The sequence below is a fragment of the Bradyrhizobium sp. 14AA genome, assembly GCF_054185205.1.
Genome location: NZ_JAVAYM010000001.1, coordinates 1 through 57,515, shown reverse-complemented (window position 1 = coordinate 57,515; position 57,515 = coordinate 1). Strand labels below are relative to the sequence as shown.

General features: G+C 63.5%; 49 protein-coding genes and 1 pseudogene (1 of these 50 running past the window's edge). 23 read left to right on the top strand and 27 right to left on the bottom strand.

Features of this window, described 5'->3' with window-relative positions; translation table 11 throughout:
* Both RAD15_RS00250 and RAD15_RS00245 read left to right on the top strand, forming a co-directional pair.
* Positions 1–124 carry the 3' end of an efflux RND transporter periplasmic adaptor subunit gene (locus RAD15_RS00250; RefSeq protein ID WP_458173218.1) on the top strand. 1,118 nt of this gene lie to the left of the window's left edge, so only the last 124 of its 1,242 coding nucleotides appear in the window; its start codon lies off the left edge, out of view; its stop codon occupies positions 122–124.
* On the top strand, positions 121–3,273 hold the full coding sequence (locus RAD15_RS00245; protein WP_458173216.1) for an efflux RND transporter permease subunit: 3,153 nt from the start codon (positions 121–123) through the stop codon (positions 3,271–3,273). Before RAD15_RS00250 ends, RAD15_RS00245 begins: the two co-directional genes overlap by 4 nt.
* On the opposite strand, the gene RAD15_RS00240 is transcribed toward RAD15_RS00245, so the two are convergent.
* Complete coding sequence (locus tag RAD15_RS00240; RefSeq protein WP_458173214.1) at positions 3,270–4,151, bottom strand: alpha/beta fold hydrolase; 882 nt, start codon at positions 4,149–4,151, stop codon at positions 3,270–3,272. The genes RAD15_RS00245 and RAD15_RS00240 overlap by 4 nt on opposite strands.
* A gap of 9 nt (positions 4,152–4,160) precedes the next feature.
* Positions 4,161–6,668, bottom strand: coding sequence for an alpha/beta hydrolase (locus RAD15_RS00235; RefSeq protein WP_458173212.1), 2,508 nt, complete (start codon positions 6,666–6,668; stop codon positions 4,161–4,163).
* Positions 6,669–6,797: 129 nt separating this feature from the next.
* On the opposite strand from RAD15_RS00235, the gene RAD15_RS00230 reads away from it, so the two are divergent.
* The 5 genes from RAD15_RS00230 to RAD15_RS00210 all read left to right on the top strand — a co-directional run bounded on the left by RAD15_RS00230 (position 6,798) and on the right by RAD15_RS00210 (position 10,180).
* Positions 6,798–7,724, top strand: coding sequence for an alpha/beta fold hydrolase (locus RAD15_RS00230; RefSeq protein WP_458173210.1), 927 nt, complete (start codon positions 6,798–6,800; stop codon positions 7,722–7,724).
* Positions 7,721–8,317, top strand: a complete 597-nt coding sequence (locus RAD15_RS00225; protein ID WP_458173208.1) for a hypothetical protein — start codon at positions 7,721–7,723, stop codon at positions 8,315–8,317. Before RAD15_RS00230 ends, RAD15_RS00225 begins: the two co-directional genes overlap by 4 nt.
* A 92-nt stretch (positions 8,318–8,409) precedes the next feature.
* The gene (locus RAD15_RS00220) at positions 8,410–9,057 is read left to right on the top strand and encodes a CoA transferase subunit A (RefSeq protein ID WP_458173206.1); all 648 of its coding nucleotides are present in this window, start codon (positions 8,410–8,412) and stop codon (positions 9,055–9,057) included.
* 3 nt (positions 9,058–9,060) lie between these two features.
* Positions 9,061–9,711: a 3-oxoacid CoA-transferase subunit B gene (locus RAD15_RS00215; RefSeq protein ID WP_458173204.1), complete on the top strand. Its 651-nt coding sequence runs from the start codon at positions 9,061–9,063 to the stop codon at positions 9,709–9,711.
* Positions 9,712–9,721: 10 nt separating this feature from the next.
* Positions 9,722–10,180 carry a MaoC family dehydratase gene (locus RAD15_RS00210; RefSeq protein ID WP_458173202.1) on the top strand — a complete coding sequence of 153 codons (459 nt, stop codon included), beginning with the start codon at positions 9,722–9,724 and terminating at the stop codon, positions 10,178–10,180.
* A 192-nt stretch (positions 10,181–10,372) separates the two neighbouring features.
* On the opposite strand, the gene fabI is transcribed toward RAD15_RS00210, so the two are convergent.
* The 5 genes from fabI to RAD15_RS00185 all read right to left on the bottom strand — a co-directional run bounded on the left by fabI (position 10,373) and on the right by RAD15_RS00185 (position 16,794).
* Entirely contained in the window at positions 10,373–11,161 is a 789-nt protein-coding gene (gene fabI, locus RAD15_RS00205) for an enoyl-ACP reductase FabI (protein ID WP_458173200.1), read from the bottom strand.
* On the bottom strand, positions 11,158–12,372 hold the full coding sequence (locus tag RAD15_RS00200; protein WP_458173198.1) for an acetate/propionate family kinase: 1,215 nt from the start codon (positions 12,370–12,372) through the stop codon (positions 11,158–11,160). Before RAD15_RS00200 ends, fabI begins: the two co-directional genes overlap by 4 nt.
* A 4-nt stretch (positions 12,373–12,376) precedes the next feature.
* The gene (locus RAD15_RS00195; protein WP_458173196.1) at positions 12,377–13,339 is read right to left on the bottom strand and encodes a phosphate acetyltransferase; all 963 of its coding nucleotides are present in this window, start codon (positions 13,337–13,339) and stop codon (positions 12,377–12,379) included.
* A 29-nt stretch (positions 13,340–13,368) separates the two neighbouring features.
* Positions 13,369–15,639 (bottom strand): DUF3141 domain-containing protein, encoded by a 2,271-nt coding sequence (locus tag RAD15_RS00190; RefSeq protein WP_458173194.1) that lies wholly within the window; start codon positions 15,637–15,639, stop codon positions 13,369–13,371.
* A 63-nt stretch (positions 15,640–15,702) separates the two neighbouring features.
* Positions 15,703–16,794, bottom strand: a complete 1,092-nt coding sequence (locus RAD15_RS00185; RefSeq protein WP_458173192.1) for an AI-2E family transporter — start codon at positions 16,792–16,794, stop codon at positions 15,703–15,705.
* Between the two features lie 159 nt (positions 16,795–16,953).
* Here RAD15_RS00185 and RAD15_RS00180 point away from each other — a divergent pair, with 159 nt between their 5' ends.
* Positions 16,954–17,475, top strand: coding sequence for an N-acetyltransferase family protein (locus RAD15_RS00180; RefSeq protein WP_458173190.1), 522 nt, complete (start codon positions 16,954–16,956; stop codon positions 17,473–17,475).
* A gap of 24 nt (positions 17,476–17,499) precedes the next feature.
* Here RAD15_RS00180 and RAD15_RS00175 read toward each other — a convergent pair whose 3' ends face one another.
* The 8 genes from RAD15_RS00175 to RAD15_RS00140 form a co-directional block, all read right to left on the bottom strand.
* The gene (locus RAD15_RS00175) at positions 17,500–17,934 is read right to left on the bottom strand and encodes a hypothetical protein (RefSeq protein ID WP_458173188.1); all 435 of its coding nucleotides are present in this window, start codon (positions 17,932–17,934) and stop codon (positions 17,500–17,502) included.
* Positions 17,935–17,941: 7 nt separating this feature from the next.
* Positions 17,942–18,904 (bottom strand): DUF2950 domain-containing protein, encoded by a 963-nt coding sequence (locus RAD15_RS00170; protein ID WP_458173186.1) that lies wholly within the window; start codon positions 18,902–18,904, stop codon positions 17,942–17,944.
* A complete protein-coding gene (locus tag RAD15_RS00165; RefSeq protein ID WP_458173184.1) occupies positions 18,901–20,574 on the bottom strand; it encodes a DUF3300 domain-containing protein in 1,674 nt (557 codons plus the stop codon). The genes RAD15_RS00170 and RAD15_RS00165 overlap by 4 nt, the downstream gene beginning before the upstream one ends.
* A gap of 113 nt (positions 20,575–20,687) precedes the next feature.
* The gene (locus RAD15_RS00160; RefSeq protein ID WP_458173182.1) at positions 20,688–21,683 is read right to left on the bottom strand and encodes an ABC transporter substrate-binding protein; all 996 of its coding nucleotides are present in this window, start codon (positions 21,681–21,683) and stop codon (positions 20,688–20,690) included.
* Between the two features lie 106 nt (positions 21,684–21,789).
* Positions 21,790–23,673, bottom strand: a complete 1,884-nt coding sequence (locus tag RAD15_RS00155; RefSeq protein ID WP_458173180.1) for a sensor histidine kinase — start codon at positions 23,671–23,673, stop codon at positions 21,790–21,792.
* A 200-nt stretch (positions 23,674–23,873) separates the two neighbouring features.
* Entirely contained in the window at positions 23,874–24,299 is a 426-nt protein-coding gene (locus RAD15_RS00150) for a hypothetical protein (protein WP_458173178.1), read from the bottom strand.
* A 24-nt stretch (positions 24,300–24,323) separates the two neighbouring features.
* Positions 24,324–25,556, bottom strand: coding sequence for an HlyD family secretion protein (locus tag RAD15_RS00145; protein ID WP_458173176.1), 1,233 nt, complete (start codon positions 25,554–25,556; stop codon positions 24,324–24,326).
* Complete coding sequence (locus tag RAD15_RS00140; protein WP_458174951.1) at positions 25,549–25,968, bottom strand: hypothetical protein; 420 nt, start codon at positions 25,966–25,968, stop codon at positions 25,549–25,551. Before RAD15_RS00140 ends, RAD15_RS00145 begins: the two co-directional genes overlap by 8 nt.
* 160 nt (positions 25,969–26,128) lie before the next feature.
* On the opposite strand from RAD15_RS00140, the gene RAD15_RS00135 reads away from it, so the two are divergent.
* A complete protein-coding gene (locus RAD15_RS00135; protein ID WP_458173174.1) occupies positions 26,129–26,581 on the top strand; it encodes a hypothetical protein in 453 nt (150 codons plus the stop codon).
* A gap of 41 nt (positions 26,582–26,622) precedes the next feature.
* A complete protein-coding gene (ppk2, locus tag RAD15_RS00130) occupies positions 26,623–27,423 on the top strand; it encodes a polyphosphate kinase 2 (protein ID WP_458173172.1) in 801 nt (266 codons plus the stop codon).
* A gap of 54 nt (positions 27,424–27,477) precedes the next feature.
* Here ppk2 and RAD15_RS00125 read toward each other — a convergent pair whose 3' ends face one another.
* The 5 genes from RAD15_RS00125 to RAD15_RS00105 all read right to left on the bottom strand — a co-directional run bounded on the left by RAD15_RS00125 (position 27,478) and on the right by RAD15_RS00105 (position 34,965).
* Entirely contained in the window at positions 27,478–27,912 is a 435-nt protein-coding gene (locus tag RAD15_RS00125; protein WP_458173170.1) for a hypothetical protein, read from the bottom strand.
* A 20-nt stretch (positions 27,913–27,932) separates the two neighbouring features.
* Entirely contained in the window at positions 27,933–29,633 is a 1,701-nt protein-coding gene (locus RAD15_RS00120; protein WP_458173168.1) for an aspartate:alanine exchanger family transporter, read from the bottom strand.
* Positions 29,634–29,646: 13 nt separating this feature from the next.
* Positions 29,647–32,400, bottom strand: a complete 2,754-nt coding sequence (locus RAD15_RS00115; RefSeq protein ID WP_458173166.1) for a decarboxylase — start codon at positions 32,398–32,400, stop codon at positions 29,647–29,649.
* A 184-nt stretch (positions 32,401–32,584) separates the two neighbouring features.
* The gene (locus RAD15_RS00110) at positions 32,585–34,288 is read right to left on the bottom strand and encodes a SulP family inorganic anion transporter (RefSeq protein ID WP_458173164.1); all 1,704 of its coding nucleotides are present in this window, start codon (positions 34,286–34,288) and stop codon (positions 32,585–32,587) included.
* On the bottom strand, positions 34,285–34,965 hold the full coding sequence (locus RAD15_RS00105; RefSeq protein WP_458173162.1) for a YoaK family protein: 681 nt from the start codon (positions 34,963–34,965) through the stop codon (positions 34,285–34,287). The genes RAD15_RS00110 and RAD15_RS00105 overlap by 4 nt, the downstream gene beginning before the upstream one ends.
* A 135-nt stretch (positions 34,966–35,100) precedes the next feature.
* On the opposite strand from RAD15_RS00105, the gene RAD15_RS00100 reads away from it, so the two are divergent.
* The 3 genes from RAD15_RS00100 to RAD15_RS00090 are packed head-to-tail and all read left to right on the top strand — an operon-like array spanning position 35,101 to position 38,297.
* Positions 35,101–36,789: an aspartate-alanine antiporter-like transporter gene (locus RAD15_RS00100; RefSeq protein ID WP_458173160.1), complete on the top strand. Its 1,689-nt coding sequence runs from the start codon at positions 35,101–35,103 to the stop codon at positions 36,787–36,789.
* 12 nt (positions 36,790–36,801) lie between these two features.
* Positions 36,802–37,689, top strand: coding sequence for an alpha/beta hydrolase family protein (locus RAD15_RS00095; RefSeq protein ID WP_458173158.1), 888 nt, complete (start codon positions 36,802–36,804; stop codon positions 37,687–37,689).
* 23 nt (positions 37,690–37,712) lie between these two features.
* Entirely contained in the window at positions 37,713–38,297 is a 585-nt protein-coding gene (locus tag RAD15_RS00090; RefSeq protein ID WP_458173156.1) for an invasion associated locus B family protein, read from the top strand.
* Between the two features lie 115 nt (positions 38,298–38,412).
* On the opposite strand, the gene RAD15_RS00085 is transcribed toward RAD15_RS00090, so the two are convergent.
* The gene (locus RAD15_RS00085) at positions 38,413–38,922 is read right to left on the bottom strand and encodes a response regulator transcription factor (protein ID WP_458173154.1); all 510 of its coding nucleotides are present in this window, start codon (positions 38,920–38,922) and stop codon (positions 38,413–38,415) included.
* A gap of 53 nt (positions 38,923–38,975) precedes the next feature.
* Positions 38,976–39,599: a response regulator transcription factor gene (locus RAD15_RS00080; RefSeq protein WP_458173152.1), complete on the bottom strand. Its 624-nt coding sequence runs from the start codon at positions 39,597–39,599 to the stop codon at positions 38,976–38,978.
* Between the two features lie 307 nt (positions 39,600–39,906).
* Here RAD15_RS00080 and RAD15_RS00075 point away from each other — a divergent pair, with 307 nt between their 5' ends.
* Positions 39,907–40,590: a helix-turn-helix domain-containing protein gene (locus RAD15_RS00075; protein WP_458173150.1), complete on the top strand. Its 684-nt coding sequence runs from the start codon at positions 39,907–39,909 to the stop codon at positions 40,588–40,590.
* Between the two features lie 60 nt (positions 40,591–40,650).
* Here RAD15_RS00075 and RAD15_RS00070 read toward each other — a convergent pair whose 3' ends face one another.
* A complete protein-coding gene (locus tag RAD15_RS00070; protein ID WP_458173148.1) occupies positions 40,651–41,094 on the bottom strand; it encodes a potassium channel family protein in 444 nt (147 codons plus the stop codon).
* Between the two features lie 424 nt (positions 41,095–41,518).
* Here RAD15_RS00070 and RAD15_RS00065 point away from each other — a divergent pair, with 424 nt between their 5' ends.
* Together RAD15_RS00065 and RAD15_RS00060 are read left to right on the top strand one after the other, a co-directional pair.
* Positions 41,519–43,573, top strand: coding sequence for a hypothetical protein (locus RAD15_RS00065; protein WP_458173146.1), 2,055 nt, complete (start codon positions 41,519–41,521; stop codon positions 43,571–43,573).
* Positions 43,510–44,787, top strand: a pseudogene (locus RAD15_RS00060) (carbamoyltransferase family protein); the annotation flags it as partial. The gene RAD15_RS00065 and the pseudogene RAD15_RS00060, both read left to right, overlap by 64 nt.
* 56 nt (positions 44,788–44,843) lie before the next feature.
* Here RAD15_RS00060 and RAD15_RS00055 read toward each other — a convergent pair.
* Both RAD15_RS00055 and RAD15_RS00050 read right to left on the bottom strand, forming a co-directional pair.
* A complete protein-coding gene (locus tag RAD15_RS00055) occupies positions 44,844–45,107 on the bottom strand; it encodes a hypothetical protein (protein ID WP_458173144.1) in 264 nt (87 codons plus the stop codon).
* Positions 45,108–45,137: 30 nt separating this feature from the next.
* A complete protein-coding gene (locus tag RAD15_RS00050) occupies positions 45,138–45,560 on the bottom strand; it encodes a hypothetical protein (protein ID WP_458173142.1) in 423 nt (140 codons plus the stop codon).
* Positions 45,561–45,956: 396 nt separating this feature from the next.
* Here RAD15_RS00050 and RAD15_RS00045 point away from each other — a divergent pair, with 396 nt between their 5' ends.
* The gene (locus RAD15_RS00045) at positions 45,957–46,238 is read left to right on the top strand and encodes a hypothetical protein (protein WP_458173140.1); all 282 of its coding nucleotides are present in this window, start codon (positions 45,957–45,959) and stop codon (positions 46,236–46,238) included.
* A 91-nt stretch (positions 46,239–46,329) separates the two neighbouring features.
* Positions 46,330–46,698 carry a hypothetical protein gene (locus RAD15_RS00040; protein ID WP_458173138.1) on the top strand — a complete coding sequence of 123 codons (369 nt, stop codon included), beginning with the start codon at positions 46,330–46,332 and terminating at the stop codon, positions 46,696–46,698.
* Position 46,699: 1 nt separating this feature from the next.
* Here RAD15_RS00040 and RAD15_RS00035 read toward each other — a convergent pair whose 3' ends face one another.
* Entirely contained in the window at positions 46,700–46,876 is a 177-nt protein-coding gene (locus RAD15_RS00035; protein ID WP_458173136.1) for a hypothetical protein, read from the bottom strand.
* Between the two features lie 821 nt (positions 46,877–47,697).
* On the opposite strand from RAD15_RS00035, the gene RAD15_RS00030 reads away from it, so the two are divergent.
* The 5 genes from RAD15_RS00030 to RAD15_RS00010 all read left to right on the top strand — a co-directional run bounded on the left by RAD15_RS00030 (position 47,698) and on the right by RAD15_RS00010 (position 55,364).
* Positions 47,698–49,401: a TolC family outer membrane protein gene (locus RAD15_RS00030; protein WP_458173134.1), complete on the top strand. Its 1,704-nt coding sequence runs from the start codon at positions 47,698–47,700 to the stop codon at positions 49,399–49,401.
* A 320-nt stretch (positions 49,402–49,721) separates the two neighbouring features.
* Positions 49,722–51,905 (top strand): type I secretion system permease/ATPase, encoded by a 2,184-nt coding sequence (locus RAD15_RS00025; protein ID WP_458173132.1) that lies wholly within the window; start codon positions 49,722–49,724, stop codon positions 51,903–51,905.
* Positions 51,895–53,142, top strand: a complete 1,248-nt coding sequence (locus RAD15_RS00020) for an HlyD family type I secretion periplasmic adaptor subunit (RefSeq protein ID WP_458173130.1) — start codon at positions 51,895–51,897, stop codon at positions 53,140–53,142. The genes RAD15_RS00025 and RAD15_RS00020 overlap by 11 nt, the downstream gene beginning before the upstream one ends.
* 302 nt (positions 53,143–53,444) lie before the next feature.
* Entirely contained in the window at positions 53,445–54,458 is a 1,014-nt protein-coding gene (locus RAD15_RS00015; RefSeq protein WP_458173128.1) for a transglutaminase-like cysteine peptidase, read from the top strand.
* A 93-nt stretch (positions 54,459–54,551) separates the two neighbouring features.
* Complete coding sequence (locus RAD15_RS00010) at positions 54,552–55,364, top strand: hypothetical protein (protein ID WP_458173126.1); 813 nt, start codon at positions 54,552–54,554, stop codon at positions 55,362–55,364.
* Between the two features lie 84 nt (positions 55,365–55,448).
* Here the strand turns inward: RAD15_RS00010 and RAD15_RS00005 are convergent.
* Positions 55,449–57,515 (bottom strand): DUF5801 repeats-in-toxin domain-containing protein (locus RAD15_RS00005; RefSeq protein WP_458173124.1); only part of this gene is annotated, 2,067 nt, incomplete at its 5' end.

Here is a 57,515-nt window from a genome sequence, read left to right as displayed (position 1 = left end):
CGTCGCTCCTGATCCGGCAAGCGCCCTCATCCTGTCGAGCATGAAGGACGCAGCGAGCGGGCCGGCGCCGCCGGCCGACCACGGCAAGCGAGCTCCGGCGCGTCCGGCAGGCGGCAGCCCATGATATCCGGCGTCTTCGTCGACCGTCCGCGGCTTTCGATGGTGATCGCCTTCATCATCACCATCGCCGGCGCGCTGGCGCTCACGCAAATTCCGGTGGCGCAGTTTCCGGACATCGTGCCGCCCCAGGTCACCGTGGCCGCGACCTTCCCGGGCGCCTCAGCTGAAGTGGTGGAAAGCAGCGTCGCCCAGCCGCTCGAGGCACAGGTCATCGGCGTCGACCGCGCGCTCTACATGAAATCGACCAGCGGCAACGACGGCAGCTACACGCTGACGGTTTCGTTCGCGCTCGGTACCAATGCCGACATCAATACGGTCAACGTCAACAACCGCGTGCAGAGCGCCTTGTCGCAGTTACCGACGGAAGTGCAGCAACAGGGCGTGACGGTGCAGAAGCGCTCCTCGTCAATCCTGCAATTCCTGGTGCTCTACAGCGCCGACGGCCGGCAGGATCCGCTCTTCATCACCAACTACGCCATCATCAACGTGCTCGACGCGATCGCGAGCACGCCGGGGGTCGGCCAGGCGAATCTGTTCGCCAAGATGAACTACTCGATGCGGATCTGGTTCGATACGCAGCGGCTTACCAGCCTCAACCTGACTCCGTCGGATGTGATCGCCGCGATCCGTTCGCAAAGCGTCCAGGCCGCCGTCGGCCGCATCGGCGCGCGGCCGATCAGCGACGATCAGCAGTTCCAGTTCAACGTGCAGACGCTGGGCCGGCTCGCCAGCGTCGATCAATTCGCCAACATCGTGTTGCGCGCCAATCCGGATGGCTCCTCTCTGCTGGTGAAGGACGTCGCCCGCGTCGAGATGGGCGCGCAAAATCTCGACAGTGAAGCGCGGATCGACGGACGCGCGGCCGTTCCGATTGCGATCTACCTGGCGCCGGGGGCCAATGCGGTGACCACCGCGCGGGCGGTGGCAGACACGATGCAGCGCCTGTCCGCGCGGTTTCCGCCAGGGCTGAGCCATCTCGTGCAATACGACTCCACGAGCTTTGTGCGGGACACCATCACGGAGGTGCTACGAACGCTGGCCGAGGCTTTCGTCCTGGTGGTGCTCGTGGTCTATCTGTTTCTCGGCAATTTCCGCGCGACGGTGATCCCGGCCGTCGCCGTCCCGGTGAGTCTGGTGGGGACCTTCGCGATCCTGTTCGTGTTCGGCTACTCCGCCAACACGGTATCGCTGCTCGCGATGGTGCTCGCCATCGGCATCGTCGTGGACGACGCCATCGTCGTGGTGGAAAACGTCGAGCGCGTCATGGCCGAGGAGCCTGACCTGTCGCCGGCCGAGGCCGCAAAAAAGGCCATGACCCAGATCACGGCACCGATCATCGCGATCACGCTGGTGCTGCTCTCGGTGTTCGTGCCGATCGCATTCATTCCCGGCATCTCCGGCACGATGTTTCGCCAATTCGCGGTGACGATCAGCGCCGCCATGATGATCTCGGCGTTGAACGCCCTGACGCTGTCGCCGGCGCTGTGCGCGCTGTTGCTGCGCCACGGCGGCCCCAGGCGGGGCATCATGGGCCGCGTGCTCGGCGGCATCGACTGGCTGCGCGACCGCTACAGCGACGGCGTCCGCCACCTCGTGCACAGGGCCGCCCTGTCGCTGCTGCTGGTGGCTGCCTTTGCCGGCGGCATCTTCGGCATGTCGCTGATAACTCCGACGGGCTTTCTGCCGGAGGAGGATCAGGGCGCCTTCTTCACCTCGGTGCAGCTGCCCGACGGCGCCTCGGTGGCGCGGACCAGCGAGGTCGCGCGACAGATCGAGGACACCTTGAAGCAGATGCCTGCCGTCGATCACGTGCTCGCGGTGATCGGCTTCTCCCTGCTCGACGGCGCTTCCGAACCGAACAGTGCGCTGGTGGTGGCGCGCCTGAAGCCGTTCGCCGACCGGACGGCGGCCGCGGATTCGGCGCAGGCCCTGATCGCCAGGACATTCGCAGCCGGCGCGCAGGTCCGACAAGCCAACGTGCTGCCGTTCAACCTGCCACCGATCATCGGGCTCTCCACCGGGGGCGGCTTCGAATACCAGCTTCAGGCCCTGGAAGGACAGAGCCCGGCCGCGATTTCCAGCGTCACCAACGCGCTGATCGGCGCCGCCAACGCCGATCCACGGCTTGCGCGCGTCTTCTCCACATTCACCGCGACGAACCCGTCGCTCTATCTCGATATCGACCGCCGCAAGGCCCAGGCGCTGGGCGTTGCGGTCAACGACATCTTCACCGCCCTGCAGGCCACGCTCGGCGGCATCTACGTCAACAACTTCAACCTGTTCGGACGCACCTGGCAGGTCAACGTCCAGGGCGAGGCCGCCGATCGCGCCGACATGTCGGATATCTGGCGCATCTACGTGCGCAACGGCACCGGGCAGATGGTGCCGATACGATCGCTGGCCGGAATCAGGATCGTGACCGGGCCGCAAGTCATCACCCGCTACAACAACTATCGCTCGGTGACGGTGAACGGCAGCCCGGCGCCCGGCGTCTCCTCGGGCACCGCGCTGGCCGCGATGGCGCAGATCTCCGATACCGTGCTGCCTTCCGGCTATGGCTTCGCATGGACCGGCACCGCCTATCAGGAGCAGGGAGCCGCCGGCCAGACACCCATTGTGCTCATGCTGGCCGTGTTGTTCGCCTATCTGTTCCTGGTCGCGCTGTATGAAAGCATGGTGATCCCGATCCCGGTGCTGCTGTCGGTCGTCGTCGGCGTGCTCGGTTCCTATCTCGGCATCAAGATCGCGGGCCTCAATCTCGATCTCTACGGCCAGATCGGACTGGTGGTGCTGATCGCTCTCGCCGCCAAGAACGGCATCCTGATCGTTGAATTCGCGAAGGAGCAGCGCGAAGCCGGCGTCGCGCTCGACGAGGCCGCGGTCCAGGGCGCTCATATGCGCTTTCGCGCGGTCATGATGACGTCGGCCGCTTTCATCCTCGGCCTCCTGCCGCTCGTGATCGCGACCGGCGCCGCCGCGCTTAGCCGCCGCGCGGTAGGCACGGCGGTGTTCGCCGGCATGCTGGCCGCAAGCTCGATCGGAATCTTCCTGGTGCCGATGCTCTACGTGATCTTTCAGCGCATGCGCGAGCGCGCGAAAGCAGCTTTCAAATCGGGCCATCGGCCAAATTCGCCCGAACGCAAAGCAGTCTAGACAGATTTCGGGGGCTGGACGGCGAGGCCTCCGAACCAGGCGCCGAAATAGCCTGCATAGAGCGCGGGGACTTCGAGATTCATCGAATGCCCGATGCCCGGCACGACCACAAGCCGGCAGTCCGGCATCGCCTCGGCCATGGCGCGAAGATCAGCCGGCGGGATCCAGCCATCCCGTTCGCCCCACAGCACCAGATGCGGATGCCACAGCTCCGGCATGCGGCGCTCGAGCTCCCTGCTCTCGCGTTCGCGCGTGAGGTTGACCGGCGTCCCGATCCAGATGCCTTCGGAGACGCCGAAGGTCTGCTCGACGATGCGATCGAACAGGGCCTCGATCTCTCCCAGCCCCTCGCGAAAGCGGGGCACGGCGTTCGGCGCCATGCTCTCCGGCACGAACAGCGAGGACGCTGCGGTCGCCATGATCGTCCGCGTCAGCTCCTTGCTCGCCATCATCGCGCGGAACACGCCGATCTGGTCGGTATTGAAGGCCATGCCGCGCGGCGTCACCGGGTCGAGTGCGAACACGCGGCCGAAGCGCTTCGGCTGCATCAAGAGCATTCGTGTGGCGATGATTCCACCGGTCGAATGTGTTGCAAGATGACAATAGCCGATATCGAGCGTATCGAGCGCCGCCAGCATGTCCTCGGCGTGCTGCTGCATGGAGTAGTTGGCATAACCTGCGGCCGGCTTCGGCCGATCGCTGTCGCCACAGCCGCGCCAGTCGATTGCGACCACGCGGAGACCAGATGGAAACAAGGGCGCTGCCAACTCGATCCAGTCCTTGCTGGCGAGATTGCCGTGGATGAAGACGACGGTAACGTCGCCCCGTCCCCACTCCCGCCAGCCGAGCTGGACTTCACCCGCCTGCACCCGCGGCATCAACCCGTCCTATTTGTTCAAGCCTGCGGTGGGAGCGGCGCCTGGTGGTGTCGGCGCCACCGGCAGAGCCGACACCACCGAGCCCCTGATCATGCGATCGGTGCCCAGCGGCGACGAGGTGTCGACCGTCCCCTTGGTCACGAAATCCACGACGTCGGCGGAATATTCCACCGGATTGTCGGTGTGGATGAAGTGTCCGGTCTCCGGATAGATCTTGAGCATCGGCCGGTTTCCGGCGTTGGTCATGCGCGTCATGAACGGCGTGATGACGTCGCGCCCGAGATCCGTCAGTCCGTTGAACGCGGGCGTCGGGATGAACGGCTCCTTGTCGCCGAACGCGAGGAAGATCGGCGCCTTGATCTCAGTCACCCGCTCATAGAGGTTCTTCGGATCATCCTGCTGAAGCTCGGCTCCGATCGTGTAGATGTCGAAGATGAAGACGTTGCACCATTGCTCGAGCTCCTTCGGATTGCCCCTGGTGAGCCCGACGCGCTGCTCGGTGTGGAAACGGGCATATTCACTGTCGCTGAAGAAGTACCCGCTCTTGGCCGCCGACACAGTGCCGGTGCTCGGATCACGCTTCTTGAAATAGAAGAAGTCGCGGATGTTCTGTTCGTCGCGCGCCTTCTCCGCGGCGAGGATTCCGGTCTGGTCCCAGACCTGCTTCCACTTGTCGAAATCGCGGCCGAGGCCGTCTGCGAACAGCGGCGCCTTCTTGTCCTTGGCGATGGTGATCTCGCGCGGATATTCCTCGAGGCCCGAGGGCGCTTCCAGCGCGAGGCCCTGCACCGCATCCGGCCAGGTCAGGGCGTAGCCGACCACGAACTGACCGCCGAGCGAATGGCCGAGATAATAGGCCTTCTTGACGCCGAGCTGGTTGACGACGAGGTCGTAGATGACCTCTCGCATGTCCTGCATCGTGCGCGCCGGGTTCTTGTCGAGATTGCCGGGCCCGGACATGCCGTAGTGCGGCAGGTCGGGCACGATCACCCGCAGGCCGCTGCGCAAGGCATACTGCATGATGTTGCCGTAATGCCCGCCGAACGCGCCCTTGCCATGAATGATGACGAGCACCTTCGGGTCCTTGTCGGAGCCGGCATATTCATCCATGTAGCCGATCTGCCAGGCATTGCCGCTCTTGTCCTTGGCATTGGCGAATTTGACGGGATAGGGATAGGTCACAAAGTCCTTCCAGAAGGATTTTTGCGGATCGATCTTCGCGGCGACGCCGGGCACGCGATAATTCTTGTCGACGAACTTTTGCGCACGATCGAGAGCCGCCACGTCGTCCATGAAGGCGACGAACTTCGGATCGTTCTTGCGGTTGTTGATCAGCGGGAATACGCCGTAATGCGCGACCGGACTTTCCTCCGCGATCAGATCTGCGCCCGGCACGCGGTCGACGGCCTGCTGGGCGAGCTTGAAGTTCAGCCAGAGATCGTTGGTGATATGCATCACCAGCGTGCGGGCCTGGATGCGGCCGAGATAGGGATTGACGTTGTGGATCTCGCCGACCCGGTTGCGCCAGACGAGGTCGACGGCGTCATAGAGCTTGGCGCGATTGGTGACGTTCAGACCGGCCTTCTCGTTGGGCGGATCCCAGTAGAAGATCTCGGGCTGCACCGCGTTGAAATTCTGGGTCGTACGAAAGCCAAAATCGTATCCGGTCATGCCGAGGATGGACCAGCCGAACGCGACGCCCGGCACCGGGTGCTTCTCCTTGGGCATCTTGTAGTAATCGCCCTTGGTGGCCTGCCACACCGGATCGGACTCGATTGCCGCCGTCATCATCTGGAAAGTCCAGTTGCCGACGGGGTCTCCGGCATCAGACTGCGTGGTGCCGCCGATCGGCATCAGCGCGTTGATGTATTCCGGATGCATGACGCCCCAGACGTAGGTTTGCGTACCGCCCATGGAGACGCCGGCCACCAGCGCGACGCGCGCGACCTTCAACTCGTCGCGCAGCAAGCGGTAGTTGGCCTGCACCATGTCGTAATAGCTGTACTGAGGAAACTTGATGCCGAGGCCATCGGACGGCTTGCTGGCACCCCAGGTGCCGAGCGGATCGACCATGATGACGTAGTAGCGGTCGGTGTCGATCGGACGGCCCGGTCCGATGACCGGGACGCCGCCGGACAGGGCGGCGCCCTTGACCCACTGCTCGTACATGTCGGTGGAATCGCCGGAATAATAGGAGTTGATCACGACGGCATTGGTGATCTCGCCAGCGGCATTCCGCCGCGCGTTGCCGATCGCGATGTAGGCGGTGCGCAGCTTGCCGCCGCCGAGCGACTCCAGCGTCACGCCGCCCTCACCGCCGAACTCCCATTTGGAGGGATCGGACAGGTCGTACTTGCCGCCGATCCGGAAGTTCGCGATCTCGTAGGTCTTCTTCAATCCGTCATGCTGCATCTGCGACGAACGCCGCGTATAGGGTTGTGCGGCCGCGAGCGCAGTGCCGACCAGCAGCAGGATCAGGCTGACAAAGCAGCGCTTCACGACATCTCTCCCGATCATGACGGAGTCCTCCCTGGCATTTTGGCGAAACGCTAGGCAGCGCGACCGGGCGAGCTTTGATCTAACTCAATGGAATGCACCTGCGGAGGTTGAGGATCGCTCGGTCGAAACCGCCCCCCGGTCGCTGCAATGCCCTTCCTCAGTCATGGCTCATACCGGATCCGCTATGAGCTCGACGGGCCGGCGGACGCGCCGGCCTATGTGCTGGTCAATGGACTGACGCAATATGCGGAGCTATGGACCGCCTATCGCGACGCGCTGCTGGCCCAGCATTTTCGCGTCGCAACCTTCGACCTGCTCGGCCAGGGCGCCTCCGACAAACCGGCGCTCTTCATCAATCAGGATGACCATATCGCCGTGCTGCATCGCCTGATCGGCGAGCTCGGCGACGGCCCGGTCTTCCTCGCCGGTATCAGCTTCGGCGGCCTGATCGCGCTGCGCTATGCGATCGAACACGGCAAACGGCTGTCCGGCCTGGTACCGATGAGCTGCTTTGCCGAGCTTTCGCCGCAACTGCTCCTGATCGGCAATGCCCTGCGCACCGGCCTTATCCTCGGCGGCACCGGCTATCTCCAGGACCTGCTGCTGCCGATGAACCTGTCCGATCAATGGCTCAAGCCGCTTCTGGACAAGCTCGACAGCGTCAAGCGGCAGGGCTGGCTCGTCAACGACGTCTATGCCCTGCAAAACCTGATGGAGTCCTTTCTCGACTTCAAGCCGATCACGTCGCAGCTCTCGTCGATCACGGCCCCGACGATGATCCTGAACGGGGAATTCGACTTCCTGACGCCGCGCTCCCTGCACGAGACCCTGCGGGTCGAAATCCCCGACAGCGCGCTGGTGATCATTCCCGAGGCCTACCACGCCTTTACGCTCGAGAAGGGCGCGCTCACCGCCGATCTGCTCGCGCGCTTCGCCGAGGATGTTCTGGCCGGTCGCTGGCATGGCAACAAGGCCGTCTTGGTCGCACCGAACGACCCCGGCGGCGAGCTGTCGCCGTTTCCGGCCGGTTACGACCATCTGCGCGCAATTCCCGTACAGAGGCCGATGCCATGAGCGGCTTCCTCGGGCCACTTGACGCCGAAGGACGCGTGCCGCCGCGCCAGCAGACGCGCGTTGCGGCCTTCCTGATCTCGGCACACGGCGCGCTCGCGCGCCAGTTCGCATTGGCGCTGCCGTTGCGGATCGAAGCTGCCTGGCAGACCGAGTTGAACGCACAATTCTACCGGGAGTCCGAGATCGTCTCGCTGCTCCAGCGCTCGACCTCCTGGGTCCCGGATGTCGCTGTGGGCTATATGGCGGCCTCCTGGGAGGCAAGCTGGCTTCCCGCGCCGCTCGAGGCGGTCGCCGACCGCGTGCTCGCGCCGGCGGTCCATCTGGCGACGCTTGCGCATGCCGTTCACGCCGGCATTCGCCCTGCAGCGCTGCTGCCGACCGAGGCCAGCGCGGCCGATCCCTTCGTCATGGCGCTGCGCCGCATCGAGTTCGAAAGCGGCCGCCTGATGCAGGCGCAGATCCTGTTCTTGAAGGGGCCCGACCTCGTGCCATTTCGGGACGCAGTCAGCGCGGCGCTCGAAAGACGTCACGCCGAAGTGCGACGACTCTGGCGCGCGATGCTGGACAGCATCGACATCGATATCAGCGAATGATCGGAAGCCTTGACGCAGATCAATGATGGCAAATTGCCGCCCTCCAACATTCATCCATCGCCTTGCCTGCGCCGCCGAGCGGAGTCCCGTCCATGAAGGCCGTTTCCCTCGAAGAAGCCGTTGCGATGATCCCCGCCGGCGCCAGTGTCATGGTCGGCGGATTCATGGGCGTCGGTACACCGGAGCGACTTCTGGACGAAGTGGTCCGGCAAAGGAAAACCGGACTGACGCTGATCTGCAATGACGCGGCCACACCCGGCAAGGGCGTCGGCAAGCTGTTCGATGCGGCGCTGGTCTCGCGCCTGATTGCGACGCATATCGGCCTCAATCCGAAGGTCCAGCAGCAGATGCTGGCGAACCAGATCGCCGTCGATCTCGTTCCCCAGGGCACCTTCGTCGAACGTATCCGCGCGGGCGGTTGCGGCCTCGGCGGCGTGCTGACGCCGACCGGCGTCGGCACGCTGGTCGCGGAAGGCAAGCGCCAGATCGAGGTCGACGGCAAGCCCTTCCTGCTCGAGACCGCGCTGCGGGCGCAATTCGCGCTGGTGCATGCCTTTCTCGCCGACTACCTCGGCAACCTCGCCTACGCGCTGACGTCGCGCAATTTCAACCCGGTCATGGCGATGGCCGCCGAGACCGTCATCGTCACGGCAGAGAACATCGTCCCCGTGGGCGTCATCGCGCCCGACCACGTGGTGACGCCGGCGCCGCTCGTCGACTATCTCATTACCAACGGGTGACACATGGACCCGCAGATCATCATCGCCCGGCGCGTCGCCAAGGAGCTGAGAAGCGGCAACCTCGTCAACCTCGGGATCGGCATCCCGACGCTGGTCGCGAACTACGTCCCATCCGAGCTCAAGGTGTTCTTCCAGTCGGAAAACGGACTGATCGGCACCGGCCCGATTCCCGAGCAGGGCATGGCGCATCCGACGCTCACCGACGCCGGCGGCCGTCCGATCAGCGCGCTGCCGGGGGCTGCGACCTTCGACAGCGCGATGTCCTTCGGCCTGATCCGCGGCGGCCATGTCGACGTCACCGTGCTCGGCGGCCTTCAGGTCGATGCACAAGGCCATCTCGCCAACTGGATGATCCCGGGCAAGATGGTGCCGGGCATGGGCGGTGCGATGGATCTCGTCAGCGGCGCCAAGCGTGTCATCGTCGCCATGCAGCACGCAGCCAAGGGCAAGTCCAAGATCGTCGCCAAATGCACCCTGCCGCTGACCTCGGCGCGGCCGGTGAATCTCGTCGTCACCGATATCGCCGTGATCGGCTTTCCCGACGGCAAGGCGACGCTGCTGGAAACCGCGCCCGGCGTCAGCATCGGCGAAGTTCTGGCGGTGACGGAAGCCGAGATCGTCGTGCCCGACACTGTCCCGCAGATGAAACTCTGACGAGGCGCCCATGCGGATATTCGGCGATTTCAGCGAGATCAAATCCGCCGTCGGCACCGAGATCGGCGTCAGCGACTGGGTCGAGGTGTCGCAGGACCGCATCAACCAGTTCGCGGAGGCGACCTGCGACGAGCAGTGGATCCATGTCGACCAGGAGCGCGCAGCCAAGGAGATGCCCGGCGGCAAGACCATTGCCCACGGCCTGCTGTCGCTCGCGCTCGCGCCGCTCTTCATCCGCTCGGTGATCGGCCTGAAGGGCCTGCGCAATACGCTGAACTATGGCGCCGACCGGATCAGATATCTCGCGCCGGTGCCGGCGGGCTCGAAGCTGCGCGGCCGCGTCACGGTGGCCGAAGCCGAGGACGTGCCGCCGGACGGGCTGCGCGTGAACTACCATCTCGTGATCGAGATCGAAGGCGGCAAGAAGCCGGCCTGCATCGCCGAGCTGATCGCCCTGCACTACCGCTGAATCAAAACGCTGAAAACAACCCCATGCACAGTAGCCATGTGGTTGTCGGCATTATGCTTTTCAGACGACAAAACCGCCTCGACGAAATCACTTCGGAAAATCCGTTGACCCGTCGGGCAAAACACCGGCATAATGCCATGATCCGCCCAACGCATCCCTGCTCGCCCGCCTCGACCACGCGATGACACGCGTTCAGTCGATGATGTGATAGCCGCCGTCGATGTAGAGCACGCCGCCGGTGATCAACTTGGCGCCGTCGAGCGCCAGGAACGCGGTGGCATTGCCGACATCGTCGATGCTGACGAGGCTGCGTGACGGCGCCTTGGACTGCGCCCTGTCCATGAGCTCATCGAATTCGGGGATGCCCGACGCGGCGCGCGTCGCCAGCGGTCCCGGCGAGATCGCGTGCACGCGAATACCCTTCGGGCCCAGCTCGGCGGCGATGTAACGGACCGATGCCTCGAGCGCGGCCTTCGCCACGCCCATGACGTTGTAGTTCTCCACCACCATCTGGCTGCCGTAATAGGTCATGGTGAACAAGGTCCCGCCGTTCTTCATGAGCGGTTCGGCAAGATGGGCCATGCGCATGAACGACCAGCACGAGACGTCCATGGTCTTGAGGAAGCCGTCGCGGCCGACGTCGACGACGCGGCCGTGCAAGGCTTCCTTCGGCGAGAAGGCGATGGAATGAAGCAGGAAGTCGAGCTGCCCCCACTCCTTCGCAATGCGCTCGAACACCGCCTCGGTCTGGCCTTCGACCATCACGTCCAGCGGCACGAAGATCGGCGCCTCCAGCGCCTGCGCCAACGGCTCGACGTGTTTTTTGGCGCGATCGTTCAGATAGGTCACGGCGAGATCTGCGCCGAGGGCACGAAATGCCCGCGCACACCCCCAGGCGATGGATTGGTCGTTGGCAATGCCGACAATCAGGCCCTTCTTTCCCTTGAGGGCCACCTTGCTGTCCGGAAAGACGGGAATCATGACACCCTCTCAGCTCTCGAGTTATGCGAATGACCGTTCATCAGAAGCGCCAATGTGTGCTGCGCAATCATCAACTCCTCGTCGGTCGGAATGACGTAGACGGGGAGCGCGCTGCCGGCGCGCGAGATCAGCCGGGCGTGGCGTGCATTCGCGGCCGGATCGAGCGCGGCGCCGAGCCATCCGAGCTGTTCAGTTACGCGGGCGCGGATCGAAGCGGAGTTCTCGCCGATGCCGGCCGTGAAGACGAAGGCATCCAGCCCCTGCAAGGCGGCTGCGAGCATGCCGGCATTGAGGCCGATGCGGTGGACGAAATAGTCGATCGCGAGCCCTGCCTGCCGGTCCGTGCTCGCTTCCAGCTCCCGCATGTCGTTGCTGACGCCGGACAGGCCTTTCAGTCCGCAATCGCGGTAGAGAAAGTCCTGGACCCTTGTGGCCGACATGCCTTTCTCGGAGACGAGATAGAGCACGACGCCGGGATCGATCTGCCCCGGCCGCGTCCCCATCGGCAAGCCGTCGAGCGCCGTAAATCCCATGGTGCTCTCGACGCTGCGTCCGCCCCTGAGCGCGCACATCGAAGCGCCGCTGCCGAGATGGGCGACGATCACCCGCCCCCTGGCAATCTCGGGCGCCACGTTCGGCAGGGTCTTGGCGACGTATTCGTAGGAGAGACCGTGAAATCCGTACCGCCGCACACCCTCGGCATAGAGCTGCTGTGGAATGGCATAGTGGTCGGCAACCGGGTCATGCGAACGATGGAACGCGGTGTCGAAGCAGGCTGCCTGCGGGAGCGTCGGGAAATTCGCAAGAAGCGAGCGGATCGGCGCGAGGTTGTGCGGCTGATGCAAGGGTGCCAGCGCGACGAAGCGCTCCAGACGGCACACCACCCCCTGGTCGATCAGGACCGGCCGATCATAGTCCGGGCCGCCATGCACCACGCGGTGACCGACGGCGATCGGCGTCACCCGGATCTCGTCCCGCAACCAGTCTCCCGCGACCGACATTGCCGCCGGAACATCAGGCACGGTTTCGATCGGGTAGGCGCGATCGGCCAGCGTGTCGCCACCGGCGGCCGTCGCGCGCAGGCGCGGCCGGCTGCCGATGCCGTCCATCTGTCCCTTGATCTGCCGTCGAAGGGTGCCCTCGCCTTCGATCGAATAGACCTGAAACTTGACGCTGGAGGAGCCGGCATTGACGACGAGGATCGTATCCATGGCGTCACGCAGCCACTGTCGGCGCCTTCTGGCGCCGGGCGCGAGCATAGAGTGCGGCGACCGCACAGGATGCCATGCGTGCGCGCGGCGAGTCCGCGCGCGAGGTCAGGACCACGGGCACACGGGCGCCGAGCACGATGCCGGCGCCGTCCGCCTTGGCGAAATAGGCAAGGTTCTTGGCCAGCATGTTGCCCGACTCGAGGTCCGGAACCATCAGGATCTGGGCACGGCCGGCGACCTCGGACGTGATGCCCTTGATCCGCGCAGCTTCCGGATCGATGGCGTTGTCGAAGGCCAGCGGTCCGTCGAGCACGCCGCCGGTGATCTGGCCGCGGTCGGCCATCTTGCACAGGGCGGCCGCCTCGATCGTGGATGGAATCTTCGAGGTCACCGTCTCCACGGCCGACAGGATCGCCACCCGCGGCGTCTTGCCGAAACCGGCCTGGTTGTAGAGATCGATCGCGTTCTGGATGATGTCGCGCTTGGCGTCGAGATCGGGGAAGATGTTGATGGCGGCATCCGTCACGAAGATGGTTTCGGCATAGGCCGGCACGTCCATGACGAAGACATGGCTGATGCGCCGGTCGGTGCGCAGGCCGCCGGTCTTCGCCGTGACGGCGCGCATCAACTCATCGGTATGGAGGCTGCCCTTCATCAGCAGCTCGCCCTTCGCGGCGTGAATGAGCTCGACGCCCTTCGCGGCAGCATCGTCGCTGTGGGCGGCGTCGACGATCTCGAAGCCGGACACGTCGAGATCGAATCTGGCGGCCGTATCCCTGATCTTTGTCTCGGGGCCGACCAGGATCGGCCGGATGATCCCCGAGCTGGCGCTGTCGACGGCACCGCGGAGCGAGGTCTCGTCGCAGGGGTGCACGACGACCGTTGGTATCGGCGGCGACGCCCTGGCCGCCGCGATCAGACGGTCATATTTGCTGCCGGATTGTGCCTGCGCCGTATCCGCCGACATGATGCTGCTCCCGATTCCGCCAATCCGCGCTACGACGCCCTTGCCTTGGGATCGGCCTTGGGATCGAAAGGGGCGACGTTCGACGTCCACTCCCCCTCCCCGTCCAGGCCGAAGAGTCCGGCGATGCGCTTCAGACGATTAGCCCGCTCGCCGGTAATGTCCTCGCTCGCCGACAGGACCTCGCGCATGGCCGCGAACGCCGCGCGCTTCTGGTTGAGGTCGTCCGGCAGCATGGCGGGAATGGCGGCGAGTGCGGCGTCCCGGTCCAGCAGCAGCATGAAGAATTGCTCGCGCACCAGCATCTTGAACTCGGTCAGCGTCAGCCGCGCGCCGTCATGCTCGCGCCGGACCTGACGCAGCGCCTCGATGCTTCGCTCGTCGACCATGCCGCGGGCCGAGCCGACATAGAGCAGCGCACGGATGGCAGCTTCGCGAAGACCACCCTCGCCGATCTTCGCCCTTAGCTCGGCGACCCGCCTGTCGAGCATCGCGCGGTGCTCGGCCGACATCTCCCGCCTCCGCGACGGCGCGGCGGTCGGATCGATGCCGACCGCGGCCTGGAGCGCCGGCGAGCCATAGACGTTGAGAAAGATGGTCTCGCTCAGCGCCTCCTGCGCGTCGCGCCAGCTATCGAGCGCGTGGACGATCTGCTTCGACATCTGCTCCTGGAACACCAGGAAGGGATTGTCCTGCGAGACCGGCTTGCGGTTCTCCTCGACACGATCGGCGGCCGACTTGACCGTGGACATCAGCGGATTCTTGCTGCTGAACGCTTCATATTGCATCCGCAGCGGATGCACGTTGCGCGCCCAGTCCGCCATCTGCGGGGTCACCATCTTCTTGACCCAGGGCTGGACGAATTTCTGATAGGCCGCCAGATTGAGCTCGGAGACGCGCTTGGCGGCAGCAAAGCGCCGCTCGTCCTCCGGCGAATTGCCGCCCATGGCGCGGATGTCGTCGAGGGTGCGGGCCTCACAGCGCATCACCCACTGTCCGGCCGCGAGATCGGCATTGAGCGTCTCGCTGCCCCTCGGCTCGAACGTGGCCTCATAGAGCCCGGGCGGCAGCACGTCGATCAGGTCAATGTTGCTGGAGAATTCGGCGTGCTCCTTCTTCGCCACGCCGCCGGACACGAAGATGCCGAGATGGCCGATGCTCTCGTGAACGGTGTAGACGATGGTCTGGCCATAGGCCCTGATCTCGTCGACGTCGGCGTAGCAATCGAGAATCCAGTCCAGCGCCTGCTGCGGCGGGGTGACGTTGTCGCCCTTGGAGCAGAACACCACGATCGGCGAGCGGATGTTGCGCAGATCGACCTTCTGTCCATCCGACATCTCGATGCGGCCGGCGGCGAGATTGTTGCCGATGAACAGTTCATCGACGATGAACTGGATCTCCTCGGCATTGAGGTTGACGTGCCCGCCCCACCAGCGCTCGAAATCCAGATAGCGGTCGGCTTCGGTATCGACCTTGGAGTAGACGTTGTACTGCTTGGTCCAGAGCGTGTTGGACGGATTCTGGTTCTCGAAATTCTGCACCAGCCAGGCACCGTCGAACTTGCCGGCGCCGAGATCGCTCGCAAGCGCCGTCAGCCAGCTTCCGCCCAACAGGCCGCCGGAATAGCGCATCGGATATTGGCCGTGCACACCCGCCCAATAGGCGAGCGGCGCGCCGGCGATGATGAGGGGCCCGAACAGCTCCGGCCGCAGCGAAGCCAGGATCATGACGGCCCAGCCCGCCTGGCAATTGCCGATCACGCAGGGCTTGCCGTCCGCGTCGGGATGGCGGCTGATGACGGTCTCGATGAACCCTGCTTCCGCCCGCGCGATGCGCTCGATCGTCTGGCCCGGCATCGGTTCGGGCAGGAACCCGATGAAATAGCAGGGATGTCCCGCCTTCATCGCGACGCCGATCTCGCTGTCCGCCTTGAACCCGCCGATGCCCGGCCCGTGGCCGGCGCGCGGATCGACCACGACGAACGGCCGCCGGCTCATGTCGATCTCGACGCCAGTGGGCGGAATGATGCGCACCAGCGCGTAGTTGACGGGCTCGTCGAGCTTGCGCCCGTCCGTGATCAATTCGGCGGCATATTGCAACACATGTGGCGCGGTCTGCGCGACATGCTCGCGATACTGGTCGCCACGCTGGCGCATGACGTCCAGGAACAGCACACTGCGCTGTCCCGCATCGACCATGTATTCCACGGCCGAGGCAATCAGCCCCGACATGGGACCATCAGGCAGCTTCAGACCATCAGGCAGCTTCAGATTTTCAGGCAGCTTCGGATTTTCGATCGCCATGTTCGACCTCGTCGTCGCGCTGGGACATTCAAGAAGCGCGGCGAAGACCGACGTTGATTTAAGTCAACGGTCGGCGACGACCTGCGCGGCCGGCGCGGCGCGATCGGTCCTGATCCAGGCCGCTGCGAGTTCCCAGGAGACCGAAAGGATGATCGGCCCGATGAACAGGCCAACGATCCCGTGCGCGAGCGTTCCGCCGATGACCCCGATCAGGATCACGAGCGTCGGCGTCGTCAGCCCACGTCCCATGACCAGCGGCTTCAGGATGTTGTCGAGGAGACCGACGATGACGAGAAATACCGTCAGCAGCAGTGCCGTGGTCACGTCCTTGTCCATCCAGATCCAGATCACGACGGGAATGAGGACGATCGCCGCGCCGATCTGCACGATCGACAGCAACAGAACAATGACGGCCAGCAGGCCCGCGCTCGGAATGGCCGCGAGCTTGAAGCCGATTCCGGCCAGCAGTGCCTGGACGATCGCGACGCCGATCACGCCCTGCGACACGGCCCGGATGGTCGCGCCTGCGAGTTCGAGAAAATGCTCGCTCTGTTCCGGCACGATGCGGGACAGGAAGCCGCGGATCGCAGCGACGAGCTGCGGGCCATAGGGAAAGAGAAATCCGGCGACCAGCACCGACATCAGGAACTGGAGCGTGCCGAGGCCGGCACTGCCCGCGAACGACAGCATCATGCCGGCAATCGGCTTCAGATACGGCGCAACCTCGCGCACGGCCGCGCGGATGTTGGAGTAGGCCTGATTCCAGAGTTCGTGGAGCTGCGGGCCGACCAGGGGCCAATCCTTGATGCGCTCGGGAGCCGCCTGAAGCACGAGCTCGCCGCTGCCGAGTTGATCGGCGAGGTCCTTGATCCCTTCGACCGCGCTCAGGCCGAGCCAGGCCGCCGGGCCGATGACGACGCCAAGCATGACCAGGGTGAGGAGAGCCGCGGATGTCCGCGGGCTGCCGCCGAGACATTTGGCGAGCCAGCTGAAGACCGGATAGAACGCCACCGCAAGCACCGCGCTCCAGGTCAGGATCGGCACGAAGGGGCGAATGATCAGGAACGTCCACAGGATCAGCAGGGCCAGCAATCCGAGCCGGATCACGAGCTGGACGATCTCATCGGTGGACAGAAGCTGGCGAAGTGTCTTCAAGGCTTGAGGCCTGCGTCGCGGGAGTGGCTCCGTCCGGCGAGCCTAGCGGCCCGTCTCGCACCGCAGGCTTGATCCAGATCAAGCGGCACGCGACCGGCGCACGGCCTCATCGGCCGAACGACGCCATCGAATGTCGGCCACCAATCGCGGCGCGAACGCATGTCGGATACGGCAAGTTATACCCGGACGGACCAGCTGCGCGACGGCACGCCGGTCGAGATCCGGGCATTGCGGCCGGATGACGAGGCCGACATGCTGGCCGCGCTGGAGCAAGCCAGCGCGCAATCGCTCCAGCGCCGGTTCTTCGCGCCGAAGCGTCACTTCTCCGACAAAGAGCGCGCCTTCTTCGTCGATGTCGATTTCGAGAACCACGTGGCGCTGGTGGTGTGCGCGACGGATGCAGGCCGGATCCGCATCGTGGGCGGCGGACGCTATATCGTATCGGAGCCCGGCAGCGCCGAGATGGCCTTCACCGTGATCGACGCCTGGCAGGGACGCGGCATCGGCGGGCTGCTGATGCGTCACCTGATCGCCCTCGCCCGGGATGCCGGGCTGAAGGAACTGACGGCGGAGGTGCTGGCGGAAAACACGGCGATGCGCCGCGTGTTCGAAAAGTCCGGGTTCAAGCCGGCAACGGCCAGCGACCCACATACCGTTCACGTGGCGCTGAAGCTGGCCTGATCCTGCGTCCGCCAGCGGGACGCCCTACCGCAGGGAAATCGTGATCTGGCTGATATTGGCAGCGAGCTCCAGGCCTGCTTTGGGCCCCTGCATCACGATCGTCACGCCCTTCTCGTTGCGCAGGTGGACGCCGTTGACGCCGCCGACCAGAGCGAAGCCGCCGCCGACGGAGCTGTAGGTGCCGGCGAAGTCGCCGATCTCGCGGATACCCGAGGCCCAGCCGTCGAGCCGGCCGACCGTGGCGCCGACCGTGATGCCAAAGCTCATGCCTGATATCCTGAACGGATAGGCCTTGCCGCGATAGGTCAACACGCCGCTGCCGGCGCCGCCGCCGATCACGAGGCCGCCCTTGACGATCTTGGCCCTGACGTGACCGGCCGCTTGCGCAAAGGACGGCGTCGCAGGCAGCACGAGGCCGAGTGCCAGCAGGACCATTGCGATCAGGCGGAGCACGCGCATGCGCCTTTCACGGTTTTGCGGCATCGACCTTCTTCCAGGTCTGGTCGGGATCGAACAGCGTGGCGCGCTCGGCGATGAACGCCGTGCGGTTGCCGAGATCCTTCTGGTAGACGGTGCCGGCATGGTTGACCAGGAACGTCATCACGCCGGAATTGCCGTACTCCGCAGGCCAGGCGATCAGCGCGAAGCCGCCGATCATCTTGCCCTTGACGACATAGTTGAGCGCGCCGCCGGGGGCATCCGGGCCCTGCCCCTTGAGGATGCGGAAGTAGTAGCCGTGGTAGGGCGCAGGCCCGACGTCGCCTGCGCGATAGCCCTCCTTCGAGGCCTCCGCCGCCAGCGCGCCGAGCGGGCTCGGATCGCTGTCGTCGCGCCAGAACAGGCCGTCCTTCTTGCCGGGCGAGGAAACGATGCGCTGCGCGTAGACGCCGGCGCCTTCGCCGCGATCCTTGTCGGCATATTCGTTCTGTGCATCGACATAGGCGAGCGCGGTCTGGATCGCATCGAGCTCATTGCGGCCGATGCGGCGGCGGAGCACCTCGATCCGTCCCTCGTCGGTGTCGAACTCCCAGCCGGTTTTGGTGTTGACCATCGGAATCGGGAACGGAAAATCGTCCGGTCCCAGCATCAGGGTCGCGGTCTTGTTGCCCTCCGCCTTGATGCCATGCTTGGCGTCGTACATCGACGTGAAGCGCTGGCGGATGTCGTTGTCGGCGACCTCGTCGCCGGAGGAGACGATGTCCTCGGCGGCCTTGCCGAGCACCTTCAGGATGTCGCCCGGTCCGCTCTTGACCGCCGCCGCAAGCGCGGCGGCCGCGTCCTCCGGTGTCTTGTAGGATTGCTGCGCCTGCGACGCAGAGCCTAGCAGCGCCAGCGCCACGATGCCAGGCAACACCGCGCGGCGGAACGATTTCAGGCCGGACGATTTCAGGCCGGACGATTTCAGGCCGATCGATTTCAGGCCAGTCATGGCGTCACCTCCGCAGGGATCTTCGCGCCGCCGGCGAGCCAGTCGCGGTAGGTGCGGAATGTCAGCCCGAGCTTTTCGTATTGGACGCGCAGATAGCCATCGCTGCCGCGGGTCACGGCGTCGGGCATCACCTGCTCGACCTCCTGCGCCATCACGCCGACATAGGCCTTGTCGTTGCCGATATAGCTGAAGCGGTAGTAGCCGAGGCCGCTCGCGAGATGACCGAGCAGTGTGATGTCGTGCTTCAGCGCGATATCGGAACGCCGGCCACCGCCGCCACCGCCGCGCCCGCCTCCTCCGCCGCCGCCACGGAATCCGCCGCCGCCACCACGGCCGGCCATGCTCGGTCCGCCGCCACCACCGCGCGGCATGCTCGCCATGCTCGAACGCCCGCGTGCAGAGGCCGCAGCCGCAGACCTGCCGGAGGAGACGTTCATCGCGCCGCCGCGATTGCCGCCACCGCCACGGTTCGCTGCAGCACCGCCGCCCGCACGGTTCGCAGACTTGGCACGATCGCCGCCACCCTTGGCGCGATCGCCACCGCCCTTGGCGCGATCGCCACCGCCCTTGGAGCGATCTGCAGCACCGGCACGGTCACCACCGCCGGGCCGATCGCCACGATTGCCGGCGCGATCACCGGCGCGATCTCCCGCACCACCACGATCCCCGGCACGGTCGCCCGCGCGATCGCCCGCCCGGTCTCCAGCGCCCTGATCGGGACGCAGCACCTGGTTGCCGTCACGACCGCGGAAATCCATCCGGTCCGACGCGCCGGCCTTGATGTTGTTGTTGCCGAAGCGCTGCTGCACGTTGGTGTTGTTGTAGCGCACGCCCTGGCGATGGGCCGGATTGTGCTGCCAGCCGTTGCCGATGTTGGTGGTGCGGTGATTGACGTAGACGTTGCGGTTGCCCCAGTTGCAGCCGCCGCCCCAGTAATTGCCCCAGCGCCCGATCGCCCAGGCGGTGCCGAAAGCGAGGCCGGCCGCGACCATTCCTGCACCGATATAGGACGGATAGCCCCAATAATACGGCGGATACTCGGCATAGGGCCAGCTGCCATAGACCGTCGCCGGATCGTAATACGGCACGTACATCTCCGCGGGATTGGCTTGCTGGATCACGACGACCTGCTTGCCTTCCTGGGACTGGACGCTGACCTTCTGCTGCTTGGTGGTGACCAGCTTCTTGTTGTCATAGGCCTTGTTGCGCAGGCGCTGGATCGCATCCATCACGTCGGGTTGCTGGGCGAGAAAGGCGTCGCCGAGCTTCTTGGTCCATTCGAGCTGGTCGCTCATCATGGTCAGGACATCGGCGGTGCTGGCGAGCGCCTTGACGCTGTCGTCCCAGCCCTGCTTGTCGACCTCGGTCTTCAGCGCGTCGCCCTTCAGGGTCTTGCGCTCCTTCAGCCAGCGGTCGGCCTGCACCACTTCGAGCGGATAGGTCGATGCGGCCAGCACATTGGCGAGAAGCTCGTCGGGATAAAGCGCGATCGGCGCAACCAGAGCTTCGAGCTGCTCCGGCTTCAGTAACTCGGCCGCCGGCGTTGTCGGACCTGCGGGCTGCGCCTGCGTATTCGGGGCGGCCGGCTTGTCGGCCGTCTGCGCCATTGCCGCGACCGGCATCGCCAGCATCAGGGCAACCGCCATCAGGGTCTTGCCGCAGCGAAACATTCCACCCTCCATCGAACTTTGCGCCCGCGAAGATCGGATCGCGGCACGGGGGTATGTTGATCAAGATCAACGAAACGGAGCCGCGCTTTCTGCTGCAACGCGACACCGAGACATCACTCGATCAGCTCGGCCTCCATCAGAAGCCGGCCCGGCACCGTAAGCCCGAGCGCATTGGCTGCCTTCATGTTGATGACCAGCTCGAATTTTGTGGCGAATTGCACCGGGAGCGTGCGGATGTCGGCGCCGCGCAGAATGCGGGCGACATAGCCGGCACCATCGCGAAACTGCTGGGTCAGATCGGCACCGTAGGACATCAGGCCGCCATTGGCCGCATAGAAGCGGACCGCGAAGATTGCCGGCACGCGACGCTGCGCCAGCAACGGAATCGTCATCGCACTCTGCGCACCGAAGAAGCCGCCGTCCGGCAGCACGACGAGCCCTGCGCCGGTGCGTGCCGCGGCCTCGATGACGCCCGCGATCTCGGCTCCGTTGCGAACACTGGCGCCGGCGACCTTGATGCCGAGACGGCTTTCCATCTGGTGCGCGGCCTGGACGTAGAACGGCGCATAGGGTGCCGATTCCGGATTGAACAGAACGGCCGCATGCGTGATGCCCGGCACCATGTCCTTGAGCAGACTGAGCCACTTCCCGCTCATCGAGTGCTCATAGAGCGAGAAGCCGGTGAGATTGCCGGTCGGCCGCGCCAGGTTGACGACGAGGCCGGTTCCGACGGGATCGGAGAGCCCGACGAAAACGATTGGAATCCTCTGCGTCGCATCGCGCAGGGCCCGCGTCGCTCCCGTGCTGGTCGCAAGCAGTACGTCCGGCGCCGAAGCGACGAGTTCGTGCGCCTCCAATTGCTGCCGTGCCGGATTGGAGCCCGGCCAGCGCACCTCGAGCCGGTAGTTCTGGTTGGCGATCCAGCCGAGATCGGCAAGCCCCTGCTGGAACGCGTCGACGCGCATCTGCGCGCCGGGATCGCCCGCGACGTTGCCGGTCAGCACGCCCACCGACGGCATCGACCGCCACGGCGTTGCCTCCTGGGCCCTCGCCCAAGCCGGCAACGCTGCCGCCGCACCGACCAGCGAGATGAACTCACGCCGCCTCATGACCACGCAACCATTCCGATCGTCCCCGCGTCCGTCCCCGTGACGCAATTGCGAAAGGACGGCCTCACCGGACGGCGAGGTTTGATCAAGATCAAGATACCGGCTGTTATCGGACGATCGGGAGGCGGACCGTGAACAGGGCGCCGCCCGATGGTCCGTTCTCGGCGGCAATCGTGCCGTGATGGGCCTCGACGATGGTCCTGGCAATCGCCAGTCCCATGCCCATGCCCTGCGGCTTGGTCGTGAAGAACGGATTGAAGACATTGCCGAGATCGGCGGACGCTATCCCCGGACCGGTGTCGGCGACCCTGATCTCGGCCTGGTTGCCATCGCGGAGCGTCGTCACGCTCACCTCCCGCTTCCTCATGTTCCCGTCGGAGACCGCGTCCATCGCATTGATGATCAGGTTGAGCACGACCTGCTGTAGCTGCACGGGATCGCCCTTGACATGCAGGTCGACAACCGCCGGCACATAGTTCAGCGCGATGCGGCGGCCATCGGCAACCGCCCTCGCCAGACCGATCGCTTCCCGCACCGTGTCGTTGAGCTCGATGTCCTTGATCTCGAAAGGCGACTTCTTCAGAACGCTGCGCAGCCTGCGGATGACTTCGCTGGCCCGCTGGTCGTCGCGTCTGATGTCAGCGAGGATCTGACGGACCTCGTTGATGTCGGGCGAAGCGGCCTTGAGCATCAGCTCCGCGGTCTCGGCGTTGGTCAGGATCGAGCCGAGCGGCTGATTCAGTTCGTGGGCGATCGAGGTGGTCAACTCGCCGACGGCCGAATAGCGATTGGCGTGAGCGAGCTCGGCCAGGCGCTGGCGCGACTCGACCTCGGCGAGCCGGCGCCGCCGGCGCTCGTGCAGCAGCCCGCTGATGAGACCCGCCTGCACCAGGAATACGGCCGAGATCATCAACATCTGCCAGCGATAGCGCGCCCAGATGTTCGGCTCGCGAAACAGGATTTCACTGCCGGGGGGCAAGCGACTCTCACTGATGCCCCAGCGCTGCAATTCCCGCCAATCATATCTCGGTGCCGCGAAGCCGAGCGGCTCATAGCTGATGCTCGCAGGCTTCGCGCCGCCGAGCGCGCGGATCGCGGCGCTGACGGTCCTCGCGCTCGTTTCCGCAACCGAATGCATCGGTCCGCCGACGGTGTTGGCGCCGAAGAACGGATCCTGGTAGGAAAAAATCGGCGCATTCGCGACTGCATGCAGGCTGTGCAGCGCAATGTCGCTCTCATGGACGATCCCGGCGGCATCGACCGACATCAGGCCCCAGAACAGCGCGGTGTGCGGCGGAAGCCTCGATGCACGTTTCAAGATCTCCTCGAACGACAAATCCGAATACCAGACGAGCTCTATCCGCTCGTCCAGAGGCTTCAGCTCCCGCTTCACCTCCTCGACCCAGAACCTCTCGAGTGGCGAGGCGCCGATCACGATCGCGATCGTCCTGGTGTCCGGCAGGAGCTGAAGGATGTTGCCGAAGGCGGCCATGAAATCGTTGTGGATCGCCACGACGACGTCGTTATCAGTGAGATCGGCGCGATCGATCAGCCGGTTCTCGACCGCGGACAGGATCATCGGCGTGTCAGGGAACAGTCTCGCGCGGTATCTCTGCGCAAACCGGGCGGCGGGCGCACCGATGCTCAACACGATGTCGGGCAACGCCCCCTGGTAGAGCGATTGCAGATACTCGACGAAAGGAGCCTCGGGACCGGGATTGTTGAAGCGCGCCGTGAGGAGCGCGTGCTCCTGGATGTCGAGCGGCCAGGGTGATTGCCGCTCGAGCTCGGCCTTGATGCTCCGGGCATACTCGCTCCACGGCCGAAACTCGCGGCCGAAGGAATGCAGCACCAGGACGCGCTTGAGCTCGCCGCGCAGGCTCCGCTCGACGGCACCGGCCCGTTCGGGCAACATGCACACGGCGACGAACAAGCCAAGGCCTAACAGCGCGGCCGCGGCTGGCCACGGCCTGACCGAGTCAGTGGACATGCGTCCGCTCAGCTCCAATCCCCGCAGCTTCCGATGGCTGCTTTCCGGATAATTCTAGCGGGAATCGCGGAGCACGGACAGCCTGCAAAGATGCCTCTCGGCAGCGCCTGGTGGCGCGCCCACAGGCACCCGCGCGGTGTGCCGTTCCAGGACAGTCCCACGGCGAATGCGGCCGGCGCCTCGAACGGCACAATCTGTCGCTAAGGCGCCGGGCAACGGTGATAGCGGATCTCCATGTCCTCCATGCCCGGGAAAAGCCGGACCAGGCTATTTGCATCCAGCTCCTTCAGGCTGAACTGAATGCTCGACAGCATCATGTCGGTCGCGCAGGCCGCGATCAGGTTGACGTTGGGGCCGTTGTCCTTTCTTGCCTTGATCCGGCAGCGCGCGAACTTGCCGATGATCTGGTCGCCTTCGACGATGAAGCCGCCACCAAAGACGTCGGACATGTCGGTGAAGCCGAGCTGCGTTCCCTTGCGCGCGAACACCTTGGCGCAATTGTCGGGATCGCCGGCCCACGCGCCGTTGAGTTCGAGCGCATTGGCGCTGCCGTCCAGCACTGCCAGCGAGACCAATATCGCGCCGAGCCCGATCACCTTCCATGAACCCATTTTCGATGAACCCATGCCGCTTTCCCTTCCTCCGGCCGGTCAGTGGCCGCTCAGAACCAACGTCTGGATCGGCAGCAACAGCGCCTGGATGCGCAGCAGGAGCGCATGCACGAGGCCGACGCCGTCGACGACGTGCAAGACGATCTTCCGGCTGGTCGGAGTATCCTTCGCCGAGATTTCCTCGTGGTTGCTGGTATAGGCGTTGACGATGCAGCTGCTGCCGGGCGTCACGCCATCGAGGCCGCCCTTGTAGAGCGGCTCCAGGAAGACCAGGATGGTGCCCGGACGGGCGGCGTTCTGCGGATCGATCAGCTGCTCGCCGGAGCGAAACTGTCCGGCGGCGATGTAGTCCTGCACCGTCGTGATCACCATCGGGATGATCACCCATGGCTTCGAGATGCAGGTCGCTTCCGCCACCATGCCCTCCTTCATGACCTGCGCCTCGATCTGGCCGAAGCCGGCCTGAAGCACCTTGCGGCCGGCGCCTTCGGGAATGAGCACGCCTGCGGGACGCATCAGCTGGTTGACGACGTCGCCGGGGCGAACCAGGAATTGCTCGACCCGCCCATCGACGCCGGCACGAACGACCGTCTTGTCGAGATCGACCTGGGCCTGGTCGAGCGCGGCCTCCGCGCTGGCCTTTTGTGCCGGCAGCAGGATGGAGATCTGCAAGGACGCGGATTGCTTCGCGGCCGTCGCAGCATCGACGCCGGACTGGCGCTGATCGACCAGGACCTGGAGCTTTTCGATATCACGCTGCGGAACGATGCCGGGGTTGCGGCGCTGGAGCTCGCTCTTGACCTCGAGCTCATCCCTGGCCTGCTGAAGGTTGGCTTTCGCCTCCCCGATCTGCGCCTCGGCCTTGACCACGTCGGCCTGCGCCGTCTGCATGGCGGCATCGACCTCCGCGACCTTCCGCTTGGCGGTCTCGAACGCGGCGCGTTGCCTGGCGGGGTCGAGCGTGAACAGAACGTCGCCCTTCTTCACCGGCGCGCTGAAGCCGACCTTGACCTCGGCCACGCGGCCCGAGCCTTCCGGCAGGATCGGCACGGTGCGGAAGTACAGAGCCGCCGACGACGTCGCCGGATGGAAATAGAAGATCATGGTGATCAGCGACACCGTCAGCATCAGGCAGCCGGTGATGCCCCAGCGCAGCTCGTACCAGATCGAGAAGAAGGTGATCTCCTTGCCGAAACGTTTGCCCTGAGCGTAGCGGCGATAGAGATAATCCGGCAGGATCGTCAGCAGCGAGCAGAACATCAGCTCAAACATGGCTGTGCTCCTTCTCCTTGACGGGTCCCGGCTTGTCCGGCGAAGGCGTCGCGGCCGCGGTCCGGATGTCCTCGCCGTCGGCGGCCGGCGTCGCCTCCGCAATCTTCTCGACCGACCCGGCAATGCTGCGCAGCGGCGTTCCGAAATCGGGAAGATCGATCAACGCGAGCAGGAGGCCCGCGACCCAGAAGATGTGCATGTGCGTGAACAGGGAGATCAGGCCGAGCACGGCGACGAGCTCGAATTGCAGTTTTTGCGACTTGTGCGCCATCCGCTCGGGCAGGCTGTGCAGTTTCCAATACAGCGTGCCGACCCAGAGCACGGTGCCGATCAGGAACAAGCCCATGACCACCATCAGCGTGTCGGTCCCGCTCCCCGGCGCAAGATAGAACGGCAGATGGTGCGGGGCCATCGGATGAAGCTGCTCGCTCAAGCGTCTCTCCCAGTCACGTGCATGTGCAGCACTGTGTCCGGGCAGTCTCGCTGTTTGCTTGATTTGAATCAAGGGAGCGCCCCCTGCCAGACCTAGCGTTCCAGAGGTGCTGATCGCACAACCATCAGGAGCCGCAGCCATGCCTGGCCTCGACGATCTCATCCCCAACGCCGCCCAGATTCGGAAGGAAGCCGCCCTCAAGGAGGCTGAGAAGGCCGAGGAATATGTCCGCCTCGCCGCCGCCGCCGAGGCCGAGAAGCGCGCGCTGATCGAGCGCCTGAGCAAACCTTCCGGCAAAAGTGAGGAGGAGAAGATCAAGCTCGCCTCGACCATCATCCAGCGTGCGGTGCGCAACGGCCTGACGGAAGTGCTGGTCTATCGTTTCCCCAACTCGCTCTGCACCGACAAGGGACGCGCCATCAACCAGATGGAAAAGGGCTGGGAGAACACACTGACGGGCATCCCCAAGGAGATCTTCCAGCTCTGGACCGACTATCTGAAGCCGCGCGGCTATCGCATCGCCTACCAGATCATCGATTTCCCCGGCGGTGTGCCCGGCGATATCGGCGTGACCATTGCCTGGGACGATTGATTTTGGGGACGATCGACGAGCGCAGCAGCGAGAGGACCGGCATGGCCAAGGACGCGCCCGCGGAGAAGATGAAGCGGAAGGCCTATGAGAAGGAGCTCGAAAAGCTCCAGGTCGAGCTGTGTCACCTCCAGGACTATGTCAGGGCGAACAAGCTCCGGGTGATCATCGTGTTCGAAGGCCGTGACGCGGCCGGCAAGGGCGGCACGATCAAGGCGATCACCGAGAAGGTCAGCCCGCGCGTGTTCCGCGTCGTGGCGCTACCGGCGCCGTCGGACCGCGAAAAGACCCAGCTCTTCTTCCAGCGCTACATGGAGAGGTTTCCGGCCGGCGGCGAGATCGTGATCTTCGACCGGAGCTGGTACAATCGCGCCGGCGTCGAATATGTCATGGGCTTTGTCGCGCCCGCCGAGCACCAGCGCTTCCTCACTCTCTGCCCACAGATGGAGAGATACGTCATCGATGGCGGCATCATCCTGATCAAGATATGGCTCGAGGTCGGAATGGAGGAACAGGAGCGCCGTTTCCACGCCCGCATCGATGATCCCGTGCGGCAATGGAAGCTGAGCCCGATGGATCTGGAATCCTACCGGCGTTGGTACGACTATTCGCGAGCTCGCGATATGATGCTCAAGCAGACCAGCACGAAGGAAGCGCCCTGGTACATCATCCGTTCCGACGACAAGCGCAGGGCGCGACTGAACTGCATCGCGCATCTCCTCGGCGCGATCCCCTACAAGCGCATCAAGAAGGACAAGATCAAGCTGCCGAAGCGCTCCGACAAGGGCCGCTACAACGACCAGGCCGGCCTGAAGGGGATGAATTTCGTCGCCGAGCGGTATTGAGACGCGAAAAGGGCTGCCGGTGAGGCAGCCCGTTTGCCCTGATTGCCCTTGGGATCACTTCAGACGGATCGTGACGCCGCCGACCGCAGCCGACACCTCTGCGCCGATCCTCGGACCGGTGAGCTGCAGGATCACACCATTGCCGTTCTGCAATTGAACAGCCCCGGCCCCCGCGGCGACAGCGCCGCCGGCGCCGCCCACCGCGTAAGACCCTTCGATCGACGCTGGTCCTCTCAGATTGAGGGCCCGGCCCACGAACTTGCTGGTCGATGCGCCGATCGTGAAGCCGACGCTCATCCCGGAGACGGTGAAGGGGTATTTCTTGCCCCTGAGAAGCAGAACACCCTCACCGCCACCGACACCGACGATGAAGCCGCCCTTGGTGAAGACGACGGCGACCTCACCGGTCTCGGCACGCGAGGGCGTGCTGAAACCGGTGACGGCTGCGATCGAGACAGCCAGGGCGACACCGATAGCAAGTTTATTCATGACTTTCTTTCTCCTTTTGATCATTGCGCCAGAATCATCGCGAAGTAGCCGAACACGGTGAGCAGGATGCCCGATACGGCGTAGCCGACCGGGAATCCGATCCAGGGCACCGAGCTCTGGATCTCGACAGCGGCCTCACGGCACGGGCCGGAATGCGACCGCGCACCGGCAACGCCGCCCATCAGCACGGCAGGGTTGATCTTGAAGACGTGGAAGCCGATCGCCCAGACGATGAACGGCGGGATGGTGCAGGCAATGAAGCCGACGAGGAAGATCTTCAAGGCGACCGCACCCGTGAGCTGCGACAGGAGGCCCGCGCCGGCATTGATGCCGACGATGGCGACGAAGACGACGAGGCCGAGATCCTCCAGCACATTGCGCGCCGCGTTCGGCGTGTTGCCGAAGAACCGCAGACGCGACACGATCGACGACACGATCACACCCGACAGCAACAGGCCGCCGGCGTTGCCGAGGCCGATCTTGGCGCCGAACGCCGGGAATTCGATCTTGCCGATCAGGAAGCCGATGATCATGCCGACCGCCAGCGTCAGCAGATCGGTCGAGGTGTTGCTGCGCGCGATGCGCCCCCACATCTCGCCGAGCTCGTTGACGGCGGACTTCAGACCGACCACCGAGACGATGTCCATCCGCTCCAGCTTGGTCTTGAGACCGGCCGGAATCTGCACGCCGCCGCGCTCGACCTTGGTGACCTGCAATTGGCCGGCGATCGCGGTATCGCGGAAGGACTCGAAGGTGCGCCCCACCATCTCCTTGTTGGTGATGAGGATGTCCGCCTGGTCCATGGGAATGCCGAGCGTCTTGGCGTCCGCAACCTCCGGGCCGATCAGGCCCATCTTCTCGGTGAGGTGCTCGGTCGAGCCGCCGAGGGCGACGATGTCGCCCTTTTGCAGCACGAGGTCGGCATCCGCGCCTTGCGGCTCGCCGTTCCGCCCGACATTGACGATCCGGTATTCCGGATTCATCGCGCGGAATTTCGCGATGCTGATGCCGACCGTCGCCGGGTTCTCCAGCCGATAGGCCCGCAGGCCGAACTGACGATAGCCGGTCAGGCCGCCGCCTTCGAGATCCTTGACGCCGAATTCCCGTTCGTATTGCTTCGCGGCGGCCTTGGCATCGACGCCCCACCAGCGCGGCAGATATTTGCAGATCAGGATGATGCCGACGGTGCCCCAGATATAGGTGATACCGTAGGACAGCGCGATCATGCCGGAGGCTTCCTCTGGCTTCATCCCATCCGGCAGTTTGACGACGCCGGAGGTGATGGCCTGCTCGGCCGAACCGATCGCCGCCGACATGGTCTGCGATCCCGCCAGCATGCCGCCGGCCGCGCCGGGCGGGAGCGAGAACATCTTGGCGCCGATCACGACAAGTGCCAGGCCGATGACGCTCGACACCATGGCCAGGATGCAGAACTTCAGTCCGTCGCCTTTCAGGCTGTTGATGAAGGACGGTCCGACCCGCAAGCCAACGCCATACATGAAGAGGTAGTAGAACAGGCTTTTGGCAAAATTGTTCAGTTCGAGCTTCACGCCATAGGTGGAGGCCCATACCGAAAGACCGGCGCCCACCACGATGGCACCGGCGACCATGCCGAGGCCATAGCCCTTGATGCTGGCCCGGCCGATATAGACGGCGAGACCGACGACGAAGAACAGCAGCAGATACGGATTTTGCTGCAGGAACGTGAAAAACGGCTGCATGTTCGTCCCCTGTTTACGAGGCGGCCTTGAGCTTGGGCTGAGCGCCCGGCTTCGGCTTGCCGATCTTGGCCAAGGCTTCGGCGCGCACCAGCTTCAGCCCTTCCTTGGCGTCGTAGCCGTGAATCTCCTTGACATCGAGCTTGCGCATGAAGTCGATCGTCTCCTGCGTGATGACCTGACCGGGCACCATGATCGGGAAGCCCGGCGGATACGGGATCACGAAATTGGCTGAGACGAGCTCCGGTCCCGCCTTGAGCCGGCGATCGATCTCGGGATCGTTGAGGCGGATATGCTCGCAACCCGCCACGTCGTAGGCCGCGTAGAAGCCGCTGCGAATGTCGCCTTCATTGGTCTTGCTGCCGGCATCGCCGCGGAAGCTCGGGTGGAAATGCGAGAAGTTGGGCAGATCAGGCACGTCGGTCATCAGGCTCTTGACCCGTGCTTCGAAGGTCTTCTTCGCATTGGCACCGCCCTGCGCCAGCCCGCGATCGACCTCGCCCGCGATCTCGGCGAGGACGCGGATGAGATGCGCGACGTCGCTACGGGTGTTGTTGATGTTGGACTGGACCAGGACCGAGTTGCGCGAGGTTTTGTTGACTTGGATGTTGTACTCGTTGGCGAGGATGCCCTTGAACTGGGTGCCGTCATAGCCGGCCATGCCGCACACCAACGTCATGCGGGTCGGATCGAGGCAGAACTCGTCCTCGTCCAGGCTCTTGAGGGTGTTGACCCAATTCACGCCGGCGGCGAGATAATCGGTAAAGCCGCTCTGGCGATACTGGGCAGGCACCATGGTGTCGGCGCCGAGGATGCGGAAATATTTCGAGATCAGCGGGTTGTTGTTGACCGCCTGGCGAATGGCAAGCGCGATCTCCATCGCATTGGCGACGAGGCCGTAACCTTCCAGCTCCATCTGCCGCCGCGAGATGTCGAGGCTGGCGATGAGCTGCTGGTTCGGGCTGGTTGAAGCGTGGGTGAACACGGCCTCCTTGAACTGCTGCTCGACAGTGTGGAATTCGACGTCCTTGACCGAGAGCATGGAGCCCTGGCGGATCGCCGACATCGACTTGTGGGTCGAGTTGGTCTGGTAGACCCGCAAGCGGATCTGTCTGGGATCGGGAATGAGCCTGGTCTTGAGCAGCACATCGTCCGACGGATTCTTGCCGAGCTCGGCCTGTTGCTTCTCATGGGCCGCGACCGACTTCGGATCGTGCATCCACGCCTCGATCTCGTTCGCCGCACCCATCGCGGTACGCCGCCGCAGGAACGGCGAGAAGCGCGCAAAGCCGAACCAGGCCTCGTCCCAGAGGAAGATGAGATCCGGCTTGATGGCCAGACATTCCTCCATCACGCGGCGGGTGTTGTAGATGTGGCCGTCGAAGGTGCAGTTGGTGAGGTCGACCATCTTGACGCGGTCGAGCCGGCCGTCGGCCCTGGCGCCCAACAGCGCCTGCTTGATCGTCTTCAGCGGCACCGCGCCATACATCGAATATTCCGTCATCGGGAAGGCTTCGACATAGAGCGGCTGGGCGCCCGCCAGCACCATGCCGTAATGGTGCGACTTGTGGCAGTTGCGATCGACGATCGCGATGTCGCCGGGCGCCAGCAGCGCCTGCACCGCCATCTTGTTCGAGGTCGAGGTGCCGTTGGTGACGAAGAAAACGCGGTCGGCGCCGAGCGCCCTCGCCGCCTTCTCCTGCGCCTTCTTGATGTTGCCGGTCGGCTCCAGCATGCTGTCGAGGCCGCCGGTGGTGGCGCTGCTCTCGGCGAGGAACAGGTTCGGGCCGTAGAACTCGCCCATGTCGCGGATCCAGTCGGACTTGAATATCGACTTTCCGCGGGCGATCGGCAGCGCGTGGAACGTACCGATCGGACGCTGCGCATATTTCTTGAGATTGTCGAAGAATGGCGTGTCGTAGCGATCCTGAATGCCTTCGAGGATCGACAGATGCAACTCGAGGAGCTCCTCGACGGAGTAGAAGATGCGGCGAACGACGTTGGCCTCGGGATTCCCGGCCAACTCCTCGACGTCGCGGTTCGAGATCATGTAGAGGTCGAGCTCGGGACGGACGCGCTTGATGATCTGGGCGAGCCGGAGCGCAGAGGCGTCGGATTCGTCGTTGAGCCCGGCCGCAGCGGTGATCGAGCGCAGCACCGGTGCATTGTGGCGCGAGCGCAGCCCAAAACCTTCGTTGACGATGACGGCCGCAATATTGGGATTGAGCATCGTCGCGCAGAAGGCATCTTCCAGACTGCCGACGATCACGGGCTCATAGATGAAGCCATCGACCGGGCGGCGCAGCTTGCGCCATTCGGCGGCGAGCGCCGGCCAGTTGCCGGGCGACACGCCGGTGACGATCAGCGTCTCGAAATAGGGCCGGCGCGCCGCATGGGCGCCGAAGGTCGGCGACACCAGTTCGGGCGCATCGCCATTGCCGTCGTCCTTCGCACTCCAGTCGCCGGCATGCTGGCGGAAGGAACGCGTCGCGAGCGCCTGGGTGATCCGCGTCGCAAGGGCCAGTGACGTTGCTCCATCGCCTGCGGCTGCGGCCTCCCGCAGCGCCGCCATCAGGTGCAGGCCGGGATAGCCGTTGAACTCCTCCGTCACCGAGAGATCGGCCAGCGCGGCATCGTAGATGGCGCGGTTGCCGACGCGCGCCCACACCTTCGCGGCCTCCACAAGGTCACGCCAATCGTCCGCGCGGCCGCCGGGTCCGGAAAAGAACTGATCGATGCGCTTTTGCGCCGGCTTGGTGTCCTTGGCCATGTGTCTCTCCCGATTCTCGGCGGTGCCTTGATGGTCACTTGATGGTTGCTTGATCGTCGCCTGGGGCGAGGATGAGCGTCATCGTGAGTCCGGCGCCCGGGCCTCCATTGATCCAAGTCAACGGTCGGCCGCATTCTGGCGAGACCGTCGGCGGCAGCGGTCATTCGCATTGCAATACGCTCGCTCAGGCCTTTCGCTGCGCCGTCACGGCCTGCTCGTCGCCGAGAACGCTGTCGAGCGATCGTAGCCACTGGCCGCTATCCGTCCGCTCCGCCAGCCCTTCCGCGCGCAAGAGGTCGCGGAGCTGCGCGTGCGCGCCGACGATGGAGAAAATCACCTTTCGCGCGGCGAACTCGTCGTAGAGATCGTGCAGCATGCGCGCACCCGCGAGGTCGATATAGGGCGAGGCCGAGAGATCGCAGACCACCAGCCGGATCTCAGGCGAGCGCCGAAGCACGACCAGGACGGTTTCCAGGATCGTCTCGGCGTTGATGTAGAGCAGCGAGGCTTCGGGCCGGAACGCGATGATGCCGATCAGCGGCTCGACGTCCGCGTGCCTTGAACTGTCCGAGTAACGGCCGCTGCCGGGCAAGCGGCCGAGAAACGCGACGTTTGGCCGCGAGGCCCGGGCCAGCAGCAAGAAGATCGACGCGATCGACGCCAGCAGCACGCCTTGCAGGATTCCGAGCAGCAGCACGGAGACCAGCGCAATCGTTGCGGCGTAAAAGTCGATCCGGCTGACCTGCCACATCCGCAGCAGCCCGCGGACGTCGACGAGCTTGTAGACGGCGGCAAAGACGATGGCTGCGAGCACGGCCTTGGGCAGGTTGGTCAACAGCCCTGTGAAGAACAGAAGGCACAGCCCGAGCGTCACCGAGCAGATCACCAAAGCGAGCGGCGTCCGTGCGCCGGCGCTGTCATTGACGGCCGATTGCGACAGCCCGCCGGCAACCGGATAGCCATGACCGAAGGCGACGACAAGGTTCGCGGCCCCCAGCCCCAGGAATTCCTGCCGGACGTCGAGGGGATAGCCGTGCTTGGCGGCGAAGCTGCGGGCGGCCGAAACGCCCTCGATATAGGCTAGCAAGACACACCCCGCGGCGAGCGGGAAGAGGTCGTCGAAGTCCAGCAGGCCGAGCGTCGGAATGCCCATGGCCGGCAGTCCTTCCGGTATCTTCCCGGTGACGGGCACACCGAGCGCCGGCAGGCCAAGGAGCGTCGCCGTCCCGATCGCGAGCGCGACGATGGTGATGCCGACCGGTTTGCCCGGCAGAAGGCGTTCGCCAAACAGGAGGAGCAGCAGCGCGACCGCGCCGACGGCGAGCACGAGCAGGTTGATGGTTCCAAGCTGCCCGACCAGCTTGATGGCGCGGTCGAAGAAATTGTGGCCGCCGCCGGCAACGCCGAGCAGGCTCGGCAGCTGGCTCATGATGATGGTGAGCCCGGCACCGGCCTTGAAGCCGACCAAGATGCTGTCACTGACGAGGCGGACCAGGACGCTGAGCTTGCACAGCCAGGCGATGAAGCACAGCAGCGCCACCGCAAGAGCCGCAAGGCTCGCGATCTGCGCATAGCGGATTGCATCGCCTCCGGCCAGCGCGCCGACGGTGCCCGCGATCATCAGGGAGATCGCCGAGGTCGGCCCGACCGCAAGCTGCCGCGACGAGCCAAGCAGCGCATAGCCGATGCCGCCGAGCATGTAACCGTACACGCCGATTTGTGGCGGCAGGCCGGCCAGCGCCGCATAGGCGAGCGAAACCGGGATGGCATAGGCCGCGAGGGTGACGCCGGCGATGGCGTCGGACGGCAGCCATTTCGGCTCATAGCCGGCGAGCCAGCCGGCCGGCGGAAAGAACTGCATCCAGGTCGGTTTGGGGAACTGATTCATCGGACGACCTCCCGACGCGGCGCTTCGCAGCGCAATAGAACGATCAGCAATGCGACGACGGGAAGACCGAGCGCGAGATCGGGGATTGCCTTGGTGGCCAAGGCACCGGAGGCGGCGCCGAAGCCGAACACCGCGCACAATGCGAAGAAGATGCCCGACCGGCGCAGCGTCCCGAGCGGCGCGCTTGCGGATACGACCGCGAAAATGGTTTCGATCGCCTGGCGCATGTTGCCGGTGATCATCACCGTGCTGCAAACCGTGCCCTCCACGCGCGTGAAGACCGCGGCCTGCATGGCGGCGACGAGCGAGATGCCGAGCGTGCCTGCAAGATCGGGCAGCCGGTTATGCAGGATGCCGATCGCAATCAAGAGCACGATCTCGATCAACGTGCTGATGGCGCTCGCGCGTTCGCCGGCGGCGCGGCGCAACCAGGCCGCGATCACGATGCCCACCGCAAAGGCCAGCATTGGCGGCACGAAGTGAAGTCCCTTCGTCCACTCTCCGGCCGTCGCATGGACCCAGAGAAAGATCAGGTTGGCGGTCTGGGCATTCGCCATCACGCCGTGGACAATCCAGGTATAGGCATCGATATAGCCGCCGGCGAAGGCGAGCAGCAGAACGATCTCCACGGTTTCGTCGCGGCGTATCGCGCCGGCAGCGACATCCAGAGTACTCATGTCGGCAACGGAGACTGTCGCAAGTTCAGCATGCGCCGATAGGCGGAGTCCCCTCGCCCGCGGGGCTTGATCTGGATCAAGCAACCCCGCGATTTCGAGAATCAGATCGACGCAAAGCGCCGGGGGAAATGCGCCATGAATACCGTCAGATGGATCATCTCCGCGGCTCCGGAGATTTTTCTGCTGCTCGCAGTTGCCGTCGGGACCATCCTGGGCCGCGTCCGGATCCGCGGCTTTGCCGTCGGCACCACGGCCTGCATCCTGATCGTCTCCGTGCTGCTCGGCCAGCTCGGCAGCTTTACATTCCCGCCGCTGCTCCGCATCATCCTGTTCAGCCTGTTCGTGTTCACGATCGGCTATCGGTCGGGACCGGAGTTCTTCGCCTCCTTGAGCGTCCGCACGCTCGCCCAGGTCGCCATGGCGCTGGTGCTGGGCGGCACCGGCCTCGTTATCGTCCTGCTGTTTGCCCAAGGCTTCCGGCTCGATCCCGGCACCGCATCCGGAATCGCGGCCGGAGCCCTGACCCAATCGTCGGTCATCGGCACCGCCTCGGGCGCGCTGGCCCAGCTCGGGCTGCCGAGTGAGGTGCTGAAGCAGCAGGAGGCCAATATCGCGGCCGGTTACGCCGTGACGTATGTCCTCGGCTATATCCTGACACTGCTGTTCGTCCCCTTCGTCGCGCCGAAGCTGATGCGGATCGACCTGAAGGCCGAAGCGAAGAAGCTCGAGGCGGAGCTCGCCGGCGGCGATCCACCAAAAACCGAGAACCTCTCCTATCGCAAGTTCCAGGCCCGCGCCTATCGCGTGACCGCGGGCGCCGGGCGCACCGTCAAATCGATCGAGGAGGAAATCGGAAGCCGCACGGTCGTCGAGCGCATCGTCCGCCAGGGCGCGGACGTCGAGCCGCATCTGGAGACCGTGCTCCAAGCCGGCGACGACATCGTCATCGCCGGCCGGACCGCGATCATTGTCGCCGCCAGACCCATCATCGGCACCGAGATCGACGCCGACGAAATCCTCAAGGCCGTGCCGGGCAACGTGCTCGAAGTGCTCGTGGACAATCGCCATCTCCACGGCCGCTCGATCCAGGAGATCGCGGCGCGGGTCGGCGTCGACGCGCGGGGGGTTTTTCTGCGCGGCCTCGCCCGCATGGGCCGCGAGGTGCCGTTGAGCGCGGAGACGCGAATCTATGTCGGCGACGTCATGACGCTGGTCGGCAGCACGCGCAACATCGAGCGCGCCGCAAAAGCCATCGGCCAGATCCTTCGCGCGGGTGATCGCACCGACATCGCCTTTCTCGCCGCCGGCATTGCGGCCGGCCTGCTCGCAGGGCTCGTCAGCTTCAGGATCGGCGGCGTCGCGCTCACGCTCGGCGGCGGCGGCGGCGCGCTGATTGCGGGCCTCGTCTGCGGCTGGCTGCGGTCGCGCAAGCCCTCGATGGGCGCGATGCCGCCGGCTGCGCAGCAGACCCTGAGCGATCTCGGGCTCGGCGGCTTCATCGCGGCGATCGGGCTCGGCAACGGCGCCGCCGCCTGGGCCGCGATCCAGGCCCATGGGCTGCTTCTGGTCGGCATGGGCCTCGTCGTCACGATCGTGCCGCTGATCGTCGCGACGCTGTTTGCCTTCTACGTGTTGCGCATGAACCCGGTCTTGACCTGCGGCGCACTGGCCGGCGCCATGACTGTCGACGCCGCCGTGACCGGCGCGTGCGAGGTGGCCGAGAGCCAGACGCCGGTGCTCGGCGTCGCCGTCCCCTACGCCGTCGGAAACGTGGTGCTGACCGTGCTCGGCCCGATCATCGTGGCTGCCACCTACACCGGATAAGGGGGAGCAGCGATGCGGCAACCGGTCAACTCAGTGCGGGGATGCTTCGCGGCCCTCCTGCTCGTGCTGGTCGCTTTCGTCGCGACCGCGCGCGCCGAGGATGACGTCCGGATCCAGGAAGAGATCTGGGCGCTGCCGCTGCCGCTACCGATGTTCGCCTATCTGGTGCGTCCGGTCGGCGATGGCCCCTTCCCGCTGGTCATCATGAACCACGGCGTCTCGCTCAACCCAACCGACCGCAGCTTCTTTCCTCTGGTGGAATTCCGCGATGCCGCCAAATGGTTCGCAAGGCGCGGTTACCTCGTGGTCGCGCCGGTCGGCAGCGGCTACGGCGCGGCCGCCATCGACATCCCCGAACGCGCGCTCTACGGGCCGTTCTTCTCAAAGGTCGGCAAGTGCACGAACCCCAATTTCCTCGATGCGGGCCTTGCCGTTGCGCAGGTCGATCTCTGGATCATCGACTACCTCGCCGCCGAGAAACGCGTCATTCCGAAGGACGTGATCGTGGTCGGCCAATCCGCCGGCGGCTGGGCTTCGATCGCCCTGTCGAGCGTCAACCCGCCGCCGGTGAAGGCCATCATCACCTTTGCCGCCGGTCGCGGCGGCCGGGTCGGCGGCAAGCCGAACAACAATTGCGCGCCCGACAAGCTGGTCGAGGCCACCGGACATTTCGGCGCCACCTCGCGGGTGCCGATGCTGTGGATCTACATCGAGAACGATACCTTCTTCGGCCCTGACCTGTCGAAGCGCATGCATCAAGCTTTCACGGCCGCCGGCGGCCGGGCCGAGTATCACCTGATGCCGCCGTTCGGCAACGAGGGGCACTTCTTCATCGGTTCGCCGGATGCGATCCCGCTCTGGTCGCCGCTGGTGACGACGTTTCTCGACGCACAGAAATAGAGCGTGGCCCTGGAGGCGCTTTCATGCCCAACGCGAACACTCGTCTAGCAGGACTGCTGGCGTTCATCATCGCCGGCATCACGACGTCCTCCGGAGCCGCCGCACCAAGGAAAGCGGATGCGGACAAGCCGCCGGAAGTGGCGATCCGTGGCCAGCGCGAGGCCAGGGACATCACTTACGGCGACTGGCAAAAGCTGTGCTTCAAGGCCGGCGGCGCGCCGACGCTGTGCCGGACGTCCATCACCGGAAAATTCCCGACCGGCCAGATCGCCGTGCGCGTGGACCTGATCGAGCGCGAGGGGACATCGACGTCACGGCTGCAACTCTTCGTGCCCGTCGGCATGTACCTTCAGCAGCCGGCCAAGCTGAGTGTCGACCAGGGCACCGCCTTCCGCTTCCCCTATAGCTGGTGCCTGACCAACGCGTGCATTGCCGCCGACGTCGCGCCGCCCGAAATCATCAGGCAGATGGCGACGGGAAAGACGCTGGCGCTCGAGGTCGTCGACTCGAACATGCTGGCTTTGACCACATCGGTGCCGCTGGCGCAGTTCGCCTCGGCCCACAAGGGCGCACCGGCCAGGACGCTCGAGCAATATGTCGATGAATGAGCGGCCCCGCCGCGCTAAGGCGCGATGAGATTTGGATGGATCGTCATCGCGCTTTAGATTGTCGTATACGCATGATCTTTCCGGAAAACCGCTTCGCACTTTTCCGGATCATGCTTTAGGCGGCCGATGCGCGGGCGACCGAATCGATCAGCGACTGCGCGGTAAACGGCTTCGTCAGATACGCGACGCAACCCGACGCGATCGCCGCGGCACGGTTCGCCGCGCTGTCGTTGCCGGTGATGTAGATCACCGGTGCGATGACGCCTTCCTCGGCCAATCTGCGGCGCAAATCGATGCCAGACATTCCGTCGATATTGATGTCGAGGACGATGCATATCGCACTGTCGAAACGCCCGTAGTCGAACAAGGCGCTCCCGGATTCGAACAGCGTCGCGACGAAGCCGTGCGCGCGCAACAACCTGCTCATGCTGGCTCGCATGGATGGATCGTCATCGACGACAAAAACGGATTCGCGCGTCGGCAAGGAAGCGACCTTTCGGGGACCCGGCACGAAACAGTGATGCGCGGCACCGGCAGACAACACGTGCGGCCAGCCTCTCCTGCGAAAGGTACGAACGCCACGCGTGCCGCGAATGCATCGCAGCACCACGTCGACGAACTTCATATTGTCCTTTGGGGCAATGACATCGCGGGAACCGCGTTCGAGTGACAGAACGGCTAACGGCCGTTCGAGTCGAGCATTCCAAGCCGCTCCGCGATCGATACGAGCTCCGCAAGCGAATGGACCTGCATCTTTTCCATCACCTGGTGACGGTGCGCTTTCACGGTGCGCTCGGTCGTTCCAAGCTCATAGGCGATCTGCTTGTTGATCTTGCCGCGGACGATGAGATCGAACACCTGACGTTCGCGCTGCGTCAACGTCGCGAGGTGCGCGCGAAAGGCCTCGAGCTTGCCGCGCTGATTGCGCGCGGCGTCCTGCCGCGACAGCGCGCGCCCGATCGCATCTAGCAACTGCTCCGATGACACCGGCTTGGTCAGGAAATCCTCCGCCCCCGCCTTGATGGCCTGCACGGTGGTCGGCGTGTCGGCGTGACCGGTGAGGAATATGATGGGCAGCGTCGAACCCGAGGCGATCAGGCGGCTTTGCAACTCGGGGCCGCTCAATCCCGGGATACGCACGTCGAGCAGGATGCATCCCGGCTGCTCCTCGTCCGGCGCGGCATCCAGGAGGTCCTGCGCCGATGCATAGGTCGCGACCTCATAGCCGGCGAGCTTCAGCCGGCGCTCGATCGCCGTCCGGAACGATGCGTCGTCATCGACCACATGAACCAAGCCGGGCACCACTCACCTCGCGCAGAATCCAATCATAAATGAGTTCTTTAACCGACCTGGCGCGAACGCCAAACGGTTCAAAAATCGAAACATGAACTTCGCAACATAAAACTTTCCGACTGCATCAAATTCTTCTCACTCCGCGCAGCAAAACGACCGTGCTGTCCCATGGTACATTGAACCTTGGGACAATGGATTGGAATACCGCATTAGTCCTAAATCGACTTCGGCGGGAGTGGGATTGCGCGGCGCATTTCCCGCCGCGAGATTTTTTTGTCCGACAGACCAATTCGGCGTTTAGCTGAGGAGTTGGCCTATGTTCATCCGCATCACAGCCGAATCCGCGCCGCGCCCCAATTCCCTCCGTGATCTCGGCGTGACCGGTGAATCAACTGCGCTCGTCAATTTAAGTGAATTTTCGTATAAAAAAGGCACCGAGATTTACGGCGAGAAAGAGCCGGCCGAGTACGTCTATCAGGTCAAGTCTGGCGCGGTACGAAGTTACAAGCTGCTGTCGGACGGCCGCAGGCAGATCGGGGCGTTCCACCTCGTCGGCGACATCTTCGGGCTCGAGAACGGCAACGAGCACCGGTTCACGACGGAGGCGATCGTCGACACCACGGTGCGCCTGATCAGGCGGCAAAGTCTCGAAACGGTGGCCGAGAGCGATGCCATGGTGGCCAGAAACCTACTCAGCATGACCACGAACAATCTCCAGCATGCGGAGGACCACATGCTGCTGCTCGGCCGCAAGACCTCGCTGGAGCGGGTCGCGGCATTCCTGCTCGAAATGGACAAGCGGCTGACGGCGGCGGGCGTCATGGCGCTTCCGATGTCGCGGCGCGATATCGCCGATTATCTCGGCCTGACGCTGGAAACCGTATCTCGCGCCCTGTCGCGGCTGCATGAACTCGGCGTTCTCGGCTTTGTCGGCAACACCCAGCGCCAGATCGCGCTGCTGGACCGGCACCAGCTCGCGAGCCTCGATCTGCAACCTTGACCTGGCGAGACATCGATCGCGATTGACGAACGACGGGGGATGGGGCCCTCCGCGGCCGCATCAGGTCGGCGGTGGCGCCTCGGTCAGGCCGAGATGGTCGAGCGTCTTGCGCAAGACCTCGAACAGAATGGCGGCGGACCAGCCGAACAGCAGAACGCCGTTCATGGCGGTCAACGGGCCGATCAGCCGCCATTCGCGGACCGGCGTGATGTCGCCGTAACCGAGCGTCGTGTAGTTGACGAACCCAAAGTAGAGCAGATCGCTGTCGGCCGCCGCGGCCTGGACGATGGCGTAAGTCGCGGCCCACACAAGGACCTCCGCCGTGTGCGCGACCATCAAGGCGACGGCAGTCGCGATCATCACGCCCATCAGATGCAATCTCGGTCGCGCGGTGCGACGCAGGCCCGCGTTGCGGGCGATCCCGACGGCGACGACCGTCACCAGCGCGTGAAGCCCGATATTGGTCATGCTGACCAGCATGCCGACAAGAAACTGTAGCGTCATGTCCGGATTGGTTCGTGGTTGTGCCGCCGGTGCAGCGGCGCAAACTTGGTCAGCCGTTCCGACCGCATTATGACCGCCACGATCGATGAGCACTATCGACAACTTCGGCGATTGATCCAGGTCAATGGCGGGCCCAGCGAGGCGACGGAACCGATGCCGACGCCGGGCGTGATCCGCGAGAGGACAGCCGAAATCGTTCGCGCGACATCAATATCCATATCGCGCGCAGCCGGGGGGTACCTCGGATTAGCGGCCTTTAACTCCGAGTTTGCAATGCTGTTTTCTGTCGCAGCCGATGGTCCAAGCGTTTAGATACGTCAAGCTCGAGCAGCGGGCCGGTGGTTTGCCCTCATTTGACCCCTGTGAAGTCATTGGATAGGTTGCGCTCAACCTCCGATGTCAACCCAAGAGAGCCGCGACCAAGGTGAGCGCACTCGTCTCTGCGACCAGCAAAGCTGCCGATCTCCTATCCCCAACGGGCTCCAGTTTTCGACGCTTTACCGTCGGATTCATCGGATTTATAGCGATCCCTCCCCTCGCCCTCTCCGCGCTCATCGTCTTGGTCGATCCCTACTATGTGTTCGGGACCCCTGACATCCCGGGGATCAATGTCGTGCGGCCGCGCTACGAAAATCACGTTCCCGCCGTGAAGCCATATCAGGTGCGGCGGATCAGGCCCGACGCGATCATATTGGGAAGTTCCCGCGCCGAGGTCGCACTCGATCCGCAGCATCCCGGATGGAACGGCAAGAACGTCTTCAACTTCGGCCAGCCTTCGGCCACCAGCTACGAGATCATGCTGGCATTTCTCCACGCTCAATCCGTCGCACCGCTCAAGCAAGCCGTGATCGGCCTGGATTTCTTCGGCTTCAACATCTTCTTTCCGCGTGATCAGGAATATCTGGAGGGGCGCTTCTCCGGGGACGGGGTCCGGGCCTTCGACGATTTCCTGACAACCGAGCTTGCAAAGCGCCGGCCCGCCGGCAGCGGCAAACCTCCTCCCCCCGTTGCGACGCCTTTGCCCGGGGAAGCGACCCGCACGGAGGCTCAGCAGGCGCTTCCGGCGGCACCCGCCACGGACCCTGATTGCAAGGATGCCGCCCCCGGAAATTGCACACAAGCCGGAATGGCGGAGGGCAGTCCCCCCGTCGACTGGAACGAAGCGCTTTATCTTCGCCTTTACCCGGACGTCGCCGCCGCAGTGCGGCGTGGCACTTTCACCAGCGGCTATCATCACTATCTTGCCGCCGGGCGTGCGGAAGGCCGTCAGAGCAGCGTGCCGCCGCGTGACTGGCAAGAGGGCCCGTATCTTCGACTTTACCCGGATGTCGCCGCCGAGGTTCGACGCGGCACCTTCATCAGCGGTTATCATCACTATCTTGCCGCCGGGCGCGCCGAAGGTCGGCAGAGCGGCACGCCGCCCCCTGGCTGGAACGAGGCGCAATATCTTCGAATCTATCCCGATGTCGCTGCCGAAGTTCGGCGAGGCACTTTCAGCAGCGGCTATCACCACTATGTGGTCGCCGGGCGCGCCGAAGGCCGGCAGGACGGCACGCCGCCGCCCGGCTGGAACGAAGAACTCTATCTGCGTATCAATTCAGACGTCAGAGCAGAGGTCGCGCGCGGCACCTTCAGCAGCGGCTATCACCACTATGTGGTCGCCGGGCGCGCCGAAGGCCGGCAGGACGGCACGCCGCCGCCCGACTGGAGCGAAGATCTCTATCTGCGTGTCAATTCAGACGTGAGAAACGAGGTCGCACGCGGCACCTTCATCAGCGGCTATCACCACTATCTCGCCGCCGGCAGACTGGAAGGCCGCGAGGGCGGTTTCACGCCGAAGGGTTGGAACGAGAGGAGATATCTGCAAGTCAACCGCGACGTCGAGTATCAGGTCTCGCAAGGTTCTTTTCTGAACGGCTATCACCACTATCTGGCGGCCGGACGCGCCGAAAAGCGAAGCGGCGGCTTCCTTCCCGACGGCTGGGACGAAGCGAATTATGTCTCCAAAAATCCCGTTGCGCGCGTCCGATTGGCGCTTGGCGAATACAGCGACGGCTATACGCACTACGCCGCGGTCGGTCAAAAGCAGGGACTGGCGGGTGGATTTCCGCGCGCCGATTTTTCGGACGCGCTGCTGTCACGCTGGCAAACGCTCGGAAAAACGGCGTTTCAGATCGGAGAGCTATTCCGGCTGGTTTTCTCGACAACCGCCGTGCGCGACACACTCGCAACGCTTCGCGGGCAATCGGAGCCGGTGTCCTTCAACAGCCGTGGCATGCGCATTTGGGATTGGCAGGACAACAGCATTCGCAAGAATGGCGGAAATGGCCGGGTTTTTCGCGATAACGTCCTGAGCTGGCGCTGGTACATTTGGCTCATGCCGCCGCGATACACGTACTGCTTCAACAACCCCGACTGCTGTACTCCGCCTTCACCTACTACACCGGCTTCAAGGTCAATTCCGGCGAATACAAGCTGATGGGGCTTGCGCCCTATGGCGAACCGAAATACGCGCAGCTCATCCTCGATTCACTGATCGATCTGAAGGCGGACGGCTCGTTTCGTCTCGACATGTCGTATTTCAATTATTGCACCGGGCTGACGATGACCGATGACCGGTTCGCCAAATTGTTTGGACAGCCGGTGCGCACGCCGGACGAACTGCTCACGCCTTTCCACATGGACATCGCAGCCTCCATCCAGGCCGTCCTCGAGGAGGCGGTGCTTCGTTTGACCCGCAGCCTTGCGGTTCAGACCGGCGCACGCAATCTGTGCCTCGCGGGCGGCGTTGCGCTCAATTGCGTCGCCAACGGCAAGGTGCTGCGCGACGGAAAATTCGATTCGATCTGGATTCAGCCGGCCGCCGGCGACGCCGGTGGTGCAGTCGGAGCTGCCCTCGCGGCGTACCATCAGTTCAGACAACAACCGCGGCATGTCGCGGCCGGCGACGGCATGTCCGGCGCTTTTCTGGGACCTGAATTTTCGCAAGAGGAGGTTGAGCAGCGGCTGCGTGACGCCGGCGGCCGCTTCGACGTGCTTGGCGAGGATGACATGATCGAGACGACAGCCGCGGCCCTCGCCGACCAGCTCGCGGTCGGCTGGTTCCAGGGCAGGATGGAGTTCGGGCCGCGCTCGCTCGGCGCGCGTTCGATCCTGGGCGATCCGCGCTCGCCCGCCATGCAAAAGAACCTCAATCTCAAGGTGAAGTTTCGCGAAAGCTTCCGGCCGTTTGCGCCGGCGGTTGCGCGCGAGGATGTTGCCGATTGGTTCGAGCTCGATGACGACAGTCCGTACATGCTTCTGGTCGCCGGCGTCAGAAGCGACCGGCGTCACATGATGAGCGCGGACGAGCAAGCATTGTTCGGCATCGACAAGCTCAACGTGACGCGCTCAACGATCCCCGCGGTGACGCATGTCGACTATTCCGCCCGTATCCAAACGGTCAGCGCCGACACCAATCTGCGCTTTCATCGCTTGCTGTCCCGTTTCAAGGCGCTCACCGGATGCCCGGTGCTGGTCAACACCAGCTTCAACGTGCGCGGCGAGCCGATCGTCTGTACGCCGGAGGATGCCTTCCGCTGCTTCATGGGCAACGAGCTCGACATGCTGGTGGTCGGCAACTGCGTACTGAGAAAAGAGCAGCAGGATCCCGCACTCAAGCGAGATTACAGTGCTGCCTTCACGCTCGACTGAACTCCGGGCCTGGCATCACGGCATCCTTGTCAGGATCGTCCGAGGACCGAAACAGCCTAGTTGATGGTCGGCCTGTTGAGCTGCTTTTCCGCCTCTGCGGTCACGATCTCGGTGTGTGCCACACAGTGCCTTGCGGCCAGCTCGCGAGCGGCCGTTTGATCCTGGTTCCATCCCGGCTCGCGGCGCGCACGCCGTTCTCGATAATCGATCAACCAAATGGTCTCTTCAAAAGTGAGGCCCACGAAGACTTCACGGCTAGCGGAGTCCGTTGCGATCTCGGTGAGGTAGGTCACGTGAGTACGCAGCTTCTCGGCCGTCATACTGTTTCCTCGCCTTTGGCGAATGGCGCGCTATCGGCGCGGTCTTCGCAAGGGAATGACCTGCCCCATGCCCATCGGTTGCGGCGGTAGGGGTGAAGTCGCTTCTGGTATTCGTCTGGTCTTTAACTTCGTCCAGCGCGGCCTGGGCGGATAGCCGTAGAGCACATTGAGCCAGGTCTCGGACGTGGTCGCGCTCGAGAATGGCAATTCGGGGATATCCCAATCAGCATCGCTCTCGTCGCCCGGGGTCATAGGCACGGGAACAGCCGACCCCGCCCACACGATGCCCCCCTCGGGCAACTTGACGTATTCACAGCGATCCTTGTCCGTCCATTCGTGCACAGAAAGGGCGAGACTTCCGGGATGGTCGGCGAAGAAAATTCCGACGATCTGGTGATTATCGATTAACCGGACAAGATATGCGGGCATGGCCAAATCCGAAAAGTTGAACATTGCCGAATTTTCCCGATCTTGCCAAGCCCCTTCTATTGCCGGTTGAGGCGCTCCTCGCCCGGGGACGCTATCGGAAATCGGCAAATATTTCCGCGAAAGAGGATGGGGATTCATCAAGACATCCCATGAGGTCTATTCCTGTTTTTCCCGCCATATCAACCGAATGGTCGATACTTTCGCGGCGCGGAATTGATACCGGGGATGCGATTCAATGGTTCGAACCGGCCGTCAGCGACCGCAGACCGGAATAACCGGGATTTTGCATCACCCTCCCGGGGGGCTGGAGCAACGCCGTCCGCCGATACATTTCAAGCCGACGGCGCTGTTCGACCATACGGAGTTACCGGGCCCAAGTAGACCAACCACGCGGGCCGCAACCGCTCTTGGTGGATGGCTATGAAAAAAAATGACTTATCCATCTTCGGAATGAAGCGCGGCCTTCATTCTCCGCAGCTCAGCTATCCGCCACAATATTCGCTCGACGACGCCGTCATCAAAATCCGAAAACTGGACGACGAGCTGCTTGTATCTGTCGATCCTCCTGTCGAGGATCAAACAAAGCGCGCACATTCTTTGCAATTGCCTTCGCGGAACATCGCTTTTTTTAATGCCTCATCGACCAACCCAACCAAAATATCAAACGTGAAATTAATGGTCGCTTGTCCTTTTGGACGATAAGCGGAGCGACGCTCACATAGCTGTCGCAACCCTCCGCGATCGCGCCGATCGCCCGTCGAAAGGGCGAAGACGCGCTCAGGCGACAAGACCGATGGATCTGTACGCCCAGCCCCGGGGGACCTGGCCCGGCTTGCTTCGGCGTGCGGCCAGAGCGAAGATGCCTCAACGAACTTTTACGATCGGCATAAATCTTCATACTGAAATCTTTAATCAGCAGGTATTTGCCTTGTCCTCACCTATAGAACTGATCGTCGCCTCTCATGTGGAGTTGAAGGACCGCCGGGCTCTGGAAGAGTTGCGGGAGCACCGGCGTCGGCTGCTTGAGCAGCTACGCACCGTCTCCGGCATTGATCCGACCCGCACCATCGAGCAGGTCGAGGAAGACATCCGCGTGATCGACGACGGGCTCGAGCAACTCAAGCCGCCACCGGGAACGCTGCCGGAGAACGACTGGCGCTGACTCAGACCCGCGCCTTCAGAAGCAGCGTTGTCTGCCGCTCCATTTGAGCTGCGAGCTGCTTGCGTTCGAATTTGAGCACCGCTTGCTCGTCCAGCGTGATGTGCCCCTCTCGTTCGAGAACGTTGATCAGAAAAACCCGGTCTTCAATATGCCGTTGGCGCTTCTGGATGTCCTCCATGACGCTTTCGAGCTCGGCTCGAAGGTCTGAATCCATAATATGTGCCTTTCAATCCCGATCCTGAAAATGGATTCAGTATGAGGGTGAGTGCTTAAGTGATGCTTGAAGCTCGAGTTTCGCCCTGGCTACCCCTTTTTCCCGCTTCCGAAGCGCACCAGGAACCGGCCAGGCGGTATTCTGGTCTGAATATCCCGCTCGCCCACCCGAGGAGGGTCGGCAATTAACAGTTGCAATCGTGATTCACTGGCAAGCCGATACATCCCAGCCGGGTCGAACCCCATCGATGGGCCATCAGCGAAATTCCGGGTCCGTTGCCAATGATCGTCGTTAGGCTGCCCGACTAGACAGCCAAGCCAATCGCCATAAGCGCGGCCTAATCTACGATTCGCTTGGGGAACACGACCCTTCGGCTGATCGTGATGCCAATCCTCAACTGCGGAACTGAGGAAAGCATCCGGACCTGAGGCAAATCCCTGCGGCCACCTGTCCTTTCCCGCCCCCGACGCACTCAGCCTCCATCGATGCCCCGACCGCCAGTCCGCCCGGAGAGATCGTCCTGCAGCAGCAACGCACTTTTATCAGCAGGATCAAGACGCTACCTACAGTTTACACGCACGGATTTGTGCAACGCAGCAGTCGCGCAGGTGACGGGGGCGGAGGTAACGGCCAAGCCAATCCGGGAGAGCTGTCCTACTCGCGCAAACGGGAAGCTCGGTCGATTGCTGCAAGCTGTGACTGAAATGTCATAGGTGAGGTCGTAGCATTTTGCTAATTCTTCCCAGTCAATAATATTTGTTAAAAGACTTTTTATGGTGGGGACCATGAAGCCGGCGCATTTAGCCTTCGCAACGATCATCCTGGCGGCCGCCCCCGCGAGAGCTGAGCAATTTTCGATCAACGATGCCTTGCGTCAGGCAATGCTGACCAACCCCGCGGTAAGCGAGGCGTCCGCGAACCGCCGCGCAACCGAGAGCGAGCTCCGCCAGACTCAAAGCACGCTCCTGCCGCAGGTGCGCATCGACGCCAGCTATGGACCGGAAAAGTTCGACCAGTCGCCCGGCTTCATAGCCCCCAGCATTGCGGTTCCAACGACGGGATCCGGGCCTTGGCGGAACGGGAGCCAGGAATCGGTCGTTGTCCGGCAGCTCCTTTTTGATGGATTCACCTCCATCCACGAAGTCTGGCGCCAGAATGCACGGGTGAACGCCGCCGCAGCACGCGTCAAAGAACGAACCGAGCTTATCGCCCTTGATGCCGCCGAAGCTTACGTCGACGTCGTGCGTTATATGCGCCTGGTGGGCCTCGCCGAGCAGAACGTCGCCAATCACGACAAGATCTTCTCGAACGTCAACTCCCGGTTCTCGGGCGGACGGGCCGGTGAAGGCGACCTCGAGCAGTCGAGAGAGCGCGTCGAGAGTGCGCGCGCGGCCCTGGCCGAATTTCGTCGCAGTCTCGAGGACGCGCGGGCGAAGTACCGCAAGGTCGTTGGCATAGAGCCTTACAATGTGCGCTTCCCAGGCCCGTTGAGGGGGCTTCCGGCCAGCCGGGATGAAGCGCTCGCGGTTACGCTGCGGTTCAACTCAACGATCTCGGCGGCCCAGTCCGATGCCGATGCCGCCAAGCACGCCTTCAAGTCCACGGACGGCCTGTTTGCCCCGAAATTCTATCTCGAGGGTCGGGCGACTCATTACGACAACGCCTTCCCCTACGTTGCGGCCGCCGGCTCGCCCGCCGTCACCCATGAGGACTATAGCGGCAAGGTGGTGATGTCCTGGGACATCTTCCGCGGCGGACAGGATGCCTGGAACCGCTCGGAAAAGGCTGAACGGTTTACGGAAGCGACGGCACGGCACGCCCGCTTGCAGCGCGATGCGTATGAGTCGATCGACAAGGCCTGGAACGCCCGCACGGTCACCCAGACCCGCATTGCGGCGCTGACCAGTGAGCTGGAGGCGGCCCGGAAGACCATCGTCGCCTTCCAGAAGGAATATGAGCTGGGCCAGCGCTCGCTCATCGATCTTCTGAACGCCCAGAACCAGTTCTTCAATGCACAGGTCTCGCTGACGTCGGCGCGGGCGGTTGTGGTGTTTGCCGATTACCAGTTGCTCGCCGCGACAGGCACTCTGATCGAGTATCTGAAGGCCCCTCCCCCTGTCGACGCAGCCCCGACCGATCTGAACCTGTTCGGCCTGCCTGATTACAAGGCGCCCACGTTCCGCTGGACGCTTCCGCAGAGCGGCTCCGAGCCGTTGCGGGTCGCGGTCCCGGCGCCGACGGCGGCGCCAGTTCGCCTGTCCTATGCTGCGACCGAACCCGCCACGTCGGCTTTCGGCGACCGTTTTTCGGGCGAGCCTGCCAAGACGGGCGCGTCAGCCAAGGTTGCCGGCGTGTCTGCCTGGTTTGCCCAGCGGGAAAACTCCGGCGGACCGATCGTGCTTGAGAGCTCGACAAGCCAGCGCAGCTCATACGCCCAGGCAGAGAAACCCCATTGGCTACTGACCGCATTTTCGCCGACGGCAAGGTAGCGAAGTCGATCGACTGACTAAAAAAGCCCGCACAATTTGTGCGGGCTTTTTTATTTCGGCCTCCCCCGATAATGCACGGATAGAATTTCGGCCCCGCGATCGTTAATCCTTAATCGGGACGGTCCAAATAAGTAAATGAATTAACTAGCAATTTGTCGTATCGTCCTGTGACTTTGCCAAGCTCGCTTTCATCGCTTTTCATTTAAGTAAGGCATATCAGCTTGTTGTTCCGTCGAACAAAGAAGTCCTCCGTCCAAGATGCACGACCGACCAGAAGCGGCGAAGAGCACGCGGCACCGGCTCGGCTCGAGAAGGTTGGGGTGAAAGAAGGCGACCCGTTGGTGGATTCGCTCATCTTTCTCGCCGGACATCACGGCAGAGCCGTGACCCGCGAGGGATTGCTCGGCGGCCTGCCAATCCTCGACGGACGTCTGACAGTTTCTCTCTACGACCGCGCGGCGCGTCGTGCCGGCCTGGAAACCGAGGCCACCAAACGAAAACTGCAGGATATCCCGTCTCTCGTTCTTCCCGTCGTCTTGATCATGAAGAACGGAACGACGCTCATCCTGCTGAGCGTCGACGAGGATAGGCGTACCGCCAGGGTGATCGACCCAAGCGGACGACCGCATGTGCCGCAGGTGCTGGGTTTGGATGCCATTGCTGCGGGTTATACGGGTTACGCATTTCTGGTCCGGGCGGCGGCCGAGTCGGACGCGCGAGCCGTCGCGGCTGGGAGCCTTCCCCGGCAGCACTGGTTCTGGTCCGTCGTAAAGGCCCATTGGCGCAACTACGGGCACATTGCGCTGGCCGCGCTGCTTATCAACATTCTGGCCCTGGCCATGCCGCTGTTCACGATGAGCGTCTACGACCGCGTCATCCCGAACGGGGCGATCCCCTCGTTGATCGCTCTTTCCATCGGCATGGGTCTCGCAATCGTCTTTGATCTGATCCTGCGCATGGTCAGGAGCAAGATGATCGACGTGACCGGCAAGACTATCGATGTTGTCCTCGCAGCCAATATCTTTGAGCACGTTATGGCTGTGAAGATGTCGCAGCGGCCGACGTCGGTCGGCATTATTGCCAACCAGCTCAGGGATTTCGATTCCGTTCGCGAGTTCTTCACCTCGGGCAGCGTTGTCTCGGCAACGGATCTGCTGTTTGCCATCCTGTTCGTTGCCGTTCTCTTCGTCGTCGCGGGACCGCTCGCCTGGGTGCCGCTGCTGATGCTGCCGGTGATGATCGGAATTGGCCTCGTGCTGCAGCGTCCGCTCAATCGGGCGATGAAGCGCTTGCAGGCAGAATCCGCGGCTCGCCACGGGGTACTCATCGAATCGCTCGCCGGTCTGGAAACCGTGCGCGCTTCCGGTGGTGAGGCACGGATGCAGACGGCCTGGGAGCGTTCGGTTGCCGCGACGGCCCGATCCGGCGAGGCCGTGCACTTCTGGTCATCCCTGGCGTTGACCGCAGCCAACTCGGCCCAGATGTTCACCAGCCTGCTCCTGGTCGTCATTGGCGTCTTTCTGATCCAGAACGGCACCCTGACGGTCGGCGCGCTGGTCGCAGCCAACATGCTGGCCGGCCGGGTCCTGGCGCCGATTGCGGGCATTGCATCCGTGATCACCCGCGGCACTCAGACTTTCTCGGCGCTCAAATCCATCGATCGCATCATGACCCTGGAACGGGAACGTTCACCGGAACGGACCTATGTCGCCAGAAAGATCGAACAAGGCACCATCAATTTCGACAACGTCACGTTCACCTATCCCAATGCGCCCGGAAAGGCGCTGGACAAGGTCACGTTCAAGATTCAGAGCGGCGAGCGCGTTGGCATCATCGGTCGAGTTGGTTCAGGGAAGACAACCGTCGGGCGCCTGTTGCTCTCCTTCTACGAGGCACAGGATGGCCGCATCCTGGTCGACGGCGTCGACTCGCGCCAATACGATCCCGCTGACCTGCGCACCGGCATCGGCTTTGCGATGCAGGACACCGACCTGTTCTTCGGCAAGCTGCGCGACAACATCACTTTGGGCTATCCGGCCGCGACCGACGAAGAAGTGCTTGCGGCAGCGCGCCTGGCCGGCGTCGAAAGCTTCATCGCGGGCCACCCCATGGGTTACGACATGCCCATCGCGGAGGGCGGACGCAGCCTCTCGGGCGGACAAAAGCAGGCCATCGGCCTCGCCCGCGTCTTGATCCGCAAACCCAAGATCCTGTTTCTGGACGAGCCGACCGCCCATTTCGACGTCCGCAGCGAGAGCGAATTCCTGGAGCGACTGAAGAAGCTCGACGATGCGCAGATGACGATCATCATCTCCACTCACCGCCTCTCACTGCTGTCCATGGTTGATCGCCTGCTGCTGTTCGACAACGGCCGGCTGGTCGCCGATGGACCACGCGACCAAGTCTTGAGCCTGTTGCAAGGCAAGACCCCGTCCGCCGAGCCTGTCACCCCTCCCAGAGTTGTTCAACCCGTCCCGGCTGCGCAGAAATCCAATGTCAGCTGATTTCACCTACGCCAACGATATCCGTGCGGCCGTCCGATTGAGAACGCCGCGAACCTCCCGGATGCTGTTGTGGGCGTTCTTCGCCCTGCTTTCCACATTCCTGATCTGGGCTCACTTCGCCGTGCTTGAAGAGGTCAAGCGCGGCAACGGCAAGGTCGTTCCCTCGCGGCAGATTCAGGTCGTCCAATCGCTGGAAGGTGGGATCGTCGGCGACATCCTCGTCCAGGAGGGCGCGGCGGTCCAACAGGGGCAGTCCCTGATGCGCATCGACGATACCAAGTTCGCTTCCGAGTTCGGTGAGATACGGGAGCGGCGTGCATCGATGGCGGCCCGCTTGGCGCGACTTGACGCCGAAGCGAAGGGGCGCAGCGAGATTGTCTTTCCTGACCAGATTGACGAGGTCGCCCCTGCTGCCGTGGCAACCGAACGCAGCGTCTTCAAGAACCGCGGTCTTAAGGTGGCGCAGGACGTCGACGTTCTCAATCAACAGATCGCAAGGCTGACCCAGACATCGGCCCTGCTCGATCGCGAGCTCGCATTGACGCGCAAACTCTACGAGCAGAAGGTGGTTCCCGAGATCGAAATGCTTCGGCTGGAGCGTCAATCAGCAGAAGCGAAAGGCCAGATCGCCGAGGCCAAGGCAAAGATTGCCACGACGATCTCGACCTTCCGAGCGCAGGCGGACGAGGACCTGGCCAAGTCGAGGGCTGACCTCGCCGTCCTCGACGAGAACATCAAGTCCGCTCAGGACAGGGTGCGCAGGACGGATCTGCGTTCGCCGGTTCGCGGCATCGTCAACAAGCTGAACGTCACCACGATCGGCGCCGTCGTGCAGCCTGGTGCGAACCTCATGGACATCGTCCCGCTCGACGACACCTTGCTGGTCGAGGGCAAGATTAGACCGCAGGACATCGCCTTCATCCGCCCGGGCCAGGATGCCGTCGTCAAGATATCCGCCTACGACTCCTCAGTTTACGGCCATCTGGCCGGCAAGGTCGAGCGGATCAGCGCCGACACGATCCTCGACGACAAGGGCGAGGCGGCGCAGCGGCCGGAGACCTACTATCGCGTGATGGTGCGAACCGACAGGAACCATCTCGGCACAGAGGAAACCCCGCTGCCGATCATTCCGGGCATGATCACGACTGTCGAGATCTTGACCGGCAAGAAGAGCGTCCTGGATTACATCATGAAGCCGGCCCGCACGCTGCGGGATGAGGCGCTGCGCGAGCACTAGAGCGTTTTCGAGCGAAGTGGGTCCCGGAATCTAGAGCCCCGTTTCGATTCCATCGGAACGGAAGCGGGCTCTAGACCCCATCCCGCGATCCGCCTTGCTTAATGCGTCCTTAACGCGCCCCCCCAAGCTTTAGCATTGCTGGTGGGGCGCGGTTCATCGCACCGGCCCATTCCCGGCCACGCCTCCCCGGTTTTAACCCGACTTAAGCGCGCCCACGCGCACGCTGGCTCCCGATAAACAGGTCGGGATGACGATCAGGCGCGCAAAGACGCCGGCGACGTCCCGAAATATGGGGACGGTCAATGAAGTCGCGTTTGGGACGGCGGCGGCAAGGCGTTGCGGCGCTCGCGGCAGCCATGCTGGTTTCGCTCACCGGTGCTGCGACCTCGGTCGCGTTTGCTGCCGATGCCGGGCCGGTCGATCCGACTGAAATCGCGCCATCCGGTGCGGATACGATTCAAGCTCCCGCGACATTCTTCACGATCAACGCGGTGCTGGCCAAGCTGGACCGCGAGCGTGGCCGTGGGCCGAATGCCGTGCGTCTGGCGGCACTGACGCCGCCCTCTTCGACGGCGACGGATGCCCTGCCTGAGGCCGCCTCTCCGGCCGGCCCGCCGCTCGGCAATGAACCCTTCGGCCTCTTCACGTTCCGGGCACCCGACAGCGTGATCTGGCGCAAATGGCGTGCGGTTGAAGACGAGATCGGCAGGGAGCAGGCCGTGCTCGAGCGCTGCCGGGCCGATGCCGCGAGCTGCCCATCCAACGCTGCACAATTCCTCAGGCTCGTCGGCGCCGTTAAAGCGAAGTCCGGGCGAGCCCGGCTCGAGGAAGTCAATCTGGGCGTCAACACCGCGATCCGCTATGTCAGCGATCTCGTCCAGCATCGGGAGCTCGACCGCTGGAGCTCGCCGCTGGCGAGCTTTGCGACGGGCAAAGGCGATTGCGAAGACTATGCGATCGCCAAATACGCCGCATTGCGCGAAGCGGGTTTCCCGGACGCCGACATGCGCCTGCTGCTCGTCCGTGACCGTACGGTCCGGCAGGACCACGCGGTGCTTGCGGCGCGTCTCGACGGCCGCTGGCTGATCCTGGACAACCGCTGGGCGGGCCTGCGGGAGGACAACGGCGAGCTGAACTTCGCGCCGCTGTTCGCGATCAATCACGAGGGCGTACATCTGTTCGCCAGGCCCTACGCCAAGGCCCAGCCGCTCTCGGCCGAAGCCGCGCCCGCGGCCGCCGGATCGGAATGGGCGGGCTCGGAGCCTGCGAACACGGCTGGCGGCGGGTCGCTGAGCACGCTGCCGCTGCTCCTGTGAGGCAAAACAAAACCGCCGAACAAAGCCCGCCGCTGTAGCGGACTAGCGAGCCCTGACATACTATGTTGATCGATTTGATGGGAAGCTTCGCAGATGCCCCCAACCCAGTTATTCATTGCGGTGCCTGCTTACGGTGAAAGCTTTTATACACCTTGTGTTCAGACCCTGTTTAAACTGGGTATCGAGCTCGAACGACGGAGCCTCCGATCCAACCTTGCTGCAGTGTCCTATGCTGATGTTGCCGAAGGCCGCAACGCATTGCTGACGCACTGGTTCGACAAGACGGATGCATCTCATTTGCTTTTCGTTGATGCCGACATGGGCTTTGAACCGCAGCTCATATTCGACATGCTCGAGTTCGATAAACCGATTGTCGGGGCGATCTATCCAAAGCGGCAGATTGACCTCAATCGATTTGCCAAAGCGGTGACTGCCGGACAATCAATGGAAAAGGCGAGCGCGGCCTCGCATGACTTCGTAGTGCAGAAGCCGTCTCGTACCTCAGGCCGAAACGGGTTCGTTCGGGTCGACGGCTGCGGAACGGGGATCATGCTTGTGCAGAGATCCTGCATCGAGGTCATGATAGCGAAGCTGCCAGGGATTGTGGACAAACGGCCGGGGCTCAATCTGGGTAAGAAGAGCTCCCGACTCATCCGGGCATTCGAGTTTCTGATAGTGGACGGACTAAGACTGTCAGAAGACTACTCATTCTGTCACCGTTGGCGCGAAGATTGCGGAGGAGAAATCTGGGCCAACATTTCGCACGCGATCACTCACGTCGGGCTTCGACATTTCACCGCTCGATTCAGCGATGCACCTGGCACCGGCGTTAAGATACTAGAAACACCCATCACGATAATTCCCAATCAGCTGAGGATGAAGAAATCGGGTCCTCCATCGAGCTGATCTCGTATCTGTCGATTGCCCCGTAGACGAATTAGGCCCGCGGAAGACACTCCCGCGGGCCTAATTCTTGGGAATCACATTAGCTCATGCAACGTGAATATTCGCCGCAGCAGGCACGCCGGTGCTCAAGTGTGCCAAGTCAATCTTGTCACTGCCAGTTCCGTTTGCCGAATACCAAAGCTCTTGCGTCGTCGCGTTGAAGAAGAACTTGTTGGTGCTTCCGCTTTCGTTCCACGCACTCGCCGCGTTTTCATTCTGGCCCGTGGCAAGCGAGGTCGTGTATTGACCGGCCGATATCGCCAAGGACTCAGCCGTTGTCAGGCTAAGGCTTGCAATATCGACAACAATTTCGTCCGCTGCAGCGTTGAAGTCCGACAAAATGTCGTGTCCTCCTCCCGACGCCTTCAGCGCAAATATATCGTTCCCCGTTCCGCTAACCAGCGTATCGTTGCCGCTACCACCCACGAGCAAGTCGTTACCTGACGTGCCGGTCAGAGTGGCGCCGCTCGCTACGTTCGAACCGCCAACAAGGTTGACCTGAAGGCTGCTGGTCGCTGTATCAGCATCCGTATCGGTTGCCGTCACATCGAAAAGCAAGTCGGTGCTCGGGATAAGCGTCTCGTGATTGTAGGTAATGCTGTTGACCGTGAACGTAGCACCCCCGCTGACCGTGTGATCGTAATCTACGTCCACCTCGGTGAAGTCCTGCCCAACGTAGAGCGTGTACGTCTGCGTCACGTTATTGAAAGCGGACGTATTGATAAGCGCGACATCCGACGTCTCCTGCACCACGATGTGGGTGTCACCGGAGGCGGGCTTCGGAATGTTGATATCGAATTCATGAACGAGGGTTGCGCCATTATAGACGTCGAACTTGACGTCTGCGGTACCGTTCGACTGCCATTGGGTGAAAATGAAGCTTACCTGCGTCTGCTCCTGAGCAAAGTTGAGGTGCAGATCTTCGTTCGCATCCATTTGCAGTCCCGAGTGACCAACCGCAATGCCGTTGTTTGAAGCCTTGACTTCGAGGAAGTTGCCATTGTTGTCGGTTCCGGTGATGACGAGCTGGCCGTCCGGAGAGGTGAGTGAGGACTGGCCGCCGCCGGACGCTCCGAAATCGGAACCGTTCACCGTGACCTGCGTCAACAGCCCGACGCTTTCGAGATCAAAGGTATAGGTGCCGTTTGGATCAATCAACAATGTGAAGAAGGGATTGCTAAGCGCCCCGGCTGTATCTGTGTAGTAGGCATCCAGTTCCACGCCACCGCTGACAGCGTGGGTCGTGTAGTAGAAAGTATAGTCGTCACCGTTTCCGGTGACGTGCACCGAGGTGATTCCGCCTCCGAGATTCGTCGTTGCCAGGTTGAACCCCGTGCTGCCAACGGAACCGTTGTGGACGGCGACGGCCATCGACGCATCGCCGTCTGCACCAAAGTTGATGTTGTAGGTGCCGTTTGCGACTTGGTTATCCTGAGCGGCAATGATTGCGGTCTGAAAGCCATTCATGATCGGGCCGTCGTCCAGGAACGTCACCCGCGTGCCGAGATCGACGCTCGAGCTCGCCTGGTCTCCGTCATGGTCGGTGATCGTCGCCGACAGCGTCACCACGCCGCTGGCAAGGCTGATCCCTTCGCTGGTGTCCGGATTGGTGCCGGTGTTCTCCTTGACCGCCCGGTCCTCGGTGAACGTCACCTTGCCACTGCCGTCGACCGACAGCGTGAACACCAGCAGATTGCCGCCCGCCGTGCGACCTTCCACCGTCGTGCCGTTCATCACCAGAACGACGTTCTGACCGGTCTGCGCATCCACAAGACCCGTCGACTTGCTGGTGTCGATCGACAGCGCATAGCTGATCGAGCCGGACTGACCGTCCGCACCGGGGTTCGAGATGAACACGCCGGCGAACGACGCACTCGTCGTCGTCTGCGTGAGATCGGGCGTCGTCCCGTTGATCCCGTTGGTTCCCGCCGTCAGGTAGCTCTCGTCCAGCGTCAGCGACGGACCCGTGCCCGACGCAACCATCGTCGGGCCGTCGTCCAGGAACGTCACCCGCGTGCCGAGATCGACGCTCGAGCTCGCCTGGTCTCCGTCATGGTCGGTGATCGTCGCCGACAGCGTCACCACGCCGCTGGCAAGGCTGATCCCTTCGCT

Coding starts and splice junctions, on each gene's coding strand:
- RAD15_RS00155 (WP_458173180.1), bottom strand. CDS start 23,673: ATGTCCACTGACTCGGTCAGGCCGTGGCCAGCCGCGGCCGCGCTGTTA.
- RAD15_RS00145 (WP_458173176.1), bottom strand. CDS start 25,556: ATGTTTGAGCTGATGTTCTGCTCGCTGCTGACGATCCTGCCGGATTAT.
- RAD15_RS00125 (WP_458173170.1), bottom strand. CDS start 27,912: ATGAATAAACTTGCTATCGGTGTCGCCCTGGCTGTCTCGATCGCAGCC.
- RAD15_RS00045 (WP_458173140.1), top strand. CDS start 45,957: ATGAAAAAAAATGACTTATCCATCTTCGGAATGAAGCGCGGCCTTCAT.
- RAD15_RS00115 (WP_458173166.1), bottom strand. CDS start 32,400: ATGGCCAAGGACACCAAGCCGGCGCAAAAGCGCATCGATCAGTTCTTT.
- RAD15_RS00170 (WP_458173186.1), bottom strand. CDS start 18,904: ATGACTGGCCTGAAATCGATCGGCCTGAAATCGTCCGGCCTGAAATCG.
- RAD15_RS00110 (WP_458173164.1), bottom strand. CDS start 34,288: ATGAATCAGTTCCCCAAACCGACCTGGATGCAGTTCTTTCCGCCGGCC.
- RAD15_RS00225 (WP_458173208.1), top strand. CDS start 7,721: ATGAGCGGCTTCCTCGGGCCACTTGACGCCGAAGGACGCGTGCCGCCG.
- RAD15_RS00085 (WP_458173154.1), bottom strand. CDS start 38,922: ATGAAGTTCGTCGACGTGGTGCTGCGATGCATTCGCGGCACGCGTGGC.
- RAD15_RS00160 (WP_458173182.1), bottom strand. CDS start 21,683: ATGAGGCGGCGTGAGTTCATCTCGCTGGTCGGTGCGGCGGCAGCGTTG.
- RAD15_RS00095 (WP_458173158.1), top strand. CDS start 36,802: ATGCGGCAACCGGTCAACTCAGTGCGGGGATGCTTCGCGGCCCTCCTG.
- RAD15_RS00245 (WP_458173216.1), top strand. CDS start 121: ATGATATCCGGCGTCTTCGTCGACCGTCCGCGGCTTTCGATGGTGATC.
- RAD15_RS00090 (WP_458173156.1), top strand. CDS start 37,713: ATGCCCAACGCGAACACTCGTCTAGCAGGACTGCTGGCGTTCATCATC.
- RAD15_RS00215 (WP_458173204.1), top strand. CDS start 9,061: ATGGACCCGCAGATCATCATCGCCCGGCGCGTCGCCAAGGAGCTGAGA.
- fabI (WP_458173200.1), bottom strand. CDS start 11,161: ATGATTCCCGTCTTTCCGGACAGCAAGGTGGCCCTCAAGGGAAAGAAG.
- RAD15_RS00195 (WP_458173196.1), bottom strand. CDS start 13,339: ATGTCGGCGGATACGGCGCAGGCACAATCCGGCAGCAAATATGACCGT.
- RAD15_RS00150 (WP_458173178.1), bottom strand. CDS start 24,299: ATGGGTTCATCGAAAATGGGTTCATGGAAGGTGATCGGGCTCGGCGCG.
- RAD15_RS00135 (WP_458173174.1), top strand. CDS start 26,129: ATGCCTGGCCTCGACGATCTCATCCCCAACGCCGCCCAGATTCGGAAG.
- RAD15_RS00030 (WP_458173134.1), top strand. CDS start 47,698: ATGAAGCCGGCGCATTTAGCCTTCGCAACGATCATCCTGGCGGCCGCC.
- RAD15_RS00010 (WP_458173126.1), top strand. CDS start 54,552: ATGCCCCCAACCCAGTTATTCATTGCGGTGCCTGCTTACGGTGAAAGC.
- RAD15_RS00240 (WP_458173214.1), bottom strand. CDS start 4,151: ATGCCGCGGGTGCAGGCGGGTGAAGTCCAGCTCGGCTGGCGGGAGTGG.
- RAD15_RS00165 (WP_458173184.1), bottom strand. CDS start 20,574: ATGTTTCGCTGCGGCAAGACCCTGATGGCGGTTGCCCTGATGCTGGCG.
- RAD15_RS00040 (WP_458173138.1), top strand. CDS start 46,330: ATGGATCTGTACGCCCAGCCCCGGGGGACCTGGCCCGGCTTGCTTCGG.
- RAD15_RS00055 (WP_458173144.1), bottom strand. CDS start 45,107: ATGACGGCCGAGAAGCTGCGTACTCACGTGACCTACCTCACCGAGATC.
- RAD15_RS00230 (WP_458173210.1), top strand. CDS start 6,798: ATGCCCTTCCTCAGTCATGGCTCATACCGGATCCGCTATGAGCTCGAC.
- RAD15_RS00120 (WP_458173168.1), bottom strand. CDS start 29,633: ATGCAGCCGTTTTTCACGTTCCTGCAGCAAAATCCGTATCTGCTGCTG.
- RAD15_RS00075 (WP_458173150.1), top strand. CDS start 39,907: ATGTTCATCCGCATCACAGCCGAATCCGCGCCGCGCCCCAATTCCCTC.
- RAD15_RS00235 (WP_458173212.1), bottom strand. CDS start 6,668: ATGATCGGGAGAGATGTCGTGAAGCGCTGCTTTGTCAGCCTGATCCTG.
- RAD15_RS00050 (WP_458173142.1), bottom strand. CDS start 45,560: ATGTTCAACTTTTCGGATTTGGCCATGCCCGCATATCTTGTCCGGTTA.
- RAD15_RS00175 (WP_458173188.1), bottom strand. CDS start 17,934: ATGCGCGTGCTCCGCCTGATCGCAATGGTCCTGCTGGCACTCGGCCTC.
- RAD15_RS00210 (WP_458173202.1), top strand. CDS start 9,722: ATGCGGATATTCGGCGATTTCAGCGAGATCAAATCCGCCGTCGGCACC.
- RAD15_RS00180 (WP_458173190.1), top strand. CDS start 16,954: ATGTCGGATACGGCAAGTTATACCCGGACGGACCAGCTGCGCGACGGC.
- RAD15_RS00200 (WP_458173198.1), bottom strand. CDS start 12,372: ATGGATACGATCCTCGTCGTCAATGCCGGCTCCTCCAGCGTCAAGTTT.
- ppk2 (WP_458173172.1), top strand. CDS start 26,623: ATGGCCAAGGACGCGCCCGCGGAGAAGATGAAGCGGAAGGCCTATGAG.
- RAD15_RS00190 (WP_458173194.1), bottom strand. CDS start 15,639: ATGGCGATCGAAAATCCGAAGCTGCCTGAAAATCTGAAGCTGCCTGAT.
- RAD15_RS00140 (WP_458174951.1), bottom strand. CDS start 25,968: ATGGCCCCGCACCATCTGCCGTTCTATCTTGCGCCGGGGAGCGGGACC.
- RAD15_RS00015 (WP_458173128.1), top strand. CDS start 53,445: ATGAAGTCGCGTTTGGGACGGCGGCGGCAAGGCGTTGCGGCGCTCGCG.
- RAD15_RS00105 (WP_458173162.1), bottom strand. CDS start 34,965: ATGAGTACTCTGGATGTCGCTGCCGGCGCGATACGCCGCGACGAAACC.
- RAD15_RS00220 (WP_458173206.1), top strand. CDS start 8,410: ATGAAGGCCGTTTCCCTCGAAGAAGCCGTTGCGATGATCCCCGCCGGC.
- RAD15_RS00100 (WP_458173160.1), top strand. CDS start 35,101: ATGAATACCGTCAGATGGATCATCTCCGCGGCTCCGGAGATTTTTCTG.
- RAD15_RS00020 (WP_458173130.1), top strand. CDS start 51,895: ATGTCAGCTGATTTCACCTACGCCAACGATATCCGTGCGGCCGTCCGA.
- RAD15_RS00035 (WP_458173136.1), bottom strand. CDS start 46,876: ATGGAGGACATCCAGAAGCGCCAACGGCATATTGAAGACCGGGTTTTT.
- RAD15_RS00070 (WP_458173148.1), bottom strand. CDS start 41,094: ATGACGCTACAGTTTCTTGTCGGCATGCTGGTCAGCATGACCAATATC.